Annotated in this window: 49 protein-coding genes (2 of these 49 only partly in view); 20 read left to right on the forward strand and 29 right to left on the reverse strand. The window is 71.7% G+C overall.

The window, feature by feature from the left end; translation table 11 throughout:
* Positions 1 to 434 carry the 5' portion of a transcriptional regulator NrdR gene (gene nrdR, locus AB0F04_RS18365; protein ID WP_362042701.1) on the reverse strand. 127 nt of this gene lie to the left of the window's left edge, so only the first 434 of its 561 coding nucleotides appear in the window; it begins with the start codon at positions 432 to 434; its stop codon lies beyond the left edge, outside the window.
* A gap of 621 nt (positions 435 to 1,055) precedes the next feature.
* Between nrdR and lexA the strand changes: the two genes are divergently transcribed.
* Complete coding sequence (gene lexA / locus AB0F04_RS18370; protein WP_053671024.1) at positions 1,056 to 1,835, forward strand: transcriptional repressor LexA; 780 nt, start codon at positions 1,056 to 1,058, stop codon at positions 1,833 to 1,835.
* 159 nt (positions 1,836 to 1,994) lie between these two features.
* Here lexA and AB0F04_RS18375 read toward each other — a convergent pair whose 3' ends face one another.
* The 4 genes from AB0F04_RS18375 to AB0F04_RS18390 form a co-directional block, all read right to left on the reverse strand.
* Positions 1,995 to 3,971: an ATP-dependent DNA helicase gene (locus tag AB0F04_RS18375; RefSeq protein ID WP_362042703.1), complete on the reverse strand. Its 1,977-nt coding sequence runs from the start codon at positions 3,969 to 3,971 to the stop codon at positions 1,995 to 1,997.
* 214 nt (positions 3,972 to 4,185) lie between these two features.
* Complete coding sequence (locus AB0F04_RS18380) at positions 4,186 to 5,223, reverse strand: GNAT family N-acetyltransferase (RefSeq protein WP_362042705.1); 1,038 nt, start codon at positions 5,221 to 5,223, stop codon at positions 4,186 to 4,188.
* An 82-nt stretch (positions 5,224 to 5,305) separates the two neighbouring features.
* On the reverse strand, positions 5,306 to 7,093 hold the full coding sequence (locus tag AB0F04_RS18385) for an IucA/IucC family protein (RefSeq protein ID WP_362042706.1): 1,788 nt from the start codon (positions 7,091 to 7,093) through the stop codon (positions 5,306 to 5,308).
* Positions 7,094 to 7,648: 555 nt separating this feature from the next.
* Positions 7,649 to 9,121: an aminotransferase class III-fold pyridoxal phosphate-dependent enzyme gene (locus AB0F04_RS18390; RefSeq protein ID WP_362042832.1), complete on the reverse strand. Its 1,473-nt coding sequence runs from the start codon at positions 9,119 to 9,121 to the stop codon at positions 7,649 to 7,651.
* Between the two features lie 341 nt (positions 9,122 to 9,462).
* On the opposite strand from AB0F04_RS18390, the gene AB0F04_RS18395 reads away from it, so the two are divergent.
* Together AB0F04_RS18395 and AB0F04_RS18400 are read left to right on the forward strand one after the other, a co-directional pair.
* Positions 9,463 to 10,686 (forward strand): hypothetical protein, encoded by a 1,224-nt coding sequence (locus tag AB0F04_RS18395; protein ID WP_362042708.1) that lies wholly within the window; start codon positions 9,463 to 9,465, stop codon positions 10,684 to 10,686.
* Positions 10,687 to 10,998: 312 nt separating this feature from the next.
* Positions 10,999 to 12,204, forward strand: a complete 1,206-nt coding sequence (locus AB0F04_RS18400) for a hypothetical protein (RefSeq protein WP_362042710.1) — start codon at positions 10,999 to 11,001, stop codon at positions 12,202 to 12,204.
* A 154-nt stretch (positions 12,205 to 12,358) separates the two neighbouring features.
* Here AB0F04_RS18400 and hflX read toward each other — a convergent pair whose 3' ends face one another.
* The 6 genes from hflX to miaA all read right to left on the reverse strand — a co-directional run bounded on the left by hflX (position 12,359) and on the right by miaA (position 20,917).
* On the reverse strand, positions 12,359 to 13,852 hold the full coding sequence (hflX, locus tag AB0F04_RS18405) for a GTPase HflX (RefSeq protein ID WP_362042712.1): 1,494 nt from the start codon (positions 13,850 to 13,852) through the stop codon (positions 12,359 to 12,361).
* A gap of 207 nt (positions 13,853 to 14,059) precedes the next feature.
* Complete coding sequence (locus AB0F04_RS18410) at positions 14,060 to 15,571, reverse strand: M1 family metallopeptidase (RefSeq protein WP_362042714.1); 1,512 nt, start codon at positions 15,569 to 15,571, stop codon at positions 14,060 to 14,062.
* Between the two features lie 306 nt (positions 15,572 to 15,877).
* Complete coding sequence (locus tag AB0F04_RS18415) at positions 15,878 to 18,085, reverse strand: HD domain-containing protein (RefSeq protein WP_362042716.1); 2,208 nt, start codon at positions 18,083 to 18,085, stop codon at positions 15,878 to 15,880.
* Positions 18,086 to 18,382: 297 nt separating this feature from the next.
* Entirely contained in the window at positions 18,383 to 19,255 is an 873-nt protein-coding gene (gene dapF, locus AB0F04_RS18420) for a diaminopimelate epimerase (RefSeq protein ID WP_362042718.1), read from the reverse strand.
* A gap of 72 nt (positions 19,256 to 19,327) precedes the next feature.
* Positions 19,328 to 19,870, reverse strand: a complete 543-nt coding sequence (locus AB0F04_RS18425) for a hypothetical protein (RefSeq protein ID WP_362042720.1) — start codon at positions 19,868 to 19,870, stop codon at positions 19,328 to 19,330.
* Between the two features lie 108 nt (positions 19,871 to 19,978).
* Positions 19,979 to 20,917, reverse strand: coding sequence for a tRNA (adenosine(37)-N6)-dimethylallyltransferase MiaA (gene miaA / locus AB0F04_RS18430; protein ID WP_362042722.1), 939 nt, complete (start codon positions 20,915 to 20,917; stop codon positions 19,979 to 19,981).
* 182 nt (positions 20,918 to 21,099) lie between these two features.
* Here miaA and AB0F04_RS18435 point away from each other — a divergent pair, with 182 nt between their 5' ends.
* Positions 21,100 to 21,393 carry a hypothetical protein gene (locus tag AB0F04_RS18435; protein ID WP_362042723.1) on the forward strand — a complete coding sequence of 98 codons (294 nt, stop codon included), beginning with the start codon at positions 21,100 to 21,102 and terminating at the stop codon, positions 21,391 to 21,393.
* A 25-nt stretch (positions 21,394 to 21,418) separates the two neighbouring features.
* Entirely contained in the window at positions 21,419 to 21,799 is a 381-nt protein-coding gene (locus tag AB0F04_RS18440; RefSeq protein ID WP_362042725.1) for an antitoxin, read from the forward strand.
* A 302-nt stretch (positions 21,800 to 22,101) separates the two neighbouring features.
* Here the strand turns inward: AB0F04_RS18440 and AB0F04_RS18445 are convergent, their stop codons facing one another.
* The 5 genes from AB0F04_RS18445 to shiA form a co-directional block, all read right to left on the reverse strand.
* Positions 22,102 to 22,815 carry a class III extradiol dioxygenase subunit B-like domain-containing protein gene (locus AB0F04_RS18445; RefSeq protein WP_362042726.1) on the reverse strand — a complete coding sequence of 238 codons (714 nt, stop codon included), beginning with the start codon at positions 22,813 to 22,815 and terminating at the stop codon, positions 22,102 to 22,104.
* Between the two features lie 139 nt (positions 22,816 to 22,954).
* A complete protein-coding gene (gene miaB / locus AB0F04_RS18450) occupies positions 22,955 to 24,478 on the reverse strand; it encodes a tRNA (N6-isopentenyl adenosine(37)-C2)-methylthiotransferase MiaB (protein WP_362042728.1) in 1,524 nt (507 codons plus the stop codon).
* Between the two features lie 52 nt (positions 24,479 to 24,530).
* Complete coding sequence (locus AB0F04_RS18455; RefSeq protein WP_362042730.1) at positions 24,531 to 26,396, reverse strand: TIM barrel protein; 1,866 nt, start codon at positions 26,394 to 26,396, stop codon at positions 24,531 to 24,533.
* Complete coding sequence (locus AB0F04_RS18460) at positions 26,389 to 27,366, reverse strand: alcohol dehydrogenase catalytic domain-containing protein (RefSeq protein ID WP_362042732.1); 978 nt, start codon at positions 27,364 to 27,366, stop codon at positions 26,389 to 26,391. The genes AB0F04_RS18455 and AB0F04_RS18460 overlap by 8 nt, the downstream gene beginning before the upstream one ends.
* A gap of 168 nt (positions 27,367 to 27,534) precedes the next feature.
* Entirely contained in the window at positions 27,535 to 28,905 is a 1,371-nt protein-coding gene (shiA, locus tag AB0F04_RS18465) for a shikimate transporter (protein WP_362042734.1), read from the reverse strand.
* Between the two features lie 355 nt (positions 28,906 to 29,260).
* Here shiA and AB0F04_RS18470 point away from each other — a divergent pair, with 355 nt between their 5' ends.
* On the forward strand, positions 29,261 to 30,094 hold the full coding sequence (locus AB0F04_RS18470) for an IclR family transcriptional regulator (protein ID WP_362042736.1): 834 nt from the start codon (positions 29,261 to 29,263) through the stop codon (positions 30,092 to 30,094).
* A gap of 83 nt (positions 30,095 to 30,177) precedes the next feature.
* On the opposite strand, the gene AB0F04_RS18475 is transcribed toward AB0F04_RS18470, so the two are convergent.
* Positions 30,178 to 30,831 carry a response regulator transcription factor gene (locus AB0F04_RS18475; RefSeq protein ID WP_362042737.1) on the reverse strand — a complete coding sequence of 218 codons (654 nt, stop codon included), beginning with the start codon at positions 30,829 to 30,831 and terminating at the stop codon, positions 30,178 to 30,180.
* Complete coding sequence (locus tag AB0F04_RS18480) at positions 30,831 to 31,892, reverse strand: sensor histidine kinase (protein WP_362042739.1); 1,062 nt, start codon at positions 31,890 to 31,892, stop codon at positions 30,831 to 30,833. Before AB0F04_RS18480 ends, AB0F04_RS18475 begins: the two co-directional genes overlap by 1 nt.
* A gap of 137 nt (positions 31,893 to 32,029) precedes the next feature.
* Between AB0F04_RS18480 and AB0F04_RS18485 the strand changes: the two genes are divergently transcribed.
* Both AB0F04_RS18485 and AB0F04_RS18490 read left to right on the forward strand, forming a co-directional pair.
* Entirely contained in the window at positions 32,030 to 32,515 is a 486-nt protein-coding gene (locus AB0F04_RS18485; RefSeq protein ID WP_053671045.1) for a TrkA C-terminal domain-containing protein, read from the forward strand.
* A 4-nt stretch (positions 32,516 to 32,519) separates the two neighbouring features.
* A complete protein-coding gene (locus AB0F04_RS18490) occupies positions 32,520 to 33,740 on the forward strand; it encodes a cation:proton antiporter (RefSeq protein ID WP_362042741.1) in 1,221 nt (406 codons plus the stop codon).
* 317 nt (positions 33,741 to 34,057) lie between these two features.
* Here AB0F04_RS18490 and AB0F04_RS18495 read toward each other — a convergent pair whose 3' ends face one another.
* Positions 34,058 to 34,498 (reverse strand): MazG nucleotide pyrophosphohydrolase domain-containing protein, encoded by a 441-nt coding sequence (locus AB0F04_RS18495; protein ID WP_362042743.1) that lies wholly within the window; start codon positions 34,496 to 34,498, stop codon positions 34,058 to 34,060.
* A 96-nt stretch (positions 34,499 to 34,594) separates the two neighbouring features.
* On the opposite strand from AB0F04_RS18495, the gene AB0F04_RS18500 reads away from it, so the two are divergent.
* Positions 34,595 to 35,596: a TAXI family TRAP transporter solute-binding subunit gene (locus tag AB0F04_RS18500; protein ID WP_362042745.1), complete on the forward strand. Its 1,002-nt coding sequence runs from the start codon at positions 34,595 to 34,597 to the stop codon at positions 35,594 to 35,596.
* Positions 35,597 to 35,636: 40 nt separating this feature from the next.
* On the opposite strand, the gene AB0F04_RS18505 is transcribed toward AB0F04_RS18500, so the two are convergent.
* A complete protein-coding gene (locus tag AB0F04_RS18505; protein WP_362042747.1) occupies positions 35,637 to 37,043 on the reverse strand; it encodes a HAMP domain-containing sensor histidine kinase in 1,407 nt (468 codons plus the stop codon).
* Positions 37,044 to 37,052: 9 nt separating this feature from the next.
* Positions 37,053 to 37,739 carry a response regulator transcription factor gene (locus AB0F04_RS18510; protein ID WP_053671050.1) on the reverse strand — a complete coding sequence of 229 codons (687 nt, stop codon included), beginning with the start codon at positions 37,737 to 37,739 and terminating at the stop codon, positions 37,053 to 37,055.
* A 289-nt stretch (positions 37,740 to 38,028) separates the two neighbouring features.
* Between AB0F04_RS18510 and AB0F04_RS18515 the strand changes: the two genes are divergently transcribed.
* The 8 genes from AB0F04_RS18515 to AB0F04_RS18550 all read left to right on the forward strand — a co-directional run bounded on the left by AB0F04_RS18515 (position 38,029) and on the right by AB0F04_RS18550 (position 44,490).
* Positions 38,029 to 38,805: an amino acid ABC transporter ATP-binding protein gene (locus tag AB0F04_RS18515; protein WP_362042749.1), complete on the forward strand. Its 777-nt coding sequence runs from the start codon at positions 38,029 to 38,031 to the stop codon at positions 38,803 to 38,805.
* An 84-nt stretch (positions 38,806 to 38,889) separates the two neighbouring features.
* Positions 38,890 to 39,729 (forward strand): glutamate ABC transporter substrate-binding protein, encoded by an 840-nt coding sequence (locus AB0F04_RS18520; RefSeq protein WP_362042751.1) that lies wholly within the window; start codon positions 38,890 to 38,892, stop codon positions 39,727 to 39,729.
* A gap of 75 nt (positions 39,730 to 39,804) precedes the next feature.
* Complete coding sequence (locus AB0F04_RS18525) at positions 39,805 to 40,470, forward strand: amino acid ABC transporter permease (protein WP_053671052.1); 666 nt, start codon at positions 39,805 to 39,807, stop codon at positions 40,468 to 40,470.
* Positions 40,467 to 41,363, forward strand: coding sequence for an amino acid ABC transporter permease (locus AB0F04_RS18530; RefSeq protein ID WP_362042752.1), 897 nt, complete (start codon positions 40,467 to 40,469; stop codon positions 41,361 to 41,363). The genes AB0F04_RS18525 and AB0F04_RS18530 overlap by 4 nt, the downstream gene beginning before the upstream one ends.
* Before the next feature lie 176 nt (positions 41,364 to 41,539).
* A complete protein-coding gene (locus tag AB0F04_RS18535; RefSeq protein WP_362042754.1) occupies positions 41,540 to 43,147 on the forward strand; it encodes an FAD-dependent monooxygenase in 1,608 nt (535 codons plus the stop codon).
* Positions 43,148 to 43,368: 221 nt separating this feature from the next.
* Entirely contained in the window at positions 43,369 to 43,440 is a 72-nt protein-coding gene (locus tag AB0F04_RS18540; protein ID WP_309544753.1) for a putative leader peptide, read from the forward strand.
* Between the two features lie 97 nt (positions 43,441 to 43,537).
* Complete coding sequence (locus tag AB0F04_RS18545) at positions 43,538 to 44,074, forward strand: cysteine dioxygenase (RefSeq protein WP_362042756.1); 537 nt, start codon at positions 43,538 to 43,540, stop codon at positions 44,072 to 44,074.
* A complete protein-coding gene (locus tag AB0F04_RS18550; protein WP_362042758.1) occupies positions 44,071 to 44,490 on the forward strand; it encodes a rhodanese-like domain-containing protein in 420 nt (139 codons plus the stop codon). The genes AB0F04_RS18545 and AB0F04_RS18550 overlap by 4 nt, the downstream gene beginning before the upstream one ends.
* Before the next feature lie 15 nt (positions 44,491 to 44,505).
* Here AB0F04_RS18550 and AB0F04_RS18555 read toward each other — a convergent pair whose 3' ends face one another.
* From AB0F04_RS18555 to AB0F04_RS18575, 5 genes are all read right to left on the reverse strand, one after another.
* Positions 44,506 to 44,946, reverse strand: a complete 441-nt coding sequence (locus tag AB0F04_RS18555) for a GNAT family N-acetyltransferase (RefSeq protein WP_362042760.1) — start codon at positions 44,944 to 44,946, stop codon at positions 44,506 to 44,508.
* A gap of 101 nt (positions 44,947 to 45,047) precedes the next feature.
* Complete coding sequence (gene recX / locus AB0F04_RS18560) at positions 45,048 to 45,863, reverse strand: recombination regulator RecX (RefSeq protein WP_362042762.1); 816 nt, start codon at positions 45,861 to 45,863, stop codon at positions 45,048 to 45,050.
* A 3-nt stretch (positions 45,864 to 45,866) separates the two neighbouring features.
* A complete protein-coding gene (gene recA / locus AB0F04_RS18565; RefSeq protein WP_362042764.1) occupies positions 45,867 to 46,991 on the reverse strand; it encodes a recombinase RecA in 1,125 nt (374 codons plus the stop codon).
* 340 nt (positions 46,992 to 47,331) lie between these two features.
* Complete coding sequence (locus AB0F04_RS18570; RefSeq protein WP_362042766.1) at positions 47,332 to 48,597, reverse strand: AI-2E family transporter; 1,266 nt, start codon at positions 48,595 to 48,597, stop codon at positions 47,332 to 47,334.
* A 249-nt stretch (positions 48,598 to 48,846) separates the two neighbouring features.
* Entirely contained in the window at positions 48,847 to 49,041 is a 195-nt protein-coding gene (locus AB0F04_RS18575) for a DUF3046 domain-containing protein (protein WP_053671060.1), read from the reverse strand.
* A gap of 80 nt (positions 49,042 to 49,121) precedes the next feature.
* On the opposite strand from AB0F04_RS18575, the gene AB0F04_RS18580 reads away from it, so the two are divergent.
* Positions 49,122 to 50,066, forward strand: a complete 945-nt coding sequence (locus tag AB0F04_RS18580) for a hypothetical protein (RefSeq protein ID WP_362042767.1) — start codon at positions 49,122 to 49,124, stop codon at positions 50,064 to 50,066.
* Here the strand turns inward: AB0F04_RS18580 and AB0F04_RS18585 are convergent, their stop codons facing one another.
* The 3 genes from AB0F04_RS18585 to AB0F04_RS18595 are packed head-to-tail and all read right to left on the reverse strand — an operon-like array spanning position 50,067 to position 51,951.
* Entirely contained in the window at positions 50,067 to 50,378 is a 312-nt protein-coding gene (locus AB0F04_RS18585) for an AzlD domain-containing protein (protein ID WP_362042769.1), read from the reverse strand.
* Positions 50,375 to 51,097 (reverse strand): AzlC family ABC transporter permease, encoded by a 723-nt coding sequence (locus AB0F04_RS18590; protein WP_362042771.1) that lies wholly within the window; start codon positions 51,095 to 51,097, stop codon positions 50,375 to 50,377. The genes AB0F04_RS18585 and AB0F04_RS18590 overlap by 4 nt, the downstream gene beginning before the upstream one ends.
* 23 nt (positions 51,098 to 51,120) lie before the next feature.
* The gene (locus AB0F04_RS18595) at positions 51,121 to 51,951 is read right to left on the reverse strand and encodes an AraC family transcriptional regulator (protein WP_362042773.1); all 831 of its coding nucleotides are present in this window, start codon (positions 51,949 to 51,951) and stop codon (positions 51,121 to 51,123) included.
* 254 nt (positions 51,952 to 52,205) lie between these two features.
* Between AB0F04_RS18595 and AB0F04_RS18600 the strand changes: the two genes are divergently transcribed.
* Both AB0F04_RS18600 and AB0F04_RS18605 read left to right on the forward strand, forming a co-directional pair.
* Positions 52,206 to 57,122, forward strand: a complete 4,917-nt coding sequence (locus tag AB0F04_RS18600; RefSeq protein ID WP_362042775.1) for an ATP-dependent helicase — start codon at positions 52,206 to 52,208, stop codon at positions 57,120 to 57,122.
* A gap of 56 nt (positions 57,123 to 57,178) precedes the next feature.
* A protein-coding gene (locus AB0F04_RS18605) for a DNA-formamidopyrimidine glycosylase family protein (RefSeq protein WP_362042776.1) crosses the window boundary here: on the forward strand, positions 57,179 to 57,671 show its 5' portion. The gene runs 329 nt beyond the window's last position; 493 of the gene's 822 nt are visible here — the first part of the coding sequence; its start codon is at positions 57,179 to 57,181; its stop codon lies beyond the right edge, outside the window.

Here is a 57,671-nt window from a genome sequence, read left to right on the forward strand (position 1 = left end):
CTGAGTTCCTCGATGGCCGCCTCGAAGTCGTCGAGCGAGTCGAACGCCCGATAGACGGAGGCGAACCTCAGGTAGGCGACGAGATCGAGTTCCTGCAACGGGCCGAGTATGGCCAGCCCCACGTCATGGGTGGTCAGCTCGGCGCTGCCGGTGGCCCGCACCGCCTCCTCGACCCGCTGGCCGAGCTGGGCGAGCGCGTCCTCGGTGACAGGCCGCCCCTGGCACGCCTTGCGCACACCATTGATGATCTTCGTACGGCTGAAGGGCTCGGTGACTCCGGACCGCTTCACCACCATGAGCGAGCACGTCTCCACGGTCGTGAAACGACGGGAGCAGTCAGGACACTGGCGGCGCCTGCGGATCGATGTGCCGTCGTCGGTCGTACGACTGTCCACGACACGGCTGTCGGGGTGCCTGCAGAAGGGGCAGTGCATGAACTCCCAACCCTCCTCACAGCAGACTCAATAGCCTCGCCGGGCATCTTGCGCCCCACGAAGCAGCCCCCAGCATAGGCGATGACCATGAGCCCCGAGACCCGGGGGACCACAACTTCTGGGCTGCTGATGCAATCCAACCACTAGATGTGGGGATTGGCTCATACATGCAGCTCCATCTCGCGTGTCGCACGCGAAGGCGCAGGTGACGTACGACGAGCCCTGCCACACACGCCCGTTCCGCCTCGCAGGTGCCGCCTCCGACACCCTCGTTCCGGGCGGTGCGGGCATCCGTACCTGCACGGCCGTATCGCCGCGGCGCATGCGGAGATACCGTGGGCGCCGCGAGGAGGGGGCGTGGGACTACCGCGCAGATGAGGGCTGGTCCCCGGGCGAGGGAATGCCGGATGGCAGACTGGGGCACAGTCCACGAGGCGATCACCCCGGCGGTGAAGAGTACAGCAATGGGCCCATTTGCCTGCCAGGTGGCGCGGCTGCCAATACACCCGGACACATGATCGCGTCCGGCGATTCGCGTTTTTTCACTCGAACGTGTGTTTGGCGCAACCTTTCGAAAGCAACTACCGTTGTCCAGCAGGGAGACCATCGAGAGGGGCCGACGTGACCACCACCGCAGACAGTGCCGCCATCGCTGCCCAGGACCGCTCCCAGGGCCGACTGGAGCCGGTGCATGCGATGAACGAAGCCACGAACCCTGAGGGGCACAAGCGCTCCCTGCCGGGCCGACCTCCCGGCATCCGGGCGGACAGCTCGGGGCTCACCGATCGTCAGCGCCGGGTGATCGAAGTCATCAGGGACTCCGTCCAGCGTCGGGGATACCCGCCGTCGATGCGGGAGATCGGCCAGGCCGTCGGCCTGTCCAGCACCTCCTCTGTCGCACATCAGCTGATGGCACTGGAGCGCAAGGGCTTCCTGCGCCGCGACCCGCACCGTCCGCGCGCCTACGAAGTGCGCGGCTCCGACCAGGCCGCCTCGGTGCAGCCCACGGACACCGCGGGCAAGCCCGCCGCGTCCTACGTGCCGCTGGTCGGCCGGATCGCCGCCGGTGGCCCGATCCTCGCCGAGGAGTCCGTCGAGGACGTCTTCCCTCTCCCCCGCCAGCTCGTCGGCGACGGTGAGCTGTTCGTCCTCAAGGTCGTCGGTGACTCGATGATCGAGGCCGCGATCTGCGACGGCGACTGGGTCACGGTGCGCCGTCAGCCGGTCGCCGAGAACGGCGACATCGTGGCGGCGATGCTCGACGGCGAAGCCACCGTCAAGCGCTTCAAGCGCGAGGACGGCCATGTCTGGCTCCTGCCGCACAACGCGTCCTACGAGCCGATCCCCGGCGACGATGCGACCATCCTCGGCAAGGTGGTGGCCGTGCTGCGCCGCGTCTGACAGCGCGCACCGCGTCGGGCGGGCCCCACGGGCCCACCCCTTGACCGGGCCCCGGGACCCCTGCGCCGGTTCCGGGGCCCTGCGCTGTCCGGAGCGGATGCCGCACCTCAGGGCCCAGCGGCTCGGGCCGTGGGGGTGGGCCGTCGGCCCACCCCCGGCTCATGCTTCTGCCGCCTTGAGGGCCGCGGCGTCGATCGCCGCGAGCGATTTCCGCACCTGGTTCCGGTCCGTCGTGAACCAGAAGTCGGGCAGCGAGGCCTTCAGATAAGAGCCGTACCGGGCCGTCGCCAGACGCTGGTCGAGGACGGCGACCACGCCCCGGTCCCCCGACGCCCGCACGAGCCGGCCGGCGCCCTGTGCCATGAGGAGCGCGGCGTGGGTGGCGGCCACCGCCATGAAGCCGTTGCCTCCGGCCTCCTCCACGGCCTTCTGGCGGGCGCTCATCAGAGGATCGTCCGGGCGCGGGAACGGAATCTTGTCCATGACGACCAGCTGGCAGCTGGGTCCCGGGACGTCGACGCCCTGCCAGAGAGACAGCGTGCCGAAGAGGCAGGTCTTCGGGTCGGCCCCGAAGTTCTTGATGAGCTCGCCGAGCGTCTCCTCGCCCTGGAGCAGGATCGGGAACTCGGGGATCCGGGAGCGCAGTTCCTCGGCGGCCAGCTGGGCACCTCTCATGGAGGAGAACAGGCCGAGGGTGCGGCCGCCTGCCGCTTGGATCAACTCCGTGAGTTCGTCGAGCATGTCCGCGCGGTCGCCGTCCCGCGCCGGACGCGCCAGGTGTTTGGCTACGTACAGGATGCCTTGCTTGCGGTAGTCGAAGGGCGAGCCGACGTCGATGCCCTTCCACTTCGGGACGTCATCACCCCCCGTGCCCTCGGGGGCGAGGCCCAGCGAGGCGCCGACACCGTTGAAGTCGCCGCCCAGCTTCAGCGTCGCGGACGTCAGGACCACCGAGCGGTCCGCGAAGAGCTTCTCGCGCAGCAGCCCGGAGACGGACATGGGGGCGACGCGCAGGGAGGCACCGAAACGGTCGTGGCGCTCGTACCAGACCACGTCCCACTCGGAGCCGTTCGTGATGCGCTCCGCCACGTCGTGCACGTTCTCCACGGACGCCAGGGCCTGCTTGCGGACGGCGTCCTCGTCCTGGACCGACTTGTCGCGGGTCGTGCCGATCGCGGAGATGACCGTGCGGCACGCGTCGCGCAGCGCCATGAGGGCGTACCCGAGGTCCTCGGGAATCTCCTCCAGGCGGCCCGGCAGCGCCAGCTCCATCAGCCGCTCGAACCCCTCGGCGGCGGTCTGGAGCTGGTCGGCGGCCTTCTCGTTGACGAGTTTCGCCGCCCGGCGCACCGCGCGGTTGACCTGGCCGGGGGTGAGCTCGCCGGTGGCCACTCCGGTGACCCGGGAGACCAGTTCGTGTGCCTCGTCGACGATCAGCACCTCGTGCTGCGGGAGGACCGGGGCACCCTCGATGGCGTCGATCGCGAGCAGCGCGTGGTTGGTGACGACGACCTCGGCGAGCTTCGCCCGCTCACGGGCCATCTCGGCGAAGCACTCGGCGCCGTACGCGCACTTCGTGGCGCCCAGGCACTCCCTCGACGACACCGACACCTGGGCCCAGGCCCGGTCCGAGATGCCGGGCGTGAGGTCGTCACGGTCACCGGTCTCGGTCTCGTCGGCCCAGTCGCGCACCCTCAGCAGGTCCTGGCCCAGCTTGCTGGTGGGCGCGGCGGCCTCGAACTGGTCGAAGAGGCCCTCCTCCTCGTCCTGCGGGACACCCTCGTGCAGTCGGTGCAGGCACAGGTAGTTCGACCGGCCCTTGAGCATCGCGAACTCCGGGCGCCGGCGCAGCAGGGGGTGCAATGACTCGACCGTTCTCGGCAGGTCGCGTTCCACCAGCTGGCGCTGCAGGGCGAGGGTGGCGGTCGCGACGACCACACGCTCCCCGTGCGCCAGCGCGGGCACCAGGTAGCCCAGCGACTTGCCGGTACCGGTACCCGCCTGGACCAGCAGGTGGGAGCCGTCGTCGATCGCTTCCTCGACGGCTTGGGCCATGGCCACCTGACCGGGGCGCTCCGTACCACCGACGGCAGTGACGGCGGCATGCAGGAGTTCGGGGAGTGAGGGCTTCGTCATAGCGCGACCACCCTACGACCCTGCACTGACAAACGGGCGATCAAGGCGGGTGCGGGGGACGCGATCAAGACCGTGGGCTCCTCGGTGGGGGCGGTGACAAGGGACGACCGGCTCGGACGGTGAGTCGTGGCACGGCTGCTCAGAATCGACGCGGTGGGCGGGAACTGTCCCGGCACGGGCCGCGTTCAATGAGTGACGGCGCGATGACACAGCGCTACAACAGATGCCGGAGGGACCGGTCTCGGACCATGAGAGCGGCTCGCTTGGCGGTCAGGTCGACTTCCGCGGAGAACCGGAAGCCGGCGGTCAGGAAAGCGGCGACGGAGGGGGTGTTGCGAATGTCGGGTTCCGCGATGACACGTGCGCAGGAGGGCCTCCGCGCGAGAACGAGCTCGGCCACGGCCCGGAGCAGCAGTCCGCCCAGGCCGCGTCCCCGGTCGGCGACTCTGCCGAGCAGGAGGTGGAGCCCCGTGTCATGAGGCCGCGCGGGGTAATGCCGGGCCAGTGGGTCCAGATCCGCCCGGTAGATCTCCCAGTAGCTCATCGGTGCCCCGTCCAGCAGGCCGAGACAGGGCACGCTGCGCCCGTCTCCGGCCAGCTGGGCGCGCAGGTGGTCCCGCGTCACCTCCTGTGGTCCGGCCAGTTCCCAGAACGCAGCGGCCGCCGGGTCGTTCATCCAGCGGCTGATGAGCGCCAGGTCGCGTTCGATGCGCGCGGGGACGAGGTGGAAACGGCCTGCGGGTGTGTCTGCCGGGCCCCATGCTGCGATGCGGTCGAGGAGGTCGTCGTGGCGCGGAAGGGCATCGGGACGGGTGGGCGCGACGGTCGCGCCGATGGGGACGGAGGGCTGCGCCGTGTCCAGGCCTCGCCTTCGGGGCGTGTGATCGTCGACTGCGCCTACCGCGGCGAGGTCACTGGCCGGGGTGTCCGGCTCACCAGGAGTGACAGCACCGGTGAGCGTGTCCGAGCGGCACCCCGAGCCGACGGCGGGCTCGGGAGCGGGGCCCGTACCCGACCCGGCCACGGGCGCGGCATCGGGGTCGGCGCCCGGCCCCGCCCCGGGGCCGCCGCCCGGCCCGGCATTGGAGTCGGCCCTCTGCCCGGCATCGGCGTTGCCTCGGGACCCGGCGCCTGAGGCCAGAGCGGCCGTGACGGGGACTGCGGCACTGACGGGGGCCGCGGTCATGACGGGGACGGCGGCCATGACCGGGGCTGCGATACCGGCCTCGGCGATCGGGTCGGCGGGAGGCACCGGATGCTCCTCTCAGGCAGGGGTGGCCTGCCCTCGGGGATGAAGGAGGCAGGTCAGTTGTGGTCAGGGTCGGTCAGAGGGGTCAGGAGTGCAGGGGGTTGGCGATGGTGACGTAGACGGACTGGGTGTCGACCGGGCCGACGAGTTCGTCGAGGCCGTGCAGCCGGGTCAGCAGGTTGGCCTTGCAGCGCAGGACGGGTGAGTCGAGCAGCAGGGCGGGCAGCGGGGTGCGCAGCCGGGCCGGACCGGAGGCGAGGTGTCCGAGGAATCGCCGGAAGGCGGCAAGCAGCAGTCGCTCGTCGGCGATCCCTTGGGAGCCGAACGCGCCGATCAGACCGAGCACGTTGTTGACCACCAGGTAGTACACGAGCCGCTCATCGGTCACCTGGTCGCAGACGAACGTGTCGCTCCGCTCCCCGATACCGGGCAACCGGTCGTCGAGGTCCTGGCGCCGGGATGCGCGGAAGTAGTAGCCCTGGTTGTCGCGGTAGCGGCCACCTGTGGGCCAGCCGTCGGCGTCCAGCAGGAGCAGGGTGTTCTGCTGGTGGGCTTCCAGTGCGACGCCGGCCTCGCCGTCCAGCCAGAGAACGGGACGGACCACGTGGGCCAGGTAGCGGAGGAACCACTCGGCGGCGACCGCTCCGCGGGGTCGTCCGGTGCGGCGGGCGAGACGCGTGACAACCTCGGCCAGGCGGGACCGGAGGGCCGGGCCGTGTCGGTCGGGCCACCCCGAATCCCCCTCCGGCGGGGTCGGGGTGCACGGTCGCGGCGAGACGAGGCCGGCGACGCAGGAGACGTCGTCGCAGGGGCTGAACGGATTGTGGCGGATCACCACGTCCAGTCCGGGCACCGGGTCGCCGTCGGGGGTGTCCACGGCGAGCCAGGCCGGGTCCCGGACGATGTCGAAGCCCGGGTGCACGGCGCGCCACTGCTGCCCGAGGCCGCTGCGGAGAAGGCGGTGGACCTCGACGCCGCGGTGCAGTTCCTTGCGGAGGTTCTCGCGGCGGGAGTTGGTGATGCGCAGGCCCAGCGAGAGCTTCAGCATCGCGGCGGCACGGGTTCGGTAGACGGTTCGTACGGAGGAGGTGGGGTGCCAGTCAGGGCCGTGGGTGCCGAGGTCACGGAGCAGTCCGGTGTCCAGCAGGGCGGCAATCGGTGGACGGCGCCGGACCTCTTGTGCCTGCCAGGGGTGCAGGGGCAGGAGGGCGTACCCCTCCGGCAACCGCGCCCCGATTCCGGCGAGCCGGGCGGTGAGCAGGGGTGCGGCGACCGGACGGCCGCGCTCGGTCCAAGAGGAGTCGGTGGCGAGGACGGAGGGAGCGACAGCCATCCAGTGCAACGGAAAGGAACCGCGCAACTCGGGTGAGTACAGCGGCGCTTCTGCCTCCGTGAGTCCCTCGCGGCTCTTCGGTGCGGGGTGCAGTGGGTGTCCGAGGACGAGTGCCTGTTCCGCGGACAGAAAGAGGTCGGGGCCGTCGGCCGGGCGTTCCCGGCGGGCTGTGATGAAGCGGGCGGCGCATCGGAGGGAGTCGGCGACACCTGCGACGAACCCGACACCGTCGGCGCAGGGGGACGCTGCGGAGCTGGTGGCGCGCGTAGGCAGGGAGGCGTGGGCAGGGCTGCTGCCGGAGGAGTGGTGGGACGTCTCCCTGGCGAGCAGGGCGGCGATCGTGGCGGCGTCGGCGGGTGGGGCGGTCTCGGCGGTATCCGCGAGACGAGGAGGGCCGAAGCGGTGCCAGCCCGTCATGGACCAGTAGCGCACCGGTGCGAGGAGGCTCGTGCCGGTGGCGGGAAGGGGGATGCGCAGGACGCCGTCGGCCGGGGCGGGCGCGTTGGTCTCGCGTGCCCAGCAGCGGAGCAGGTTCTCCACGGCTGCGGCATGGGCGACGGCGTACGGGTCGGGATGCTCCAGTGGGTCGCTGTCCTGGCGTGTGCTCGACCCCTGGGTCGGTTTCGCGGTCGGCCGCTGGTGAGGGACCCCAAGTCTCGGCGGTGTCGCCGGTGGCCAGGCCCCGGCTGAGCCTGGTTCCGAGGTGGGGGCGCGGTCGTCGGGGTGGGGGGTGGAGTTCACGGCAGGTACCTCATGGGGTGGTTCCGGGATTCAGACTGGTGGGGTGCTTCCGGGATCAGGCTTGGTGGGGCTGCGGGACGAGGAGCTTCACTCGGCGCTGCATGCGGGGCGCGAGGTCGGGCGGCGGGCGAAGAGACGCGCGGGACCACCGCGCGCGGCGCGCGGGACCGTGGCTCGCGGGGATCAGGGCGCGCCGCGTGCGGGTCTCGTGGTCCAGGAGAGCTCACGGCGTGCGGCGTGCAGGACGGATGGCCGCGGGGATCATGGACCATGGCGCGTGGGGCGCCCGGCGACCGGTGGCGCACCTCTGGTGTGCAGGCATGCTGCGCCGGCTCCCACGCCCGCCGTGTGGCTTCACCGCGTTAACGGTGCGGCAGCCGTGCCGCCACCACGGCACCGAGCCGCGGCCCGGACCGCGTCGGCCAAGCGGTCCATCACGGCGGCCGCTTGTTCATCGGTGATGGTCAGGGGTGGCAGCAGTTGGACGACGCCGGCGCGCAGGCCGCCGAGTCCGACGATGAGGCCGCGTCGCAGGCACTCCCGCTGGACCGCAGCAGCGAGTTCAGGAGCGGCGGGGAGGAGCCGGGACCCGCTGCCCGGCCGCACCGAAGCCTCCCTGCCGCACTCCGCGGCCCGTGTGACACCGGAACGGCCGGGTTTCCCTTCCCCGTCCGGGTCCACCAGCTCCACGCCGATCATGAGCCCTCTCCCCCGCACATCTCCGACCCAGGGGAACTCGGAGGCGAGCGGCCGGAGTTGGTTCAGCATGCGTGCCCCGAGAGCTGCCGCGCGCTCGGCGAGGGCGTTCTCGCGGACGTGGGCGAGGGTCGCCGCGCCGGCGGCCATGGCGAGCTGGTTGCAGGGGAAGGAGTCGGCGGGGGTGCCGGGTCGTCCGGGATCGAGGCCGTCGCGGTAGACCACGACGGCCAGCGGCAGGCTGCCGCCGATGGCGTCGGACAGGACCATCACGTCGGGGGTCACGCCACTGTGCTCGATCGCCCAGAAGGCACCGGTGCGGCCCACACCGGTCCGGATCTCGTCGGCGATCAGGGGGACGGACCGGACGGCGGTGAGCTCTCGCAGGCGCCGCAGCCAGGTGTCGGGGACGGGGATCACCCCTCCCTCACTCTGGACGGGCTCGACGATCACCCCGGCGGGCAGCGCAACCCCGGAGGCGGGGGCGTCGGGGAGGAACTCGGTCCAGAGGGCGGCGAGGTCGGCACTGCGTCGCTCACCGCCGACACCGGAGGGGCAGCGGTAGTGCTGCGGGTGGGACAGTCGGGTCAGCCGCGCGTCAGGGGTTTCCGCGGACGTGGCGTCGAGGGCCCCGGCGGCACTCGTGTCACCAGCGCCGGGGAACGGCAGAAGACCGCTCCGGCCGGTCGCCGCGCGGACGAGCGCGTAGGCGGTCTCGACGGCTTCGCTTCCGGCCGGGCCGCAGAACCGCACGTGCGCCCGGTCCGCGAGGCCCGGTGGCAGGGTGCGGAACAGTTCGGTGAGGAAGGCGTCCTTGACAGGTGTCGCCAGATCGAGGGCGTTCAGAGGTGCGCCGGAGTCGAGCACCCTGCGGAGGGATTCCAGGACGACCGGGTGGTTGTGGCCGAGGGCCAGGGTGCCTGCGCCGGAGAGGCAGTCCAGGTAGCGGCGGCCGTCCGCGCCCTCGATGGTGAGTCCTCGGGCCCGCACCGGAACGATCGGCAGGGCCCGGGCGTAGGTCCGGGCGGCGGAGTCGCGTGCGGCCTGGCGGCGCAGGAATCCCTCGTGCGCGAAGCGCGGGGCCGGGCCCGTGTCCAGGAGCGCTCCGTCGGGGAGAGATGCTGCGTGCAGGTCTCCCACAGCGGCCTCCTTTGATGCACAACCCCCAGGGGTGGATTCCGCCACGACTTCCCCGACCTCCCACTGCGTACGGGCACGGAGGACCGCGCACAGACAGCAGGCCCCCCACCGCTACCAACCCCGGACACCGCATCGGGTTACGGGTTGTCTCAAGATCCTTTCCGTGACGGAACTGTTGCGGACCCGTCGGATCGCCCCCACAGCCACCGCATAGTGTGTGATGCCGTTCCCGGACACCGCGCGGTCGCCCTGAACTCCCCGCGAGGCAGCGGCCATCGGGGCCGCAGCGCCGGCTCGTCCATGTTCGTTCCGCACCAGGGGGAGTCAGAATCATGCGATCCACACGGCCGTCGTCCCATACCGTCCGAGGGGCCGGGCCGCGCGTCAGGAAGTCCCCCGCCCTGGCAGCCGTGGCTCTCGCCTCGGCACTCGTCCTGACCGCCACCGCCTGCGAGTCGGGCGATGCGACGGCCGACGGTCGGGCCTCCGCGTCCGCCACCGCCTCCGGCGACGGCAAGCTCAAGATCCCGGCCGACATCAGGGACCGGCTCCGGGAGCACGGGATAGACATCGACAAGTGGAAGAACGGCGCCTGGAAGAACTGGGACCGGGACGACTGGCTGCGCGAGGCGAACGAGTACGTCAACCCGATCATCGAGGGGCTCTGGAACCCGGACCGTATGCGGGAGGCCGAGGAGCCCGACCAAGGCGTCGACGAGGGTGAGATCGCCGAGGACCAGGGAGTGACCGACGCGACGCCCGGTCCCGTGGAGGCGCAGGCCGTGCCGCCGTCGTACCACGCCAACGCCCCCACGGCCGGGAAGGTTTTCTTCGACTCCCCCGAGGGATCGGCCGTCTGCTCGGCGACGGTGGTGAAGGACCCGGCGCACCCGGGCAAGTCCAACCTGGTGTGGACTGCGGGCCACTGCGTGCACGCGGGCAAGAAGGGCGGCTGGTACCGCAACATCGCATTCGTGCCGTCGTACAACGACGACGGCAAGCCGGTGGCGGAGCTGGAGAACGCCACGCGCGAGGACGTCGCTCCCTACGGTGTCTGGTGGGGCGACTGGGCGCGGACCTCGGACCAGTGGATCGAGCAGGGCGGTTCGACGGGCGGTGACGGCGCACCGTACGACTTCGCTGTCATCCATGTCACGCCGGAGAAGGGCAGCGGCGGCAAGTCGCTGGAGGAGACGGTCGGTTCGGCGCTGCCGGTCGAGTTCAAGGCGCCCGCGGTGCCGCGGGTGAAGCGCGTCACGGCGATCGGCTACCCGGCCGCGAAGCCCTACGACGGACAGAAGCTGTACCGGTGCGAAAGCCGGCCCGGGAGGCTGTCGATCAACGCATCGGATCCGACGATGTACCGCATCGGCTGCACCATGACCGGCGGTTCGTCCGGCGGCGGCTGGGTCGCGACCGGTCGCGACGGCAAGCCGGCCCTGGTGTCCAACACCTCGATCGGCCCGGTGACCTCGGGCTGGCTGGCCGGGCCGCGCCTGGGTGACGTGGCCGAGGGCGTGTACGACTCGGTCAGCAAGAAGTTCGCCGGCCGGTGACCGCCCGCTGAGGATGGCCGCCGGTCCGTGACGGCGGGCAGATTCTCGCTCTCCATGGCCATGGCGCAGTCTGCACCCGACCACCGGGCCCCCACGGCGTGCCCGGCGCAGCGGGGCCCCGGGGCGCATGACATCACCCCCCGGGGGGTTCTCGGAAACCTTCACCGGCTCACCCCGGTACACCCTCAACTCCCCCGGCATAGTGGGGAGTCGCGCGGTGCCACCGGTCCCGCGCCCATGCCGTGCACACGCGGCACCTGCACGGAGCAGGGCCAGTACCACTCAGTACGTACCGACGGGGGTCATCGCACCATGCGTTCCACACCTGTGCCCGCACCGCGGCGGGGACGGCGCACCGTCCTCGCCGCGGCCGGGCTCGTCACCGCCCTGGCGCTCACCTCGACCGCCTGTGGAGGTTCCGGGGACTCGGCGAGTGACAGGCCCGACGCGACCGGCTCTCAGGCCGCCGCGAACGGTGGCGGCGGCAAGGCCGGGATTCCGGCCGATCTCGCGGGCAGGCTCAAGGAGCACGGGATCGACGTCGACCGCTGGAAGAACGGCGGCTGGAAGGACTGGGACAAGGACAAGTGGCTCGGTGACGCCAAGGACTTCGTCAACCCGGTGATCAAGGGTCTCTGGAAGCCGGAGCGGATGCGGTCCGCCGACGAGGCCGACAAGAGGGTCACGACCAAGGACGCGTCGGCCGGCCAGGGCGTCAGCGATCCGGATCCCGCACCGGTCCGGGCGCAGGCCGAGAAGACGCCGTACCACCGCAACGCGGCACCGGTCGGCAAGGTCTTCTTCGACTCCCCCGACGGGCCGGCCGTCTGCTCCGGCACGGTCGTCAAGGACGTCAACCACCCGGGCAAGTCCAACCTCGTGTGGACGGCGGGCCACTGCGTGCACGCCGGCGGCAACGGCGGCTGGTACCGCAACATCGTGTTCGTCCCGGCCTACAACGACCTCGGCAAGTCCGAGGCCGAGCTCACCCACGCCAACCCGACGGAGATCGCCCCGTACGGCAACTGGTGGGCGGACTGGGCCTCGACCTCCGGCCAATGGATCAAGGGCGGTTCGCAGAGCGGCGGTGACGGAGCCCCGTACGACTACGCCGTGCTGCACGTGAAGCCGGAGCAGGGGGCCAAGTCCCTGGAAGAGACGGTCGGCGCCGCGCTGGACGTGGACTTCTCCGCCCCGTCCGCGGCCGAGGCCGCCAAGATGGGCGCATGGGGTTACCCGGCCGCGCCGCCCTACCACGGCGAGAAGATGTTCAGGTGCATCGACGTCCCCGGCCGGTTCTCGCTCAGCCCGTCCCTGCCGACGATGTACCGCATCGGCTGCGACATGACCGGCGGTTCCTCCGGCGGCGGCTGGTTCCGGGTCCTGAACGGCAAGTCGGTGCTGGTCTCCAACACCTCGATCGGCCCGGCCGACAACTCGTGGCTGGCGGGTCCGCAGCTGGGCCGCGACGCCGAAGCGCTCTACCAGAACATGAGCAGGACCTACGGCGGTCAGTGATCCGTTCATGCTGAAGGCCCGCCCCCCTGCGACAGGGGGGCGGGCCTTGACGCGTGGGCCTTGACGCGTGGGCCTTGACGCGTGGGCCTTCTCACGCGGCCCTTCTCGCGCGGGGCTTTCTCGAGTTCCGGCGAGAAGCGCCCTCAGGTCTGACTCAGAGCGCCGGTGCCGGAGCGTACGGCATGAGCTCCGCCGCCAGTTCCTCGTGCACCCGCACCTTGAGCAGGGTGCCCTCCGCGGTGTGCTCCTCGGAGATCACCTCGCCCTCGTCGTGCGCACGGGCGACCAGCTTGCCGTGCGTGTACGGCACGAGCGCCTCGACCTCGACCGACGGGCGCGGCAGCTCGTTGTCGATGAGCGCGAGCAGTTCCTCGATGCCCTGGCCGGTGCGGGCCGAGACCGCGATGGACCGCTTCTCGACGCGCAGCAGCCGCTGGAGCGTCAGCGGGTCGGCCGCGTCCGCCTTGTTGATCACGACGATCTCGGGCACATCGGTGGCGCCGACGTCCCGGACCACCTCGCGCACGGCGGCCAGCTGCTCCTCCGGAAACGGGTGCGAACCGTCGACCACGTGCAGGATCAGGTCGGACTCGCCGACCTCCTCCATCGTGGAGCGGAACGCCTCGACCAGGTGGTGGGGCAGGTGGCGCACGAACCCGACCGTGTCGGCCAGCGTGTACAGCCGTCCGCTGGGCGTCTCGGCCCGGCGCACGGTCGGGTCGAGGGTCGCGAACAGGGCGTTCTCGACCAGCACGCCCGCGCCCGTGAGGCGGTTGAGCAGCGAGGACTTGCCGGCGTTGGTGTAGCCCGCGATGGCCACGGACGGCACCTTGTGACGCTTGCGCTCCTGGCGCTTGATCTCGCGGCCGGTCTTCATCTCCGCGATCTCCCGGCGCATCTTCGCCATCTTCTCGCGGATCCGGCGCCGGTCCGTCTCGATCTTGGTCTCACCGGGACCACGGGTGGCGAGGCCGCCGCCCTTGCCGCCGCCCATCTGCCGGGACAACGACTGACCCCAGCCGCGCAGTCGCGGCAGCATGTACTGCATCTGCGCGAGGGCGACCTGTGCCTTGCCCTCTCGGGACTTGGCGTGCTGGGCGAAGATGTCCAGGATCAGGGCCGTCCGGTCGATGACCTTGACCTTGACGACGTCCTCGAGCTGGATCAGCTGACCCGGGCTGAGCTCACCGTCGCAGATGACGGTGTCCGCGCCCGTGTCGACGACGATGTCGCGCAGCTCCTCCGCCTTGCCGGAGCCGATGTACGTGGCCGCGTCGGGCTTGTCGCGGCGCTGGGTGACTCCGTCGAGCACCAGCGCGCCGGCCGTCTCGGCGAGGGCGGCGAGCTCCGCGAGGGAGTTCTCCGCGTCCTGCACGGTTCCCGAGGTCCAGACGCCGACGAGGACGACCCGCTCCAGACGGAGCTGGCGGTACTCGACCTCGGTGACGTCCTCGAGCTCGGTGGAAAGGCCCACCACGCGGCGCAGAGCCGCGCGGTCGGAGCGGTCGAACTGGTCGCCGTCCCGCTCTCCGTCGATCTCGTGGCTCCAGGCGACGTCCTCTTCCATCAGGGCATCGGCCCGAAGACCCTCGGGGTGGCTGTGCGCGAAGCGCTTGGAGTCCTGGGAAAAGGAAGAAGAGGAGGTCATTGGATCCTTACGTTGGTGGGAAACCGTTCACAGTCTGCAACGCACGGGCGGTCCGGGAGATTCCCGGCGCCTCGCGCCGCGCCGACCTGAAGATGGTCGCACGGCACGGGGCGTCTCGTCACCGTGTTATCGGACGGGGGTCTTCGCCGGTCCGGCCCGCTGCCCAGGAGGCGATCCAGCGGGCCTGCGGCCTCGCTGGGGCCTGCTTCAGGCGGTCCGCGGCTCCGCGGGGGTCTGCGATGCCGCGGGCGCCTCCGGCTTCCAGTCCGGGTGGCCCGGCATCGGCGGGGTCTTCTCGCCGTACAGCCAGCCCCGGAAGAAGCCGTTCAGGTCGCGCCCGGAGATCTCGGCGGCGAGCCGGACGAAGTCGTCCGTCGTGGCCGTGCTGTCCTGGTGGCGCTCGACCCAGGCGCGTTCCAGGCGTTCGAAGGCCGGGCGGCCGATCTCCTGGCGCAGGGCGTACAGGACCAGCGCCGCCCCGTCGTAGACGTTGGGGCGGAAGATGTCGATCTTTCGGCCGGCGTCGGGCGCCTTGGGCACGGCGGGTGGTCCGCCGGTGGCGCGCCAGCGGTCGGAGGCACCGTAGGCGGCCTTCATCCGGTCCCGCATCGGCTTGCCGGCCTGTTCCTCGGCGTACAGCGCCTCGTACCAGGTGGCGTGCCCTTCGTTGAGCCACAGATCCGACCAGGTGCGGGGGCTGACGCTGTTGCCGAACCACTGGTGGGCCAGCTCATGGACCATGATCGATTCGACGTACCACGAAGGGCGGGTGCGGTCGGTGAACAGTTCCCGCTCGAAGAGCGAGAGCGTCTGGGTCTCCAGTTCGAAGCCGATGGAGGCGTCGGCCATGAGCAGGCCGTACGTCTCGAAGGGGTAGCGGCCGACCTTGTTCTCCATCCAGGTGATCTGGCCGGGGGTCTTCTCCAGCCAGGGCTCGAGCGCCTTGCGGTGCTCGGTCGGGACGACGTCCCGTACGGGAAGCCCGTGGGGGCCGGTGCGGTGCAGCACGGTGGAGCGGCCGATGGAGACCTGGGCGAGCTCGGTGGCCATGGGGTGCTGGGTGCGGTAGGTCCACGTCGTCGTCCCGCGGGACTTCTGCGTTCCGGCGGACAGGCCGTTGGCGACGGCCGTGTGCCCGTCGGGTGCCGTCACCCGGATGGTGAACATCGCCTTGTCGGAGGGGTGGTCGTTGCAGGGGAACACCAGGTGTGCGGCGTCGGCCTGGTTGGCCATGGCGAGGCCGTCCGCGGTGCGCACCCAGCCTCCCTCGCGGCCCTTGGCGGGCACGGGATCACTGGTGTGCCGCACGGTGATCCGCATCCATCTGCCGTCCGCCACCGGCTTCTCGGGCGTGATCACCAGGTCTTCGCCGGCGGTCTGGAACTCCGCCGGGTCGCCGTCGACCTCGACCGACTGGACCGTGCCGTGGGCGAAGTCCAGGTTGACGCGGTCCAGGTCGGCGGTCGTCCAGGCGTCGATCGTCGTGACGGCCCCGAGCGGCCGGCTGTTGCTGCCCGGGTAGGTGAAGGAGAGGTCGTACGACGCCACGTCGTAGCCCGGGTTGCCGAGGTACGGGAAGAGCCGGTCGCCGACGCCGAGCGGGACGGCGGGGGCGGTCGCGGCGACGAGGCAGACGGAGACGGCCGACGTGAGCAGGGCGGCTGCGGTCCGCCGCCGCCGGGCGGGGGCAGCGGCGACGCTGTGGGGGGTCAGGAGCATGGCCCATGGCTATCAGCGCGCGGGTGAACGCCGCGGACGGCGCGCTTCCGCCCCACCCGAACCGGGGACCGGGGCATGCGCCGGGTGCTCTGCCCGCACCGTCCCGGCCGGTTCGATGCGCAGGCGCGCGCCTGCGCAAGGTGCCGGGTCGGTGCGGCCGTGCGCGGCTGCGCCCGGTGCCGCCTCAGGGGTTCGTCGGTTCGTCGCGGCTGTAGGCCCCGGCTCGGGCCGGGCCTGGCCGGGGACGCCGAAGGCGCCGGCCGGCGGTCTCCCCTTCCAGGAGGCCGTTCAACGGCAGCGGCCGTGTCAGTGGCCCTGCGGTAGTGGCTGCGCCCTGCAGACGTCGTACACCCCGGCCACGTCGCGCATCGCGCGCATCAGGCCGGGCAGGTGGCCGGCGTCGGGGAGCTGCACGGTGTAGGTGTGCCGCACCTGCTGGTGAGTGGGGGGCTCTACGGTCGCCGAGACGATCTCGGCCCCCTCGGAGGCCATGGCCTCGGTGAGGTCGGCCAGCAGATGCGGACGGACGAACGATTCGGCGACCAGCGTGACCCTGCACTCGGCGGCCTCTCCCCAGCGCACACCGACCTCCGCACGCCCCCCGTCCTTCATGCGCGCTACGGCGGCGCAGCCCACGCGGTGCACGGTGACCGCTCCCCCGCGTACGGCGAAGCCGGTGATCTCGTCGGGCGGTACGGGCGTACAGCAGCGGGCGAGCCGTACGGTCGCGCCGGGCAGGTCGGCGAGGACGTTGCCGGTGGCGGAACGGTCGGCGAGGGCGTGGCCGGTGGCGGAACGGTCGGCGGGCTGGCCGGGCGCCGCGTCCGGCTCGGGTACGTCGGACGGCCGGACGCCGGTCCGGTACTCCGCGATGCGTGCCTCACTCTGGTGCTGGGACTCCGCCTGCGCCGGATGGGCGGCCAGCCACCGCTGGATGGCGATCCGGGCCGCGGGGGTGTGCGCGTGATCCAGCCACTCCCGGGAGGGCTCCGACGCCGGGTCCTGGCCCATGAGGAGCTGAACGGTGTCGCCGTCCTTGAGTACGGTGCTCAGTGTCGCCAGGCGGCCGTTCACCCGGGCACCGATGCAGGCGTGCGCGTCCTCCCCGTACTGCGCGTACGCCGCGTCCACGCAGGTCGCGCCCTCGGGCAGGCCGAGGGTGCCGCCGTCGGGGCGGAAGACGGTGATCTCGCGGTCCTGGGCGAGGTCCTCGCGCAGGGTCGACCAGAAGTGGTCGGGGTCGGGTGCCGCCTCCTGCCAGTCGAGGAGCCGGGAGAGCCAGCCGGGACGGGTCGGGTCGACGCGCTCACCGTCGGCCGGGTCGTCGGGGGCCGGTGCGTACGGGTTGCCGAGGGCGACGACGCCGGCCTCGGCGACCTTGTGCATCTGGTGCGTGCGGATGAGGACCTCGACGACCTGTCCGTCCTCGCGCGCCACTGCCGTGTGCAGCGACTGGTAGAGGTTGAACTTCGGTACGGCGATGAAGTCCTTGAACTCCGATACCACCGGTTTCATACAGGTGTGCAGTTCGCCCAGGACGGCGTAGCAGTCGGCGTCCTCGTTCACCAGGACCAGGACGCGGCCGAAGTCGGAGCCGCGGAGCCGGCCGCGTTTGCGGGAGACGCGGTGCACCGAGACGAAGTGGCGCGGGCGGATGAGGACTTCGGCGGGGATGTCCGCCTCGCGCAGCACCCCCCGCACCTCGTCGGCGACCTCGGCGAGCGGGTCGTCCGCGCGGGCCGCGTTGCGGACGATCAACTCCCGGGTGTGCGCGCACTCCTCGGGGTGCAGGATCGCGAAGACCAGGTCTTCCAGTTCGGTCTTGAGCGCCTGGACGCCGAGCCGTTCGGCGAGCGGGATGAGCACGTCACGTGTCACCTTGGCGATGCGCTCCTGTTTCTCGGGGCGCATGACGCCGAGGGTGCGCATGTTGTGCAGCCGGTCGGCGAGTTTGATCGACATGACGCGGACGTCGTTGCCGGTGGCCACGAGCATCTTGCGGAAGGTCTCGGGCTCGGCGGCGGCGCCGTAGTCGACCTTTTCCAGTTTGGTGACGCCGTCGACGAGGTAGCGGACCTCCTCACCGAACTGGTCGCGGACCTGCTCGAGCGTCACGTCGGTGTCCTCGACCGTGTCGTGCAGCAGCGACGCGGTCAACGTCGTGGTCTCGGCGCCGAGTTCGGCGAGGATCAGGGTCACGGCGAGGGGGTGGGTGATGTACGGCTCGCCGCTCTTGCGCATCTGGCCGCGGTGCGAGGACTCGGCCAGGACGTAGGCGTGGCGCAGGGGCTCGAGGTCCGCTTCGGGGTGGTGGGCTCGGTGGGCCTCGACGACATGGCTGATGGCGTCGGGCAGCCGGCCCCTGGCGGCGGGACCGAGCAGGGCCGCGCGCCCCAGGCGGCGCAGGTCGATCCGGGGGCGGGCCTTTCTGCGGGTGGCTGTCGGCGTCACCGCTCCCGACACCGCGCCCGGCATCTGGCCTGGGGTCACGGAATTCGTGGCCTCCGCACTCATGGGCACCTCCGGCTGCGTCAACCGGCGGACGGGCGCCCCCGAGCGGACATGGCTCAGGGGGCGGCTTCGGTCCCCCGTCCGGGCCGGTGCTTGATGCTACCGAGCCCACCACGCCCGACTGACCGCCTCTCGCCGAGCGTGAAACTGATCACCCATTCGAGGGACGAATGTGAGGTTTGTACCCCTGTACCGAGCGGGCTCCGTGATGCGAATCTCGCCAAGTGGCCGAATATCAACGGCGATTTCGGATCGCCCGGCCGAAGACGCCCGGGTGGTTTCTGGACATCCGGCCCGGGCTCACGCGGACGTCGCCGTCTCCAGCCAGTCCGCGTCGATCTCGCCCTCGGCCACGATCACGGCCGGGCCGGTCATCTCGATCTCGCCGTCGGGTCCCTCGGTGATCACCAGCGTGCCGCCGGGGACGTCGACGGTGTAGGTCGCGGGGGCGCCGGTGGCCTTCGGGTCGGCGCCGTCGCGGCGGGCGGCGGCCACGGCGACGGCGCACGCGCCCGTGCCGCACGAGCGGGTCTCACCGGAGCCGCGCTCGTGCACCCTCAGCGCCACGTGCCCGGGGCCGCGGTCGACCACGAACTCGACGTTCACGCCGTCCGGGTAGGCGGTCGCCGGGCTGAAGGGCGGCGGGGAGAGCAGGTCACCGGCGTGCGCCAGGTCGTCCACGAAGGCGACCGCGTGCGGGTTGCCCATGTTGACGTTGCGCGCGGGCCAGCTGCGCTCGCCGACGCTCACCGTGACGTCGCCCTCGGGGAGCACCGCGCGGCCCATGCCGACGGTCACGTCACCGTCCTTGGCGATGTGCACGGTCTTCACGCCCCCGCGCGTGGCGACCGCGAGGTCTCCCTCGGTCACGTGACCGGCGCGCTGGAGGTAGCGCGCGAACACCCGCACGCCGTTGCCGCACATCTCCGCGACCGAACCGTCGCCGTTGCGGTAGTCCATGAACCACTCCGCCTCGGCCGCCATGCCCGTCGCCTCCGGGTGCGCGGCGGACCGCACCACGTGCAGCAGCCCGTCACCGCCGATGCCCGCGCGCCGGTCGCACAGCGCTGCGACGGCGGCCGGGGGCAGGTCGATGGTGTTCTCGGGGTCCGGGACGATCACGAAGTCGTTCTCGGTGCCGTGTCCCTTGAGGAAGGCGATCCGCGTGCTCATGCCTCGATCGTAAGGGGTGCCTGCGACAACGCCTCGGTGTGCCGGTGACAGCGTTCCCGACGTCCTGCGGGGTCAGCGCAGCCGCGCCACACGCCACACGGCGAGGACCACCACGACGGCCACGACCAGGGCGTACGCGAGGACGACCCGCCAGTCGGGTCTGCGGCCGGAGCCGCGGGCCGGCAGGCCCGGCCAGGTGTGGCCGACGCGGCGGGCGGCCATCATGCCCCACCCGGCCGCGCACGAGCAGATCAGCAGGCCCAGCATGGCGATGACGGCACCGCTGTCGCCGAAGTCGAAGGCGAGGGGAAAGGCGAACATCAAGGAGCCGAGCGTCGCGAGGCTCACGATGGGAGCCAGCTGCCAGATCCGGAGCCGACGCTGCGGGCGCAGCTCGACCTCGACCTCGTCGGCGAACATCTCGCCGGGCTCGGGACCGTCGTCCGTCACACCCTGTGTCTCGTCGGGCCCGTCGGAGCTGAGGTGCTCCGCCTCATGATCCGGCGCGTCCCGCTCCGGCCCGTTCTGCTCCGACGCGTCCCCGCGCCCCGTCCCATCCCGCTCGGCGGTGATGTGATCGGTGCTTCGTGCGGTGTCGCGAGGGCCGGCCTCCATCGCCACGCGCCCTCCCAACTAGGACTCAGCTCGGTCGATCGAAGCTCGATGATGGCACGCCGCCGAAGCGCCGGATGACGGCCTGGGCGTCCCGATGCCATGACGTGATCAGGCTGTGACCGGTCGTTCGACCAAGGACAGCGCGAGCTGCGGAAGTTCCGTGAGATCGGCCGCCGCCCCACTCAGCCAGTGCACCCGCGGGTCGCGCCTGAACCATGAATCCTGGCGGCGCGCGAAGCGCTTGGTGGCACGCACGGTCTCGGCCCGCGCTTCCTCGAGCGTGCACTCCCCGGCGAGCGCCGCGAGCACCTGCTGGTAGCCGAGCGCACGCGAGGCCGTACGCCCTTCACGCAACCCCTGCGCCTCGAGCGCGCGCACCTCGTCCACGAGGCCCGCGTCCCACATCCGGTCGACCCGGCGCGCGATGCGCTCGTCGAGTTCGGGGCGGGCCACGTCGACGCCGATCTGAAGGGTGTCGTACACCGAGTCGTGGCCGGGGAGATTGGCCGTGAAGGGCCTGCCGGTGATCTCGATCACCTCGAGAGCGCGAACGACCCGGCGGCCGTTGCTCGGCAGGATCGCGCGGGCCGCCTCGGGATCGGCGGCGGCCAGGCGGGCGTGCAGCGCACCGGAGCCGCGCAGTACGAGCTCCTCCTCCAGGCGGGCGCGGACCTCGGGATCGGTCCCGGGGAACTCCAGGTTGTCGACGGCACCGCGCACATACAGTCCGGAACCGCCGACCAGGATCGGCCAGCGCCCCTCGGCGAGCAACGCCTCGATCCGCTCGCGGGCCAGGCGCTGGTACTCGGCGACGGACGCCGTGACGGTCACACCCCAGATGTCCAGCAGGTGGTGGGGGACGCCGTCGCGCTCCTCGGGCGTCAGCTTGGCGGTGCCGATGTCCATCCCTCGGTAGAGCTGCATGGAGTCGGCGTTGACGACCTCGCCGCCGAGACGCTGGGCCAGGAATACGCCCAGATCGGACTTTCCGGCCGCAGTCGGTCCGACGACGGCGATGACGCGGGGGGCGGGGGGTGCGCTGCTCACCGCCCCAGTCTCGCAAACCTCGAACCCTGGTCTCGAACGAGTTACGTGACGCGACGGACGCGAGGTCGTTCCCCGTTGCGAGGTTCCTGCCGCCGGATCGCAGAGGCGGTAGCCCGGGACGCGCAAAGTGACGCACCGGGCAACGCGGGATTTCGCCCGCACGAGTAACGTATGGAGTGGATATGGGCGTTTTTGCACGACTTCTCCGGCGGTCGAAGGCCACGGCGGAGACGCCTGCACCCGAGGCTCAGCCCGAGACGGCGAAGGCCGGAACCGAGGCGGAGGCAACCGAGGCGCAGACGGCCGAGGCCGCACCGACCTCCGAGGCGAAGGGCGACGAGGAAGCCCCGCAAACGGCGGAGCCGGCTGCCGAGGCCACTGCCTCGGTCGTCGAGTCCGAGGGCGTGGACATCCCCCAGCAGCAGTCCAGCGAGAAGGCGGCCGACAACGAGGCCGGTGAGGGCGCCCGTACGTGACCGCCCCGCGCGAGGAAGGTGAGCCATGGGTCTCATGGACAACGTGAAAGCCAAGCTGGGCCCGGCCAAGGGCAAGGTCACCGACCTCGCGCAACGACACGAGGGCAAGATCCATCATGGCCTCGACAGGGCCGCGCAGGCGGTCGACAAGAGGACCAAGGGCAAGTACAGCGACAGGATCCAGTCGGGCACGGGCCGGGCCAAAGGCGCCATGGGCCGTCTCACGCACCATGACGACGGCACACCGGAGACGGGCGCCACGACCACGCCCGGCGCGGCCGGCATGACGAAGCCGCCCGGCACGGGCCGGACGGCACCACCACGGGACGCGGCTCCCCCGGACGCGGCTCCGCCGACGGACCCGGGCGGCACTCCGCCTCCGGAGGCACCACCGCCCACGTCCTGAGCCCGCTTCGGCGCCCAGGGCGCGAGCGCGCATCTGCACACCGAAGTACACATCGGCGGACGGCCGCGGAGCGCGAGGGCTCCCGGCCGTCCGCCGTTCCCGCGAGGTGCGGCCCGGGCCACGACCGTTCCTGCGCCCCGCGCCGCGTTCGCCGTCGCGGCCAGGGCCGCGACCGTGTGCCGCGGCCCGCGTCGCGTTCGCCGTTCCCGCGAGGTGCGGCCCTCGAGGTGCGGCCCGCGCCCCCCTACCGCGACCGCGTGTGACGCCCCCGTACCGCGCCCCCAACCCGTCTGCGGCCCGTGCTACGACCAGGCGGCGACGACGTATCCCACTCCGTACGGCGCGTCCTCGTACAGCAGTGAGCCGCCGAGGTCCGCGCCCTCGGCCGCGCCCGCCAGGACCTGCCACGGAGCCCGTCCGGACACCTTCAGCTCGTGGGCCAGCCCGGTGTCCAGCGCGGTGAGGGCCGCCAGGTCCGCAGCGCCGAGCGCTCGTGCGACCTGCGCGTCGAAGGGCGCCGCCCGTTCGTCCAGGTAGCCCGGGGCCTTGAGCGTCCGGCACGCACTGGCGTCCCCCATCACCAGCAGGGCCACCCGCTCGTCCCGGGCGGCGAGTCCCCTCCCGGACCGCAGGCACTGCTCGGCCGGCGAGGACTCCCCCACCCCGAATCCCTCGACGGGGGCGTCGGACCATCCGGTCCGCTCCAGCAGCCAGGCGGCGACAGCGAGCGAGTACGGCAGGCGCGCCTCCGTGTCTGCGCCCTCGGCCTCTCCCAGCCGCACGTCGAGGCCGACGCCGAAGCCCCGAAAGGACCCCGCCGTTCCCGCCGGGTGATGCTCGGCCCCGTCTCCGCCGACCGGTCCGACGACCACGAGCCGTCCCGGCCGGGCGGCGGCGAGCACGCCCAGCGCGTCTGTGCAGGCGGCCCGCGCGACATCCAGTTCCGGGGCGGCGCCCGCGGCGATCTCCGGAACCAGGAGGGGCGGGCAGGGGCAGGCGGCGGCGGCGACAAGCATGATCGGCAGGGTAACTCTCAGGAGCCGCTGTCACCGCACAGGGCGGCAGCGGCCCGGCTCGGAGGCAGCCCCACCCAAGCTCAGCGGTAGCCGCGCCCGCCGCGCCACGGCAGGCAGGGTGGTGCGGCAGCAGCCCTGCTCAGTCGCAGCCGCACCCGCTCGCCACGGCCGGCAGGGGCTCGGGCGCACCGATCTTCGGCAGGCCCAGCATCACGCCGACGGGCTTGGCCTTCTCGGCCGCGTTCCGCTTCTCCCAGGCGTCGCCCGCGCGCGTACGACGCACGTCCAGCACGGGGCCCTCGGCGAGGAGGTGGTGCGGGGCGGCGTAGGTGATCTCCACGGTGACCACGTCGCCGGGGCGGACCTCCTGGTCCGGCTTGGTGAAGTGGACGAGGCGGCTGTCGGGGGCGCGGCCGGACAGGCGGTGGGTGGTGTCGTCCTTGCGGCCCTCGCCCTCGGCGACCATCAACTCCAGCGTGCGGCCGACCTGCTTCTTGTTCTCCTCCCAGGAGATCTCCTCCTGAAGGGCGACGAGCCGCTCGTAGCGCTCCTGGACGACCTTCTTCGGGATCTGGCCGTCCATCTCGGCGGCCGGGGTGCCGGGGCGCTTGGAGTACTGGAACGTGAAGGCCTGGGCGAAGCGGGCCTCGCGCACCACGTGCAGCGTCTGCTCGAAGTCCTCCTCGGTCTCGCCGGGGAAGCCCACGATGATGTCCGTGCTGATCGCGGCGTGCGGGATGGCGGCGCGGACCTTCTCGATGATCCCCAGGAAGCGCTCCTGGCGGTAGGAGCGGCGCATCGCCTTCAGGACCGGGTCCGAGCCGGACTGGAGCGGCATGTGCAGCTGCGGCATCACGTTGGGCGTCTCGGCCATGGCGGCGATGACGTCGTCGGTGAAGTCACGCGGGTGCGGGGAGGTGAAGCGGACGCGCTCCAGCCCCTCGATCTTCCCGCAGGCGCGCAGCAGCTTGCTGAAGGCCTCGCGGTCGCCGATGTCGGAGCCGTAGGCGTTGACGTTCTGCCCGAGCAGCGTGATCTCGGAGACGCCCTCGGCGACCAGGGCCTCGATTTCGGCGAGGATGTCGCCGGGTCGGCGGTCCTTCTCCTTGCCGCGCAGGGCCGGGACGATGCAGAAGGTGCAGGTGTTGTTGCAGCCGACGGAGATGGAGACCCAGGCCGCGTACGCGCTCTCGCGGCGGGTGGGCAGCGTCGAGGGGAACGCCTCCAGCGACTCGGCGATCTCGACCTGCGCCTCCTCCTGGACGCGTGCGCGTTCCAGCAGGACGGGCAGCTTGCCGATGTTGTGCGTGCCGAAGACGACGTCCACCCAGGGCGCCCGCTTCACGATCGTGTCGCGGTCCTTCTGCGCGAGGCAGCCTCCGACCGCGATCTGCATGCCGGGGCGGGCCGCCTTCTTCGGGGCGAGGTGGCCGAGGTTGCCGTACAGCTTGTTGTCGGCGTTCTCCCGCACGGCGCAGGTGTTGAAGACGACGACGTCCGCCCCGTCGGCGCCCTGGGGCGCGCGGACGTAGCCCGCGTCCTCCAGCAGTCCGGACAATCGCTCGGAGTCGTGGACGTTCATCTGGCATCCGTAGGTCCGGATTTCATACGTTTTAGATGCTCGAACGTCCACTGCCGGGCTCCGGTCGCTGCTGCTGGTCATGGTTCAAGGGTAGGCGCTTCCCGGAGGTCGCCGCCCCGGAGGTGCCGAGCCCTCAGCGTCGCTGGGCGGCCAGGCGGACGTGGGCGTTGGCGGCGCCGTAGCCGCGGTAGCCGCCGGTGCGCTGGACGATCTCGAAGAAGACCCGGCCCACCGTGGCCGTGTAGCAGTGGTGGAACTCGCCTCCGTGTTCGTCGCGGTCGTAGAGGATGCCGAGTTCCCGGTAGGCGTCCAGGGTTCCGGGAGCGAACGTGTAGCGGGCGTCGAGGTCCTCGTAGTAGTTGGCGGGGATTTTCAGCAGCTTTGCGCCGGCGGCACGGACGCGGCGGGCGGCTGCGGTGATGTCGTCGGTGGTGAAGGCGATGTGCTGGGCACGGGCACGGGTGTCCGGGTCCGGGCCGGGGGCCAGGTTGAGGACCAGGCGCGGGGTGCCGCGGGCGCCGGTCATGGCCCTGCTGCGGAAGAGGCCGTACGGGTCCGCCAGGTCGACGCTCTCGTGCGGGCGCAGACCCAGCACCGCGCGGTGGAAGAGGACGGCTTCGTCGAAGTGGTGCCAGGGCTGGGTGAGGGCCACGTGGTCGACGCCGGTGAGGGCCCCGACCTGCGGAGGGTCCTGCCCCTCGTCGGCGGCAGCCGTGATGCCGGTGGAGGCCGTGATGCCGGTGGAGGCCGTGATGCCGGTGGAGGCCGTGACGTCGGCGGCAGCCGTGAAGTCGGCCGTCCAGTCGGGGTGTCCGGGGCGTCGGGTGGCGCAGAAGAACAGTTCGGTGCCGTCGGGAGCGGCGACCGCGTCCAGCGGGACGTCGTGGTCGCCGCGGCGTCGGGGCAGGACGGGGGCGAGCAAGGACTCGGCACGCCGGGCGGCGGAGCGGGGGTCGGGGGTCTCCAGGCCGATGGCGGTGAGGGACGGGCCGTCGTCGCGGGTGCCGGTGCCGTGGTTGACCAGGATGCGGGCATCACCCTGCGCCCAGAGGTCCACCGGCTTGCCGCTGTGCCGTCCGGTGCGCCGGAAGCCGAGCGCGCTCAGCAGGGTGGTCACGGGGAGCGGGTCGGCCGTGGCGATCTCGGTGAAGGCGACGCCGGTCGGGGCGACCGGGGCCGGGAGCGGGGAGATGCCGGCGCTCTCCTCCAGGGCGATCAGTGAGCGCAGTGCGTCGACGGCGGTGCTGCCCGCGTCCGCCTGGCGGAACACGTCGTTGAAGACCTCCAGGGAGAGCGGGCCCCGGTAGCCGGCGTCCACGGCGTGACGGACGAGGGAGGTCACGTCGAGGCCGCCCTGGCCGGGGAAGCAGCGGTAGTGCCGGCTCCACTGCAGGACGTCCATGGCCATCAGCGGGGCGTCGGCGAGCTGCAGGAAGAAGATCTTCTCGCCGGGGATGTCCGCTATGCCCTGGGGGTCCGAGCCGCGGGAGAGGATGTGGAAACTGTCCAGGCAGACCCCGAGCGCGGGATGGCCGGCTCGTTCGACGATGCGCCAGGCGTGGTCCCAGGTGCTGACGTGCCGGCCCCAGGCGAGCGCCTCGTAGGCGATCCGCATGCCGGACTCCCGGGCCAGGCCGGCCAGCCGGCTCAGCTGCCCGGCGGCGAGGGCGTCGTCGTCGACGGCGTGCGGGGAGACGTTGGAGCACACCAGCAGCGTGTCGGTGCCGAGCCTGCGCATGACGTCGAACTTGCGCTCCGCCCGGCGCAGAACACGTACGAACTCCTCCTCCGGCACGGCCTCGACGTCCCGCATCGGCTGGTAGAGGTCGATGCTGAGCCCGAGGTCGGCGGTGCGGGCGCGGATCTCCTCCGGGGACAGGGGGCAGGCGAGGAGGTCGTTCTCGAAGATCTCCACACCGTCGAAGCCCGCGCGGGCGGCGGCGGTCAGCTTCTCGGTGAGGGAGCCGCTGAGACTCACCGTGGCGATCGACTTACGCATCCTGGTCTCCTATGCCGATCCAGGTCTTCCCCGCGCGGTCGGCGGCGCCGGAGAACGCCAGCTGGGCCTCCTCGAGAGGGAATCGGGCCTCGACGACGGCCGAGGGCCGGGCGCCGGGCAGCTCGGCGATCGCGGTGGTGAAGTCACCCGGGTGGTCGTAGATCATCGACCCGCGGAGCACCAGTTGACGGCGGACCACGTCGTCGGTGGTCAGCGGCAGCGCGTGGGCGTTGAGTCCGATCAGGACGACGGTGGCGCCGGGGGCGGCGCGCGCCACGGCCGGGCGCAGGGCGGGTGCGTGGCCCGAGGTCTCGAAGACGTACGTGTACCCGGTGCCACCGTCGTCGGGGGTGGCGCCCAGCCGTTCGGCGCGGGCGAGCCGCTGCGGGTGCGGTTCGGTGACCACCGGCCGGATGCCGAGACGGGCCAGGATCAGGCAGACCAGCAGCCCCTGGGCTCCGGCCCCGACGACCAGACAACGGTCGGCGGGTGTGACTCCGCTGCGCCGTACGGCGGCCCGGGCCACGGCGTACGGTTCGGTGGCCGCGAGATCGGCACCGGTCGGGCCGTCCGGGACCGGGTGGGCGAAACGGGCGGGCAGGGCGGCGCGTTCGGCGAGGACGCCGGGGGCGTTGAGCCCGACGATGGCCCGGTGCGGGCAGGCCGAGGTCAGGCCGCTGCGGCAGTCCGGGCAAGCGAGGCAGGCGTAGTTGGGTTCGATGACGACCCGCTGTCCCACCTGGCGGTCCCGCACGGCGCTGCCGACGGCGGCGATCCGGCCGAAACCCTCATGGCCCATGACCCACGGCGTCACCGGCGGCAGGCGTTCGCCGTGAAAGACGGCGAGGTCGGTCCCGCACAGGCCCACGCCCTCCATTCGCACGATGACGTCGTGCGGACCGCAGGCAGGCTCCGGCCAGCCGTCGACGGTCTCGATCCTGTTCGGCCCCGTGAGGACAGCTGCTTTCACCAGAACTCCTAGCGGTCCGCTAGACGGATCAATGAATCCACTCTGCGGTCAGAGTAGTGGGCGGAAGAGTCCCCAACAAGGCTGAGGGCTCAGCAAAAAAGGGACGGGATACAGCAAGGGCCCCGGCGGCAAGGCCGGGGCCCCGACAGCCCTGTCGAGGAGGATCCGTCAGGCGGTCGCGTCCGCCGCCGCGGTCCGCTTCCGCACCTCTTCGGGGGCCCCGGCCGCCGCGTCGTCACCCCGCAGGCGCAACGCGACGAGGAAGGAGATGGCGCACCCGAGGGCGATGTAGGCCGCCACCAGCGTCCAGGAGCCGCCCGCCCAGATCACCAGGGAGCCGGCGATGAGCGGAGTGAAGCCGCCGCCGATGGCGCTGGCGAGCTGATAGCCGACGCCGGCGCCGCTGTAGCGGTACTCGGGGCCGAACATGTCGGTGAACAGGGACTGCTGGACGGAGACCGCCATGTCGTGCGCGACGTTCACCAGCAGCACGGCGCAGGCGATGATCAGCACCATGGAGCCGGACTCCATCGCCCAGAAGTACGGCACCGCGCTCACGAGGCCCACCAGCGCGCCCCAGCAGTACAGCCTGCGGCGCCCGAAGCGGTCGGCCAGGTAGGCGAAACCGGGGATGGTCAGCACGGCCAGGCCCCCGACCGCCAGGTTGACGTCGAGCAGGCTGTCGCGGTCCAGGCCGAGTTCGCCGGCACCGTAGGCGAGGCCGAAGGTGGTCACGCCGTAGAAGGTGAACAGCTCCACGAAACGCAGGCCGATGATGGCGAAGAAGCCCTTGGGGTTGGACTTCACGGCGGCGATCAGCGGCACCTTCGGCCGGGCCTCCTCGCTCATCGCGGCGACCTTCTCGGTGAAGACCTCGGACTCCTCGACCCGGGCCCGCACGATCAAACCGACGATCACGAGGGCGGCGCTGATCAGGAAGGGAACGCGCCAGCCCCAGACCCGGAAGGCCGTGTCCGAGGTGGCTCCCGACATGATCTTGGTGATGAGCGTGGCGAGCAGCAGACCGACCGAGGCACCGACCTGCACGCCGCTGCTGTAGAGGGAGCGCCACTTGGCGGGGGCGTTCTCCACCGCCATCAGCGCGGCGCCGCCCCATTCACCACCCACCGCGAAGCCCTGCGCCGCGCGGAGCACGACCAGCAGCACGGGGGCCCAGATCCCGGCCTGGGCGTACGTCGGCAGGACGCCGATCAGGGTGCTGGCCACGCCCATGATCAGCATGGTGAGAACGAGCATCCGCTTGCGGCCGAGCCGGTCGCCGAAGTGGCCGAAGACGATGCCGCCGAGCGGGCGGAAGAGGAAGCCCACACCGAAGGTGGCCCAGGCGGCCAGGGTGCCGACGGCCGGGGAGGCGTCCGGGAAGAACAGCTCGCCGAAGAGGAGTCCGGCGACGATGCCGTAGAGGAAGAAGTCGTACCAGTCGACGACCGCCCCCATGAAACTGGCGATCGCCGCCCTCCTCGCGACGCCGGGGGCTCCGGCGCCGCCGGCCGCTGCCGGCTGCTGCGCACTGCTCATCTCACATACTCCCTTGGATGCTGCGACTCCTGCGACCCGGTGGTGCCGCGCGCGGCGCGGGGCACATGGGGGCGGGGTCACGGATGGCTACGGCGAGGACAGATGCCCGGGTGACGGCGGCGCTCGGCGGGTGTGGAGCGGCCGTCATCGGCGAAACCGGGCCGGCGCCACAGCGTGCGGACGGCGACCCTCAAGAACAAGGTCCACTGAGCGGACCGATCAAACCGAGTAGCGGAAACATACGGGTGGAGTTTTCCGTCATCAAGAGGTGCGACAAGATTTCTTCGCCTTCATGGCTCCCGTGGTCCGCCTGATGGACTACGGTCACGAGTGAGCGCGGTGGCGGTCACGGCAGATGCCGCGCGGCGACCACCTGGGGAGCGGATTCGTGGACGACAGGCAGGCAGAGGCCGAGGCGGCCCGGGAGCCCAACGGGACGACGACGGGGGTCCGCAGCGTGCGGCGCGCCCTGGACATTCTCGGCCTGCTGAGCGAGGACCGCCCGGTCATCTCATTGCGCGAGATCATCGACGCCACCGGACTGGCCAAGACCACCGTCCTGCGCCTGGTCCAGACCCTGGAGGAGAGCGGCCTGCTGTGGTCGCATCCGGCCGGCTACACCGCCGGACCGGGGCTGTGGCGCTGGGCCTACCTGGCCCGCAGCCAGTGGGAGGTGCCGCAGGAGACCCGCAAGGTCATGCGCGACCTCGCCGACCAGTTGGGTGAGACGGTCAACATCTTCGTTGCGCGCGATGTGAGCCGCGTCTGTGTCGCGCACGAGGAGAGCCCGCACCCCCTGCGTCACGTCGTCGACGTCGGCGACGAACAGCCCCTGTGGGCCGGCGCCTCCTCCAAGATCCTGCTGCGCGACGTCTCGGACAGCCTGCTGCGCCGGGTCGCCGCCGCCTCCCCCCACGGAGAGGCGCACGCCGACCGGTTGCGCGCCTGGGCGCAGGAGGCCGCGCAGCGCGGCTACGCGGTCAGCAGCAGCGAGTGGGACGAGGGCCTGACCGCCGTCGCCGTGCCGGTCATCGGCCGTTCGGGCTCGGTCGTCGCCTCGCTCTCCCTCAGCGGCCCCAGCCACCGCTTCCCCTACGAGTCCGTGGAGCGGTTCGCCACCGACCTCGCGGAGTCGGCCGCCCTCATCTCGGCCCAGGGCTTCAGCCACCCGCTCAGCCAGGGCCGCTGACCCTCAGGGGCCATCGCGGAACGACCAGGGGATACGGTCGCATGACGGGACCAGGCCGCCTGTCCAGGCCCCCCGCGCCACGCTCAGGGCTCGATGAGTCCGGCCCTGATCGCGTACCGGGTCAGTTCCAGGCGGTCGCGCATGCCGAGCTTCTGCAGGAGGTTGGCGCGGTGGCGCTCCACGGTCTTGGCGCTGATGAACAGCAGTTCCCCGATCTCCTTGGAGGTGTGGCCCTCGGCGACCAGCTTGAGGATCTCCTCCTCGCGTTCGGTGATGGCCCGCTCCGGCAGGCCGTCACCCCGGTGCAGCCGCTCCAGGTAGGAGCGGACGAGGGCGCGTTCGGCACCCGGGTAGATGAACGGCTCGTCGCGCACGGCGGCCCGGCAGGCCTCGACCAGGTCGCGGTCGGCGACGGACTTGAGCACATAGCCGCTTGCTCCGGCCCTGAGCGCCTCGAAGAAGTACTCCTCGTTGTCGTACATCGTCAGGATCAGGATGCGCAGGCCGGGCATCCGGCGGGAGAGTTCACGGGCCGCCTGGAGGCCGGTCGTGCGGGGCATGGCGATGTCCAGGACGGCGAGGTCCACCGGCGTTTCCCGGGCCTTGGCTACGGCCTCGGCGCCGTCCCCGGCCTCTGCCACGACGGTCAGGTCGGGCTCGCCGTCCAGGATGAGGCGCACCCCCCGGCGTACGAGGGTGTGGTCGTCGGCGAGCAGCACACGGATCGGTGTGGTCATCAGAGGGGTCCTTCGGTCGCGGGAACGCGCCCTGTCACCGGGACGCGCAGCCGAACGTCGGTGCCTCCGCCCGGCGCCGGTCGCAGGGTCAGGGCGGCGCCGATCAGCAGGGCGCGCTCGCGCATGCCCGTGAGACCGGCGCCCTCGGGGGCGTCGCCGAGGCCTGTGCCGTTGTCGCGTACGAGGAGTTCGACGCCGCCGGGGACCGGCTTGAGGCGGAGTTCGGCGCGGTCGGCGGCCGCGTGCCGGGCGGTGTTGGTCAGACCCTCCTGGGCGACCCGGTAGACGACGAGTTCCGCCTCCGGGGTCAGGGCGGGCAACTCACCGGTGACATGGTGGCGCACGGTCAGCCCGTGGGTCGTGAACTCGCCGGCCAGCGAACGCAGGGCACTGGCCAGCCCGAGTTCCTCCAGCACGCCGGGGCGCAGGCGGCGGGCGATCCGGCGGATCTCGTCCAGGCCGGCCCGGGTCGCCTCCTGTGCCTGGCTCACCTCCTCGCGCAGGTCCTCGGGCGCCCGGTCGGCGACGCGCTTGAGCTGGAGGAGGACGGCGGTCAGGGTCTGCCCAACCTCGTCGTGGAGCTCGCGGGCGATCCGGTGCCGTTCGCTCTCCTGTGCGGACAGCGCCCGGGCGGCCCCCGCGGCCCGCTCGGCCTCCAGCCGGTCGAGCATCGTGTTGTACGTCGTGATCAGTCCGGCCGTCTCCGCCGGTCCCGCGACCACGGGCCGGGAGCCCGGACGCAGCAGGTCCGCGGTGGCCATGGCGCGGTCGAGACGCTGCAGGGGCACCAGCCCGTACCGCAGCACGAGCGCGTTGCCCGTGAGCAGCAGCACCAGCCCGCCCAGCAGGACGAGGGCCTCGCCCGGGAGGACGGGGGTGGACACGGTGACCGGGCCGAGCAGCAGCGCCGTGGCGACGACGAGGCCGACGGCGTTGAGCGAGAAGATCCGCCAGAACAACGACACGCCTCTGGGCCCACTCCTTCCCGACGTCGCGCAGTGCACCGCCCCCTCCACCTTCTCCGGCGACCGGCCGCTGCGTATATCCGTCACGACACCCATGTCGTCACCGTACGGCCGGATGGGAACATGCGGAGTCGACTCGTCCGATGATCGGCGCCGTTCAGCAGCCCGGCCACGTACGACAACCAAGACAACCGAGACGAACAAGACGAACAAGACGAACAAGGGGAAGCAACGTGTCAGCTCCGCGCCTGAGGGCGACGCCGCTGCCGGGTATCGGGGTCCAGTACGACCTGGAGACCCGGGAACACCGCCATCTGTCGGTGGTGGCGCACCGCGACGGCACGCGCACGGTGAACGTGTACCGGTCCGACGATCCCGATTCGTGCGCCCAGTCGCTGAAGCTGACCAGCTCGGAGGCGGGCTCGCTGATCGACGCGCTGAAGCCGTCCCACCACAGCCCGAGCCTGCTGTACACCACGGACCTCGGGCTGGTCGCCGAGCGGATCGAGGTGGCCGCGACCTCGCGCTGGAACGGGCGGGTGCTGGGCGACATGCGGATGCGGACGGAGACGGGCGCGTCGGTGGTGGCCGTACTGCGCCGGGCCGAAGCCATCCCGTCGCCCGCGCCGGACTTCCGGCTGTCGGGCGGTGACACGCTGATCGTCGTCGGCACCCGTGAGGGTGTCGACGCGGCGGCGACCATACTCGGGCGGGAGTGAACTTTTGCACTCCGCTGTTCTGCTCATCGAGTTCGGTTCGATCATTCTCGGGCTCGGCCTGCTCGGCCGTTTCGCCGCCCGGTTCCAGCTTTCGCCCATCCCCCTGTACCTCCTGGCCGGTCTGGCCTTCGGTGAGGGCGGTCTGCTGCCGCTCGGGGCGAGTGAGGAGTTCATCGCCACGGGCGCGGAGATCGGCGTCATCCTGCTGCTGCTGATGCTGGGCCTGGAGTACACGGCGAGCGATCTGGTCTCCAACCTCAAGACCCACTACCCGTCCGGTCTGGTCGACTGCGCCCTCAACGCGCTGCCCGGGGCGGCCGTGGCGCTGCTGCTCGGCTGGGGCCCGGTGGCCGCGGTCGTGCTGGCCGGTGTCACGTGGATCTCGTCGTCCGGCGTCATCGCGAAGGTGCTGGGCGATCTGGGCCGGGTCGGCAACCGGGAGACGCCGGTGATCCTCAGCGTGCTGGTGCTGGAGGACCTGGCGATGGCGGTGTACCTGCCCATCGTCACGGCATTGGTGGCCGGCGTCGGGCTGATGGCCGGCAGCGTGACCCTGGCGGTCGCACTGGGCGCGGCCGGACTCGTCCTGTTCCTGGCCGTGCGCTACGGCAGGCTCATCTCACGGTTCGTCTCCAGCGACGACCCGGAGAAGCTGCTGCTGGTCGTGCTGGGTCTGACGATCCTGGTCGCGGGTGTCGCGCAGCAGCTCCAGGTGTCGGCGGCGGTCGGGGCCTTCCTGGTGGGTATCGCGCTGTCGGGGGAGGTCGCGGAGGGCGCGCACACCCTGCTGAGCCCTCTGCGTGACCTGTTCGCCGCGGTCTTCTTCGTCTTCTTCGGTCTGCACACCGACCCGTCGAGCATCCCGCCCGTCCTGCTGCCGGCGCTCGGGCTGGCCGTCGTCACCGCACTGACGAAGATCGCCACGGGGTACTGGGCCGCCCGGCGAGCCGGGATCTCCGTCAAGGGCCGCTGGCGTGCGGGGGGTGCGCTGGTGGCTCGCGGAGAGTTCTCGATCGTCATCGCGGGTCTCGCGGTCGCGGCCGGGATCGAACCGTCCCTCGGCCCGCTGGCCACGGCCTATGTGCTGATCCTGGTCGTCCTCGGCCCGCTCACCGCGCGCTACACGGAGCCGGTGGCGGCCTGGTGGTCCCGCCGCCGCGAGCCCCGTCACCCGCAGCCGACGCCCCGGGCGACGGCCGAGGCGGAGGCACCGGTAGCCGACTGAGGGGGGTTGGCCCGGGCGGCGGGGCCGGCCCGGGCCCCCGCGAGTCAGCGGCTGAGGCTTTCAGGGGCACGCCCCCGGGTCAGGTGCTGAGCCGCTCCGGGGCATCCCCCCGGCCAGATGCCGAGCCGCCCCAGGGCATCCCCCGGCCAAATGCCGAGCCGCCCCAGGGCATCCCCCCGGCCAAATGCCGAGCCGCCCCAGGGCATCCCCCGGCCAAATGCCGAGCCGCCCCAGGGCATCCCCCCGGCCAGATGCCGAGCCGCTCCAGGGCATCCCCCCGGAGCAGCGGCCGGCGTGTCCAGTGACGAGACCCGCGGTCAGCCGCCGACGCCCCTCTGCGGCATGCCCCCGTCAGGCGCTCCGCCCGGCACCCACCCCTGCCTGCGCAGCACCCCCGGCACATCCGGTGCCTCGTAGTGCTCGCCCTTGAGGACCTTGCCGTCCTCGCGGCGGGAGACCGAACCGTCGGGTCCGATCTTCGTCATGTTGGAGCGGTGGATCTCGGTGAGCACCGCGTCGAGGTCGATGCCGTGCACCAGGGCGGTGCCGTACGCGACGTAGACCACGTCCGCGAGCTCGTGGGCGAGCCGGTCGAGCGGCCCCCGCACCGACACCTCGGCGACCTCCGCCGCCTCCTCCGCGAGGAGTTCGCCCCGGTGGGCCGCCAGTTCCGGGGAGACCTCCGTCGGCGTGCTGCGGACGTCCAGGCCGAAGGCGCGGTGGAATTCACGGACCAGGTCAGCGGGCGAAGAGCTCATGGGGGCGACTGTAGTGGCGGCCACCGACATGCCCCCGCCCCCGGCTTGTGACCCCTGCCCTGGTCAGGGGGCCACGCGGCTGGCAGGATCGCCCGCATGTCCAGAACGCTCCCCCGTGTCGGCAGGCGTCGGTCCCTGCAGGGCGGCGCGGCCTCCCTCGTGGTCCTCGGCCTGCTGCTGTGGTGGCTGCGCCCCTGGGCCGAGGAGCCGCCGAGCGGGACCATCACGTTCAGCACGGGCACCCGGGCGGGCGTCTACCACGAGTACGGCAAGCTCCTGAGCGACGCGATCGACAAGGACATGCCCGACCTGAAGGTGCGGCTGCAGCCCAGCGCCGGTTCGCAGGAGAACGTCGCGGACGTGGCGACCGGCCACGCGGACTTCGCGATCGCCGCGGCCGACGCGGTCGCCACGTACAAGCTCGCCAAGGGATCGGGCGCCGACCGGCTGCGCGGTGTCGCCCGCCTGTACGACGACTACGTCCAGCTCGTCGTGCCGCCGGACTCGGACATCCGCTCCGTCGCGGACCTGCGGGGCAAGCGCGTGGCCATAGGGCTGCCCGACTCCGGTGTGCGACTGATAGCCAATGGCGTGCTCGAGGCGGCCGGCATCGACCCGGAGAAGGACATCAAGCCCTCGTCGGACGGCATCGACACCGGACCCAAGCGACTCGGCCACGGCCTGGACGCGTTCTTCTGGTCGGGCGGCCTGCCCACCGACGGGCTCAGCCGGCCGGCCAAGAAGTCGGCGTCGGCGTTCCGGTTCGTGCCGATCGACGCCGCGCTGGTGGCCAAGCTGCACGATCAGGGCGGCGCCACCCGCTACTACCGGGCCACCAAGATGCCGGAATCCGCCTACCCCACCATCCAGCGCGGCAAGGCGGTACCGACGCTCGCGGTCTCCAACCTGCTGATCACGCGCAGCGACATGGACCCGCGGCTCACCGAGTGGCTGACCCGTACGGTGCTCGACAGCCGGGATCTCATCGGCAAGGAGGTCCACTCCGCCCAGCTGGTCGATGTCCGCACGGCGATCTACACCGACCCTCTGAAGCTGCACGTGGGCGCCCAGCGCTACTACCAGTCGGTCAAGCCGTAGCACCCGGGCGGACCGCGGCCGCGCCGCAGTCGCCCTCCCGTCAGGCGGTGGGCGCCGACCTCGGTACCGTCACCGTCACCTTCAGTCCGTTCGGCTCATGACGGTCGTACGCGATCGATCCGCCGCCCGCCGCGAGCAGCGCCCGCGAGATGGACAGCCCGAGGCCCGAGCCCTTGATGTTCTGGTGCCGGCCGCTGCGCCAGAAGCGGTCGCCGACGCGGGCGAGCTCCTCCTCGGTGAGGCCAGGGCCCTGATCGGTCACGACGACGGTGGAGGTGTCGCCGTTGGAGGCGACGGTCACCTCCACGGTCCGCTCCTCGGGCGTGAACTTCACCGCGTTGTCGATGACGGCGTCCAGCGCGCTGGACAGGGCGACCGGGTCGGCCCACGCGGTCGTCGGCGGGCAGTCGCCCACCAGGCGCACACCCTTGGCCTCGGCGGTCGGGGCCCAGGCCGCGAGGCGCTCGGCGGCGAGTTCACCGATGTCGGTGATCCTCAGATCCGCCTCGGTGTGCTCGGCCAGCGCGAGGTCGAGCAAGTCGTCCAGGACTTGCGCGAGGCGCTTGCCCTCGGCCTGGACCGAGGCGATCTCCTGGTTGCCCTCGGGCAGTTCGAACGAGAGCAGCTCGATGCGCAGCAGCAGCGCGGCGAGGGGGTTGCGCAGCTGATGGGAGGCGTCGGCTACGAAGGCGCGCTGCTGCTCCAGCACGTCCTCGACGTTGTCCGCCATCTCGTTGAACGACCGGGCCAGCCGCTGGAGTTCCGGCGGACCGCCGGCGGCGGCGACCCGGGACTTGAGCCGGCCGGTGGCGATGTCGTGAGTGGTGGCGTCCAGGACGCGCACGGGCTTGAGCACCCAGCCGGTCAGCCGCAGGGCGGCACCGACGGCCAGCAGCATCGCGGCGAACTCGCCCGCGCCGATGACCAGCCAGCCGTGCAGCGTGCGGGAGCGCAGCTGTCCCGTGGGCGAGTCGGTGACGACGACCGCGACGACGTCGCCGTCCCGGATGACCGGCGAGGCGACCACGAGGTTGCGGCGCTGCCAGGGCCACACCTGCTGCGGGTCGTGGCTGCGGCGGCTGAGCTTCGCCTCGTCGAAGGCGTCCCGCACCTCGCCCTCCTCGGGCAGCGACCACTCGGCGGGAGCGTGGGCCATGGCACGACCGGTGCGGTAGAAGACACCGGCCCGGATGCCGTAGACCTCGTAGTAGCTGCGCAGCTCGCTGCTGAGGGTGGCCAGGCGCTCGTTCTCGAAGGCGTCGGTGGTTCCGTCGGGCGAGTCGGTGACGAACTGGGCGAGGGCAGCGAAGCGCGCCGTGTCGTCGATCCGGTCGACGACGACCTTCTGCTGCTGGGCGCCGGCGAGACTGACGGCGAGCGGAACGCCGAGCGCGAGCAGAACGGCCGCCATCAGGACGATGAGCAGCGGGAGCAGACGAGTGCGCACCCGGCCCCGCTACCCGGCAGGCGCGACGAGCCGGTATCCGACTCCGCGGACGGTCTCGATGAGCGCCGGCATCCGCAGCTTGGCGCGCAGGGACGCGACGTGCACCTCCAGGGTGCGCCCGGTGCCCTCCCAGCTGGTCTGCCACACCTCGCTGATGATCTGCTCCCGGCGGAAGACCACTCCGGGCCGCTGCGCGAGCAGGGCCAGCAGGTCGAACTCCTTGCGGGTCAGGCTGATCACCGACCCGTCCACACTGACCCTGCGGGTGGGCAGCTCGATGTGCACCGGGCCGAGCCGCAGCTCGGTCTCGATGCCGCTGGAGGTGTCCTCGTGGGAGGTGCGCCGGCTGACCGCGTGGATACGGGCGAGCAGTTCCCCGGTGTCGTAGGGCTTCACCACGTAGTCGTCCGCGCCGAGATTGAGGCCGTGGATGCGGGAGCGCACGTCGGAGCGGGCCGTGACCATGATCACCGGGGTGCTGGTGCGCTTGCGGATCTTGCCGCAGACCTCGTATCCGTCCTGGTCGGGCAGGCCGAGGTCGAGGAGGACGACGCCGAAGCAGTCGCCCTCGGGGACGAGCGCCTGGAGAGCCTCCTCACCGCTGCGCGCGTGCGTGACGTCGAACCCGTGCCGTGCCAGAACCGCCGACAGGGCGGCGGCGACGTGGTTGTCGTCCTCGACGAGCAGCAGTCTCACCCGGTCCCCCTTCAGTTCATCGGCCGTACGATCTGAATGTGTACACAACGCGTGCACACGCGCGCGTGCACCTTGTGCAGTCACGCTGATGGAGGAGGACGGCGTCAAGAGGGTTCCGGTTGCGGATCCCTTCCGTTACCCGGCCGATATCAGCGCTGCTCACAAGTGCTACGACACGTGTCCGATTGCTATCGGATCGTGATGCTCAGATTCCCCTCAGATGTAATGACGCAGGTCGTAGAGGGTAACTACTGTCCTCCGAAACCGAGGAGGACGGAGCCTGAGAGCGATGACCGAAGTATCGGTGGCCAAGGAAGATGTGGCCGCGACCGGCGAACTGGTCGTCCTGAAGAGCGTCAACAAGCACTTCGGCGCGTTGCACGTACTCCAGGACATCGACCTGACGATCGCCCGCGGTGAAGTCGTCGTGGTCATCGGACCCTCCGGGTCCGGCAAGTCCACCCTGTGCCGCACCATCAACCGCCTGGAGTCGACCGACTCCGGCTCGATCACGATCGACGGCAAGCCGCTCCCCGCCGAGGGCAAGGCGCTCGCGAAGCTGCGCGCCGACGTCGGGATGGTCTTCCAGTCCTTCAACCTCTTCGCGCACAAGACCGTGCTCGAGAACGTGATGCTCGGCCAGATCAAGGTCCGCAAGAAGGACAAGAAGACGGCCGAGGAGCGGGCCCGGGCCCTGCTCGACCGGGTCGGCGTGGGCGCGCAGGCCGAGAAGTACCCGGCTCAGCTCTCCGGCGGCCAGCAGCAGCGCGTCGCCATCGCGCGGGCGCTGGCCATGGAGCCGAAGGTGATGCTCTTCGACGAGCCGACCTCCGCGCTCGACCCCGAGATGATCAACGAGGTGCTGGAGGTCATGCAGCAGCTCGCCCGCGACGGCATGACCATGATCGTCGTCACCCACGAGATGGGTTTCGCACGATCGGCTGCAAACCGCGTGGTGTTCATGGCAGACGGCCGAATCGTCGAGGAGGCTGCGCCCGACCAGTTCTTCAGCGCTCCGCGCAGCGACCGTGCCAAGGACTTCCTTTCGAAGATCCTGCACCACTGACGGCACGGGTCGCGTCCGACGCACACCCCCTGCCGCCCGCCCCTTGAGGGCCCGCATCTCTTCACCAGCCAAAGGATGTTCATCATGAAGCTCCGCAAGGTCACCGCCGCCTCGGCCACCGTCTTCGCCCTCGCCCTCACCGCCACCGCGTGCGGCGGCGACAACAGCACCGGCGGCGACTCCGGCTCCGACGGCGGCAAGACGATCACCGTCGGCATCAAGTTCGACCAGCCCGGCCTCGGCCAGAAGACGCCGCAGGGCTACGCCGGCTTCGACGTTGACGTCGCGACGTACGTCGCGAAGAAGCTCGGTTACAACGCCGACCAGATCGAGTGGAAGGAAGCGAAGAGCGCCGACCGCGAGACCATGCTCCAGCGTGGCGACGTCGACTTCATCGCGGCGACCTACTCGATCACCCCCGAGCGCCAGGAGAAGGTCGACTTCGCCGGTCCTTACCTGCTGGCGCACCAGGATGTTCTGGTTCGTGCGGACGACAACAAGATCAAGTCGCCCAAGGACCTCAACAACGCCAAGCTGTGCTCGGTCACCGGCTCCACCTCGGCGCAGAATGTCAAGGACAAGCTGGCGCCCAAGGCGCAGCTGCAGCCGTACCCGACGTACTCCGCCTGCCTGCCCGGTCTGCAGAACGGTGCCGTCGACGCGCTGACCACCGACGACTCGATCCTCGCCGGTTACGCCGCCCAGTCGCAGTTCAAGGGCAAGTTCAAGCTCGGCGGCTTCAAGCTGACGAACGAGAACTACGGCATCGGCGTCAAGAAGGGCAGCGACCTCAAGGACAAGATCAACAAGGCTCTTGAGGACATGGTCGCCGACAAGGCGTGGCAGGAGGCCGTTGACAAGAACCTCGGCCCGGCCAACTACAAGAACGAGCCCGCGCCGAAGATCGGCGACATCAAGAGCTGAGGCAACGCCTGAAAGGTGCGCCGCTCTGCGGAGCGGCGCACCCGGGCATCCCTATACGCGGAAGCGCGGGAGATCGTGTTCGACTTTCTTGAGGGTTATGACCTGCTGGGAGCCTTCTGGACGACAGTGCAGCTCGCTGTGCTGTCCGCCGTCGGCTCGCTCATCTGGGGCACGCTGCTGGCCGCCATGCGCGTCGGCCCCGTGCCACTGATGCGCGGCTTCGGGACCGCGTACGTCAACATCGTGCGGAACATCCCGTTGACCGTCATCATCCTGTTCACGTCGCTGGGCCTGAACCAGACGCTGGGGATCTCCCTCGGCGCGGACGACGTCGAGACGATCAACTTCCGGCTCGCCGTCCTGGGGCTGATCTTCTACACCTCGTCCTTCGTGTGCGAGGCCCTGCGCTCCGGCATCAACACGGTGCCGGTCGGGCAGGCGGAGGCGGCCCGGGCGATCGGCCTCAGCTTCAACCAGGTGCTGGGTCTGGTCGTGCTGCCGCAGGCGTTCCGTTCGTCCGTCGTCCCGCTGGCGAACGTGCTGATCGCCCTGATCAAGAACACCACGGTGGCCGCGGCCATCGGTGTCGCCGAGGCGGCGGTGCTGATGAAGGAGATGATCGAGAACGAGGCTCAGCTGCTGTTGATCTCCGCGATCATCGCGTTCGGATTCGTGGTCCTGACGCTGCCGACCGGTCTGATCCTCGGCTGGGTGGGCAAGAAGGTGGCGGTGAAGCGATGAGCTCCGTTCTGTTCGACGCGCAGGGGCCTCGCGCCAAGCGTCGCAACGTCGTCCTCACGGTGGTCTTCCTGGTCGCCGTCGCCGCTCTGCTGTGGTGGGTGTACAAGGCCCTCAAGGACAAGGGTCAGCTGGAGTGGGTCCTGTGGGAGCCGTTCTTCTCCGGCAGCGAGGCCTGGACCACCTACATCTGGCCCGGACTGCAGAACACGCTGAAGGCCGCGGCCCTGGCGATGATCATCGCGCTGCCGCTCGGCGCGGTCCTCGGCATCGCCCGACTGTCGGACCACGCCTGGGTCAGGGTGCCGGCCGCGATCGTGGTCGAGTTCTTCAGGTCCATCCCCGTGCTGGTCCTGATGATCTTCGGTCTCGCGCTGTTCGCCGAGTACACCGCCGTGAGCTCCGACGACCGTCCGCTGTACGCCGTCGTCACCGGTCTGGTGCTGTACAACGCCTCCGTCCTCGCCGAGATCGTCCGGGCGGGCATTCTGGCCCTGCCCAAGGGCCAGTCCGAGGCGGCGATGGCGATCGGCCTGCGGAAGGGGCAGCTGATGCGCCTCATCCTGCTGCCGCAGGCGGTCACGGCGATGCTTCCGGCGATCGTGAGTCAGCTCGTCGTCATCGTGAAGGACACAGCGCTCGGCGGCGCGGTCCTGACCTACGCGGAGTTGCTCGCCGCTGCCGGCACGATGAGCGGCTACTACGGCGGGAACATCATCCAAAGCCTCATCGTCGTGTCCGTGATCTTCATCGCGCTCAACTTCGCCCTGACCTCGTTCGCCAGCTGGCTGGAGCGCCGGCTGCGGCGCGCCAAGAAGTCGACCGGCGCGGTCGTCGGCCCGAACGAGGCGGAGATCGCCGGCACGGCGGGGACCGGCGCCGGAGGCACCATGTGACACCCGCTCACCTCGCGTGACAGACTCAGGGGCAGTGGCATGATCGCCACTGCCCCTGGTCACTTGACGCAAGCACCGGCAATGGGTTGCATACGTTCTGTGATCGTGCACCCTGCTCCAACTTCCTGTTCACCTACGTCTCTCAAGACACCACCGCGGGCAGGGGGCGCCACGCCGTGGACCCGGTGATCATCGTCGGAGCGGGGCCCGTCGGGCTCACGCTCGCCTTGGCGCTGGCGCGTCAGGAGGTGCCGTGCGTCGTCCTCGACGAGGGCCCGGGCAAGGACGAACCCCGCGCGGCACGCACCGTCGTCCTGCGTGAGGACACCGCCGCTCTGATGGAACGGCTGACCGGTATGCCCCTCGGCCGGGCCGGTGCGCACTGGGCCGGATGGCGGTCGGTGCGGCGCAAGCAGGTGATGCGCGAGGTGGTTTTCGACGACGCCGAGCCCGCCCCCCTGCACATCGCCCAGCACGTGCTGACCGGAGCGCTGCGCGCCGCCCTCGCGGACGAACAGCTCGTCAAGGTCGCGGTGGACAGCCGCCTCGACGGCCTCGAACAGGAGCCTTCGGGCGTCACCGCCCACACCCGCGGCCCCAAGGGCACCTGGTGGCGCGGCAGTTACCTGGTCGGCTGCGACGGCCCGCGCTCGACCGTGCGCAAGATCCAGGACATCCGCTTCCCGGGCCGCACGGCGGTGGAACGTCACGCAGTCGCCGCGCTCCGTACGGAACTGCCCTGGCACGACGAGGCGTTGCTGCACCGTCTGCCGCCCTGGCGCATGTCCGGGCCCTCGGCCGGCGAGGTCACGGCGCGTCCGCTGCCGGACGGCGTCTGGCGCCTGGACTGGCTCCTGCCGCCCGGCAAGGACCTGGTCACCCCCGAGCTGCTGCTCACCCGGATCCGGGAGACCCTGGCCGGCTGGGCGGGCGGCACGACCCCGCCGTACGACCTGCTGGACACCGGTGTCCACACCGTCCATCACCGGCTGGCCCGCCGCTGGCGCGCCGACCGTGTGTTCCTCGCGGGGGATGCGGCCCACCTGCTCGGCGCGCTGGGCACACACGGGCTGGACGAGGGCCTGCGGGACGCCGACAACCTCGCCTGGAAGCTTGCCCTCGCCTGGCACCACGGGCCGCACGAGGCACTCCTCGACAGCTACCAGACGGAACGCCGGGCGGTCGTCGCCGCCCGGCTCCGCGCCGCCGACCAGGCACTGCCGCTGCTGCGCGGCGGTGGAGGACTGCGGGCCGTCGTCCCGGGTTCGTCCCGGGGCCACGACGCCCTGCTCACCGAGGGTCACCTGGGGCACGGCCAGCTCGGCGCGCCGGGGGCGTACGCCGACTCGCCGCTCGCGCCCCGCGCCCTCGAAGGGGAGGTCCCGGTCGACACGCCACTCGGTGCACCGGTCACCGACGTACGGGTCACCGCGGAGGACGGCACCTTCGTGCGGCTGCGGGACCGGCTCGGCCGCGGTGCGCTGCTCGTGGTGCTGATCGCACCGGGCACGGGCGTCTGGGAGCGCAAGCACTGGGTCGGCGCGGGCATCATGCCGCAGCTCGCGGCGGCGGTCACCGCACTGCCGCACCGCGCCGAGCTGCTCGTCGCCGAGAGCTATCCGGGTGCGGCTGCGCACACGGTGCTCCTGGTGCGCCCCGACGGGCACCTCGTCACCGCGCTGGGCGGAGTGCGCCCGGCCGATCTGTACGCCGCGGCGGAGGCCACGGTGGGCGGACCGTTGAAGGCGCAGGCAGAGGCCGGTGCTTCGGCCGGTTCACGCTGACTCCGGGCCCCGGGAATCGGGGTTCGGGATTCGCGGGTTCGGAATTCGCGGGTTCGGGGGCCCGGCGTTCGGTCCGGGAGCCCGGTCCCCTGGTCCGCCCGGGACCAGGACTCGGGGTCGGTCCCGGTGATGTGCTCACTGTCACAGAGCGTCCGCATGGTGACAGTGAGTTGACCCGCCCGGGCGGCCGTGGTGTACTCCGGTTCGTGACCGACACCTGTGTGCGCCTGTGGCGGAGGGTCCATATGGACCTCGTCCGCTATGCGGGCTGCGTGTGTCGCCCGTCCTGCTGACTTCGCGTTCCTCTTCTCCTGTGCGCGCGCCGCGCTCTCTGCGCCGGCTGCCGCGCCTCGCCCGCGAACCCTCATCAGGACCTCCAGGACGGCACCCGTGTCTGTATCCCCTTCTGCCACCCCCTCTGTCTCCACCGGTCCGGCTCCCACCCAGGCCGACCTCTATGACTTCGTTCGGCGCACGGCCGCCGACACCGAGCTGATCGACTCCCTGCCGCTCGATCCGGAAGGCCGCACGTGGGTGCGGCTGGAAGGGCCCGGCGGCAGCGAAGCGTGGCTGATCGGCTGGCCGCCCGGCACGGGCACCGGCTGGCACGACCACGCCGACTCGGTCGGCGCCTTTCTGACCGCCTCGGGTGAGCTCAGGGAGAACTCGCTCGCCGCTCGGCTGCCCACCGACGGCTGGAAGACCCTGGAGCTCACCGACGACATGGACCGGCAGCGCCGACTGCGGGCCGGCCAGGGTCGCGCCTTCGGCCGGCACCACGTCCACGAGGTGCTCAACGAGTCCCCCGACCGCCACGCGATCTCCGTCCACGCCTACTACCCGCCTCTGCCGCAGATCCGCCGCTACAGCCGCAGCGGCCCCATCCTGCGACTCGAGCAGGTCGAGCGTCCGGAGGACTGGCAGTGAGCGCCGCACCCGGGCCGACCGGCGGCGCCACCCAACCGCCGGTCGGCATCGACGAGTTGCTGGACCGTGTCCGGGCGGGCTACGAGCGGATCGGACCGCAGGACGCGTACGAGGCCGCCCAGGCCGGCGACGCCCTCCTGGTCGACATCCGCTACGCCGCCCTGCGCGATCGGGACGGCCTCATCCCCGGCGCCCGGGTCGTCGAGCGCAACGAACTGGAATGGCGCCTCGACCCCCAGGGCAGCCACCGCCTCCCCGAGGCCACGAGCCACGACCTGCGCGTCGTCGTGATCTGCAACGAGGGCTATGCGTCCAGCCTGGCGGCCCAGTCCTTGCACCAGCTGGGCCTGCACCGGGCCACGGACCTGGTCGGAGGGTTCCAGGCATGGCGGGAGGCGGGGTTGCCGGTGGAGTGAGAGCGGCGGCTGGGGCTAGGGGATGTAGCGGCGGAAACCTTGGGCCAGGGCTTCGAAACCGCACGCCTTGTAGAAGGTGTGGACGTACGCGTCGTCCGCGGCCAGGAGCTGAACCTTGTAGCAGCCCGCCGACTCCCCCAGCCGAACAGCGGCCTCCATCAGCCGACGGCCGACACCGCTCCGCTGGAAGGAGCCGGCCACCACGACGTTCTCCACGAACAGGATGGCCCTGCCTCCGCGCGTGAGGTTCGGCACGACGATGCAGTCCGCCGTTCCGACCACGGTGCCCCCGGTGTCAGCCACCAGGATCGTCCGTCCCAGCTGCTTGGACATGTCCGCCCAGACGGCGTCCGCGGACGCCTGCGGTAACGGCGCATCGTCCGGGTTCAACTCGCCGTAGAGAGCGAGCAACGCCGGCAGGTCCGCCTCGGTCGCTGAACGCACATCGGTCTTCATGCGCTGAGCGTAGGACGCACACGGCCGGTCAGCGGCGGCAGTTGCTCGTCCGGCCCGGGCAACTGCTCCGGGTCCGGGACCTCGTCCCGTCACCGACACTCTCAGAACCCCTCTTCGCCGAGAAACTCCGTGTCCTCTCCCTCTTCCTCCAGAGCCTGCCGGACCACCCGCAGAGCCATGCCCTCGGGGTAGCCCTTGCGGGCGAGCATGCCCGCGAGGCGGCGGAGGCGTTTGTCCCGGTCAAGGCCACGGGTGGAGCGGAGCTTTCGTGCGACGAGCTCGCGTGCGGTCTCCTCCTCCTGCTCGGAGTCGAGCTGGGAGACGGCCTCGTCGATCAGCGTGGAGTCGACACCCTTGGTCCGCAGCTCCCGCGCGAGCGCCCGCCGGGCGAGCCCTCTGCCGTGGTGGCGGGACTCCACCCAGGCGTCCGCGAAGGCGCTGTCGTTGATGAGGCCGACCTCTTCGAACCGTGAGAGCACCTCCTCCGCGGCGTCGTCCGGGATCTGCCGCTTGCGCAGGGCGTCGGCGAGTTGCTTACGGGTTCGTGGGGTCCCGGTGAGCAGGCGCAGGCAGATCGCCCGGGCCCGCTCGACCGGGTCCCCCGGAGGTGCCTCCTGCTCGGCCCTCGATGAGGAGAGGGCACCTCTGTCTTCGGTTCGGGCCGCCTCACCGAAGCCACGCCGACGACGACCGCGCCCGCCGCGCGGCCCGCCGTCACGCGAGCCGCCTCTGGGTGAACCGCCCCCGTGCGGCCCGCTGTCGTCCCCGTCTCCGTACAGCCGGTCGCCTTCGAGGGGGGTGTCCCCGGAGCCGTCCGCCTCGTCCACGGCCGAGCCGGTATCACCTCCGGTGCCCCTCCCCCGTGGGGCACCGGAGGCGGCGTACTCGTACTCCGCCCAGTCGGTTCGCCGTGTCACAGGTCAGCTCTTGGCTGCGGCGGCCTTGGACTTGGCGGTCTTGGCCGGCGCCGGGGCCGGGACAGCCGGTGCCGCGTCGGCCGGTGCGGAGGCCGCGGCGTCCGTACCCGGCTCGGCGGCCGGCTCCTCGGGGCGCACGCCCACGCCCAGCTTCTCCTTGATCTTCTTCTCGATCTCGTTGGCCAGGTCGGGGTTGTCCTTGAGGAAGTTGCGCGCGTTCTCCTTGCCCTGGCCGAGCTGGTCGCCCTCGTACGTGTACCAGGCGCCGGCCTTGCGGACGAAGCCGTGCTCCACGCCCATGTCGATCAGACCGCCCTCGCGGCTGATGCCCTGGCCGTAGAGGATGTCGAACTCGGCCTGCTTGAAGGGCGGCGCCACCTTGTTCTTGACGACCTTGCAGCGGGTGCGGTTGCCGACCGCCTCCGTGCCGTCCTTCAGGGTCTCGATGCGGCGGATGTCGATGCGCACCGAGGCGTAGAACTTCAGCGCCCGGCCACCGGTCGTGGTCTCGGGGGAACCGAACATCACGCCGATCTTCTCGCGGAGCTGGTTGATGAAGATGGCGGTGGTCTTGGACTGGTTGAGCGCGCTGGTGATCTTCCGCAGGGCCTGGCTCATCAGGCGGGCCTGCAGACCGACGTGGCTGTCACCCATCTCGCCCTCGATCTCCGCGCGCGGGACGAGCGCGGCGACGGAGTCGATGACGATGAGGTCGAGGGCGCCGGAGCGGACCAGCATGTCCACGATCTCCAGGGCCTGCTCGCCGTTGTCCGGCTGGGAGAGGATGAGGTTGTCGATGTCGACGCCGAGCTTCTTCGCGTACTCGGGGTCGAGTGCGTGCTCCGCGTCGACGAAGGCGACCTGGCCTCCGGCCTTCTGCGCGTTCGCCACCGCGTGCAGGGTCAGGGTGGTCTTACCGGAGGATTCCGGTCCGTAGATCTCGACGACACGGCCGCGGGGCAGGCCGCCCACGCCGAGAGCCACGTCCAGGGCGGTGGATCCGGTCGAGATGACCTCGATGGGCTCCTTGGTCCGGTCGCCCATGCGCATGACCGCGCCCTTGCCGAATTGCCGTTCAATCTGTGCGAGCGCGGCATCCAGGGCCTTCTCGCGGTCGGTTCCTGCCATGGGTTCCACCCGATTTGCTTGAGTCGATCGCTTCACGTCAAAGACGCTAACGCCTGCCACTGACAACGCGCCCCGACGCACATCCGGCCTGTGGATAACTCGGGCATTTCTCTACCCAAAGTACGTCGAAATGCCCTTCGTTGAGCCTCGCCGGTGCCTCCATGAGAATGGATGTTCGAATTTGGTGTCAAGCGCACCACGCGGCACACCCGGGGCCGGGGCGGGTGCCGTCCGTTGCGTGTCCGTGCACCTGCTGTGGCCTTCCCCCGAAGGCCGGTCCCACGCCTCGGGCGCGCTGCCGCCCGGCGCCGGCGTGCTGATCAGATCGCCGGCGGCACGGTCAGGAGGAGTTCTGCCCCGGCCCCCGGCCCTCGGGCCGCTCCGCCTCGCGGCGCCGACCCCACAGCCCCCTCGCACGCGTGAGCAGGCCCGGCCCCTCCCCCCGTCGCCGGTGGCCGTGCACGCGGGGGTCGTCCGTGACGTCGTAGCGCTTCACGTAGGCCCCGAGGAAGGCCTGGAGCGTGGCGATGGCGGGGATGGCGATCAGCGCGCCGACCGCGCCGAGGAGGGCGGTGCCGGCGATGACCGAACCGAAGGCGACGGCGGGGTGGATGTCGACGGTTTTGGAGGTCAGCTTGGGCTGCAGGACGTAATTCTCGAACTGCTGGTAGATCACGACGAAGACCAGCACCCACAGCGCGTACCAGGGGTCCACCGTGAACGCGATCAGCATGGGCAGGGCGCCCGCGAGGTACGTGCCGATGGTGGGGATGAACTGCGACACCAGACCCACCCACACGGCGAGCACGGGCGCGTAGGGCACGTCGAGGGCCTGGAGCAGGACGAAGTGCGCCACGCCGGAGATCAGCGCCATCAGGCCGCGGGAGTAGATGTAGCCGCCGGTCTTGTTCACGGCGATCTCCCACGCGCGCAGCACCTCCGCCTGGCGGGCGGGCGGCAGGACCGAGCAGATCGCGCGGCGCAGTCGCGGGCCGTCCGCGGCGAAGTAGAACGAGAACAGGGCGATCGTGAGCAGCTGGAAGAGGCCTCCGATGACCTGGGCCGACACGTCCAGGACGCCCGTGGCGCTGTTCTGGACGTAGTTGCGCAGCCAGTCGGAGCGGAGCAGGCCCTCCTGGATGTCGACGCGCTTCAGGTCGGTCTTGAAGTGCGTGTTGATCCAGTGGATGACGGAGTCGAGGTACGCGGGGAAGCCTTCGATCAGTTTGATGATCTGGTCCGCGAGGACGGAACCGAGCAGGGTGACGAAACCTGCCGAGACGATCATCACGCCGATGAAGACGATGAACGCGGCGAGCCCTCTGCGCAAGCCGCGTGAGGCCATCCAGCTCACCGCGGGTTCTATGGCGAGGGCCAGGAAGAACGCGATGAGGATGTTGACGAGCAGACCGGTGAGCTGGTGGAAGGCCCAGCTGCCCAGCTGGAACACCGCGACGAGGGCGAGCGCGAGCACCATGGCGCGGGGCAGCCAGCGCGGCATACGGCCGTTCGTCCCGGCCCCGCCGGCCGGGGGACGCGCAGGCGGTGTCGTACCGGAAGCTGAGGACTGCTGGGCTGCCTGGCCGGTCTCGTCAGTGGGTGCCACGGTCCAAGTCTCGCCCACGCCACCGACAGCCGTCTGCCCGGCTGCGATCTTCGTGACCGGTCAGCGCCGTCCCGGCCGGGCCGGGCGGTTCGGCCGACGCTCCCCTGGGCCGGACGCCCGGCCCGGCCGGTGGTTCCCGAGGCCGGCCTGCCTCCTCGGCCGACGCTCTCCGGGGCTCACCGGCGCTCACCGGCGCTCACCGGCGCTCACCGGCGCTCACCGGCGCTCACCGGCGCTCACCGGCAACGGTCAGCGCCTCTCCCGGGGTACGTCCATCACCGAGCAGACCACCTGCCAGACCTCTTTGGCGTCCCAGCCGGCCGCCAGTGCCTCGTGCACCGTGCGCCCGCCGAGCTCGGACATCACATGGTCACGCGCGAACGTTTCGGCGTAGCCAGGACCGAAGTGCTCCGCCATTCGCTGCCAGAAGACCGTCAACCGCATGACTCCAGTATCCCGCCCCTGGGGGTGGGCCTGAGCCGGGACCGCCTGCCGGCGCCACTTCGCGCCCTACGGTCTGACCCATGGCCGAAACAGGAGCTACCGAACTTCCCCCGACACCCGCGCCGCACAGCCCCGTCACGCGCGCGGAGCGTTTCGTCTGGCTCACCGCGCGCGTGCTCGAGCAGCGCCGCTTCGCCCACCACTTCCGGGGCGCCGCCGCGGATCCGGTGGAGACCGCCCTGGACGCCTACCGCAACGAGGACGGCGGCTACGGCCACGCGCTGGAGCCCGATCTGCGCGGCCCGGTCAGCCAGCCGCTGCACACCGCGCACGCGCTGCGGGTGCTGGACGCGGTCGGACGGTGCGCCGGCCAGCGGGTGGAACGCATGTGCCGCTACCTGACGTCCGTCTCGACCGCGGACGGCGCCCTCCCGGCGGTCCACCCCAGCCAGCGCGGTTATCCCACGGCCCCCTTCGTGACGGTGGTGGACGATCCGCCCAGCGACCTGCTGGCCACCGGGCCGGTGGTGGGCCTGCTGCACCGCAACGAGGTGTGGCACGCCTGGCTCTTCCGGGCCACGGACTTCTGCTGGCGGGCGGTCGAGTCCCTGGAGACGTCGCACCCGTACGAGATCGAGGCGGCCGTGGTCTTCCTGGACTCCGCCCCGGACCGTCCGCGCGCGCAGGCGGCCGCCGACCGTCTCGGCCGTCTGGTCCGCAAGCAGCGCCTCGCGGCCCTGGACCCCGAGCACCTGGACGACTGGCCGGTCTCTCCCGGCTACGCCCCGGGAGAGCACCATTTCCCGTACGACTACGCGCGGACACCGCGTTCACTCGCGCGCGCGTGGTTCACGGACGACGAGATGGCCCGGTCCCTGGACCACCTCGCGGCGCAGCAGCAGGAGGACGGCGGCTGGCCCGTCCGGTGGCGCCACTGGGCCCCGGCCCCCGCCCTGGAGGCACGCCCGCTCGTGACGATCGAGGCCCTGCGCGTGCTCGGCGCGTACGGCCGCGTCATCGACTGATCATCCCGCCCCCATGGCCCGCACCCCCGCGGTCACCAGCACGGCCGCGGCGACGACGAGGAGGAACGGGGCACGCAGCACCAGCGCCACGGCCGCGGCGGCGAGCCCGGCGGCCCTGGCGTCCAGCACCAGCGTCTGCCCGTCGGCGAAGGTCTGCTGGGCGGTGAGGGCCGCCAGCAACGCGACGGGCAGCAGGGCGGCGAGACGCTTGACCAGGGGCCGCTCCAGGGTCCCTGCGGGCACGAGGAGGCCCACCAGCTTGACCGCGTAGCACCCGAGGGCGGTCGCACCGATCGCGATCCAGACGTTCACCGCGCGTCCCCCTGTCCCTTGCGCCGACCGTCCGCCCACAGCACCACCGGCGCCGCCAGCGCGGCCAGCAGCACCGGCACTCCGGCGGGCAGCACGGGCAGCAGTCCGAGCCCCAGCAGCACGGCGAGCCCGGCGACGGCACGCTCGGTGCCGGTCTTGAGCATCGGCGCGAGCAGTGCGAGGAACACCGCGGGCCCGGCGGCGTCCAGGCCCCATGCCTCGGTGTCGCCGATCGCCTCGGCGCCCAGGGCCCCGAGCAGCGTGGTGAGGTTCCACAGGATGTACAGGCTCAGCCCGGTCACGACGAACCCGAGCCGCGCGGCACGCCGGGTGGGCTGGGCGAGCGCCACGGCGGCCGTCTCGTCGATCACCCACTGGGCGGCGAACGGCCGTACCGCGCGCGGGAGGGCCAGCAACTGCGACAGCCGCAGGCCGTAGAAGGCGTTCCGCACCCCCAGGAAGAAGGCGCCGGCGGCCGCGGTGAAGGGGCTGCCCCCGGCCGCGAGAGCCCCCACGAGGGCGAACTGGGACGCCCCGGTGAACACCAGAAGACTGAGCGCGCACGTCTGCAGCGGCGTGAGTCCGCCGCCGGCCGATGTCACGCCGAAGGCGAAGCCGGAGAGCCCCACGGCCACCCCGACGCCGAGGGCGTCGCGCACGACCGCCCGATCCGTCTTCCCACCGATGTCTGCGTCTTCGAGAACTGTCCGATCTGCCACGCCCCGCACGCTACGGGCGGCGGCTACCTGAGGTCTTGTACGTTCTTGCGCTCCCGCTGGTAGGCCCCGGGAGGCACGCCGACCATCCGGCTGAAGTGCCGGTTGAGATGCGGTTGGTCGGTGAACCCCACGGCCACGGCCGCCTCGGACGGAGTCGTCCCCATGTCCAGCAGCCGCCGCGCCCGCCGTACGCGCGCATCCGTGAGCCACGCGTGCGGTGGCATCCCGTAGGTGTTCCGGAAGGCCCGCAGCAGGGCGAACGGGCTGGTCCCGAGGTCGGCCGCCAGCCGCTCCAGGGTCGGCGGACGTGCCATCCGCTCCTCCAGCACGCCACGCGCGCGTGCCGCGATCCGGGCTCCCGCCGTCCGCACCTCCCGCCGCGGCACGAGCCCGCCGTTCAACCGCAGCAGCCTGGTCACGGCGACCCGCAGGAGCGTGTCCGCGGCCAGCGCGTTGCCCTCGTCGGCGGCCCGCAGCACCTGGTGCACCAGTCCCGCGGCACAGGGGTCGTCCACCACCGGGCTGACGAATCCCGGTGTCCCGCGCAGTCCGGTCGTCTCGGCCGCGATCTCGGCGACCACGTGGGGCGGCGGGTACACCGCCCCGTACCGCCAGCCTTCGGGCACCCCCGCCCGTCCGGTGTGCGGCGTATCGGGATTCACCAGTGCGAGAGCCCCGGCTCCCGCGTACTGGTCGCCCCCGCCGTGGTGGAACACCTCCACGCCGTCGGCGATGGCGGCGATCACGAAGTTCTCGTGCGTGTGCCGCACGAACGTCTTGTGCACGTACCGGGCCCGCAGCAGATCGACTCCGGGCAGCTCGTCGTACTGCCAGTGCCGTGCGCGCTCGTCCATACGACCATTGTCCGCGGCCTCGGACGCCCCGGCGCCCCCTCGGCCCGGCGCACCCCCTCGGCCCGGCGCCCCCTCGGCCCGGCGCGCCCCCTCGGCCCGGCGCCCCCTCGGCCCGGCGCACCCCCTCGGCCGGGCGGTAGCCCCTCTCGGCCGGGCGGTATCCCCCCTCGGCCCGGCGGTGGTCCCTCGCGGCGAAACGGCAGGCCGCGAGGCGTCGAGGTCCCGTTGTCAGTGCCGAGGTGCACGATGGACGCATGCCCAGCAATGCGCAGCGAGCCCTGGACGGCTTCTCCCCCGCGACCCGAGCCTGGTTCACGGGTGCCTTCTCCGCGCCCACCTCGGCCCAGGCCGGCGCGTGGCAGGCCATCCACGAGGGCTCGGACGTGCTGGTCGTGGCCCCCACCGGCTCCGGCAAGACCCTGGCGGCATTCCTGGCGGCCCTCGACCAGCTGGCCTCGGCGCCTCCCCCGGCCGACCCCAAGAAGCGCTGCCGTGTCCTGTACGTCTCCCCGCTGAAGGCCCTGGCGGTGGACGTCGAGCGCAACCTGCGCAGCCCGCTGACGGGCATCCGGCAGGAGTCGGTGCGCCTCGGCCTGCCCGAACCCGAGGTCAAGGTCGGCATCCGGTCGGGCGACACCCCCGCCGCCGAGCGCCGCGCCCTGTCGACCCGCCCGCCGGACATCCTGATCACGACCCCGGAATCGCTGTTCCTGATGCTGACGTCGGCCACACGCGACGCGCTGGCGGGCGTGGAGACGGTGATCCTCGACGAGGTGCACGCGGTCGCCGGCACCAAGCGCGGCGCCCACCTCGCGCTCTCCCTGGAGCGGCTGGACGAGCTGCTGCCGAAGCCCGCCCGCCGCATCGGCCTCTCCGCGACGGTCCGACCGGTGGACGAGGTGGCCCGTTTCCTCTCGCCCCGCCGCAAGGTGGAGATCGTCCAGCCGGAGTCCGGCAAGGAGTTCGACCTGTCCGTGGTCGTCCCGGTGGAGGATCTGGGCGAGCTGGGCGGCTCCCCGGTCGCGGACGGCCAGGAAGGCGCCGAGCGCCCGTCCATCTGGCCGCATGTGGAGGAGCGGATCGCCGACCTCGTCCAGTCCCACCGCTCCACGATCGTCTTCGCCAACTCCCGCCGCCTCGCGGAGCGCCTCTGCAACCGGCTGAACGAGATCGCGTACGAGCGGGCCACCGGCGAGCCCCTCGACGAGCACCACGCCCCGGCCGAACTCATGGGCGGCTCGGGAGCGGCGCAGGGTGCCCCCCAGGTCATCGCCCGCGCCCACCACGGCTCGGTGTCCAAGGAGCAGCGCGCCCTGGTCGAGGAGGACCTCAAGGCGGGCCGCCTGCCCGCGGTCGTGGCGACGTCCAGCCTCGAACTGGGCATCGACATGGGTGCGGTGGACCTCGTGGTGCAGGTGGAATCGCCGCCCTCCGTCGCCTCCGGCCTGCAGCGCGTCGGCCGGGCGGGGCACCAGGTGGGCGCGGTCTCCACCGGTGTGGTCTTCCCGAAGTACCGGGGCGACCTGGTGCAGGCGGCGGTGGTCACCGAGCGGATGCGCACCGGCTCCATCGAGTCCCTCAAGGTCCCGGCCAACCCCCTGGACGTCCTGGCACAGCAGGTGGTCGCCATGACGGCCCTGGACACCTGGCAGTTCGACGACCTCCTCGCCGCCGTCCGCCGGGCCGCCCCCTTCGCCTCCCTTCCCGAGTCGGCCTTCACGGCGGTCCTCGACATGCTGGCGGGCCGCTACCCGTCCGACGCGTTCGCGGAGCTGCGCCCGCGCGTGGTGTGGGACCGGGTCACCGGCGAGATCACCGGCCGCCCCGGCGCACAGCGCCTCGCCGTCACCTCCGGGGGCACGATCCCCGACCGCGGTCTCTTCGGCGTCTTCCTCGCGGGCTCCGACCCCAAGAAGGGCGGCGGCCGGGTCGGCGAGCTCGACGAGGAGATGGTCTACGAGTCCCGTGTCGGCGACGTCTTCACCCTCGGCACCAGTTCCTGGCGCATCGAGGACATCACCCGCGACCGTGTCCTGGTCTCCCCCGCCCCGGGCGTGCCGGGCCGGCTGCCCTTCTGGAAGGGCGACCAGCTGGGCCGCCCCCTGGAACTGGGCCGCGCGCTGGGCGCGTTCCTGCGCGAGGTGGGATCCCTGCCCGAGGACGACGCCCGCCTCCGGCTCCTCGCCGCCGGGCTGGACGCGTGGGCGGCGGACAACGTGCTGTCGTACCTGAACGAGCAGCGCGAGGCCTGCGGTCACGTCCCGGACGACCGGACGATCGTCGTGGAGCGCTTCCGCGACGAGCTCGGCGACTGGCGCGTGGTCGTGCACTCGCCCTTCGGGGCCCAGGTGCACGCCCCCTGGGCGCTCGCGCTCGGCGCCAAGCTCTCCGAGCGGTACGGCATGGACGCGCAGGTCATGCACGCCGACGACGGCATCGTGCTGCGCCTGCCGGACGCCGACCTCATGGGCCTGGACCTGCTGGACCAGGAGCCGGTCACGATGGGCCGCGAGTACGACGCCGAGCAGGCCCCGGTGGGCGCGGCGGACGTCGTCTTCGACAAGGGCGAGGTCGACCAGGTCGTCACCGACCAGGTGGGCAGTTCGGCCCTGTTCGCCTCCCGCTTCCGCGAGTGCGCCGCCCGTGCGCTGCTGCTGCCGCGCCGCAACCCGGGCAAGCGCACGCCGCTGTGGCAGCAGCGGCAGCGCGCCTCGCAGCTGCTGCAGGTGGCGAGCGAGTTCGGCTCGTTCCCGATCGTCCTGGAGGCCGTCCGCGAGTGTCTCCAGGACGTCTTCGACGTGCCCGGCCTCGTCGAGCTGATGGGTGACCTGGAGTCCCGCAAGGTGCGCCTGGTCGAGGTCACCACCGCCGAACCGTCCCCCTTCGCGCGCTCGCTCCTTTTCGGCTACGTCGCCCAGTTCCTGTACGAGGGTGACTCCCCGCTGGCCGAGCGCCGCGCCGCCGCCCTGTCGCTGGACTCGCGGCTGCTGGCCGAGCTGCTGGGCCAGGCGGAACTGCGCGAGCTGCTCGACGCGGAGGTGCTGACCGAGCTGGAGCGGGAGCTGCAGTGGCTGACCGAGGACCGCCGCGTCAAGGACGCCGAGGGCGTCGCGGACCTGCTGCGCCTGCTCGGCCCGCTCACGGACGCGGAGCTCTCCGAGCGGGGCGCCGAGCCGCAGTGGGCGCAGGAGCTCGCCGGTGCCCGCCGCGCCATCCGGGTCAGGATCGCCGGCGCGGACCACTGGGCGGCGATCGAGGACGCGGGCCGCCTGCGCGACGCGCTGGGCACGGCCCTGCCGGTCGGCGTCCCGGAGGCCTTCACGGAGCCCGTGAAGGATCCGCTGGGCGATCTCCTCGCGCGCTACGCCCGTACCCACGGCCCGTTCACCTCGGCCACGGCCGCCGCGCGCTTCGGACTGGGCGTCGCCGTCACCGAGGGCGCCCTCCAGCGGCTCGCCGCGGCGGGCCGGGTCGTCCAGGGCGAGTTCCACCCGGCCGGGATCGGCCAGGAGTGGTGTGACGCGGCGGTGCTGCGCCGGCTGCGCCGCCGCTCCCTGGCAGCCCTGCGGCACGAGCTGGAGCCGGTGCCACCGGCCGCACTGGCCCAGTTCCTCCCTCAGTGGCAGCACATCGGCAAGGGGCACTCCCTGCGCGGCATCGACGGACTGGTCCGTGCCATCGAGCAGCTCCAGGGCGCGTCCGTGCCGGCCTCCGCCCTGGAGAAGCTGGTGCTGCCCTCCCGTGTCGTGAACTACACCCCGGGGATGCTGGACGAGCTGACCGCGGCCGGAGAGGTGGTCTGGGCCGGGGCGGGCTCCCTCCCGGGCAAGGACGGCTGGGTCTCCCTCTATCTGGCGGACGCGGCCCCCCTGCTCCTGCCGCCCCCGCACCCCCTGGAGCTGACCGCCCTGCACCAGTCCGTCCTGGACACCCTGTCCGGCGGCTACGGCCTGTTCTTCCGGCAGATCGCCGATCAGGTCCGCGCCACCACCCATCCCGAGGCCGGCGATCCCCAGCTGGCCGATGTCCTGTGGGACCTCGCCTGGTCCGGCCGCCTGACGAACGACACCCTCGCCCCGATGCGCTCCCTGCTCGGCTCGGGCCGCACCGCCGGGTCGACGGCCCACCGCGCCAAGCGCGCCGTCCCGCGCGGCCGCTACGGCTCCCTGACCGCCGCGGCCCGGACCTCGTCCCGCTCAGGCCCGCCGACGGTGGCCGGCCGCTGGTCGCTGCTCCCGGCCCACGAACCCGACCCCACCGTGCGGGCCCACGCCCTCGCCCGCACCCTCCTCGACCGGCACGGCGTGGTCACCAGAGGCGCTGTCTCGGCGGAGGGCGTCGAGGGCGGCTTCTCGGCGACGTACCGCGTCCTGTCCGTCTTCGAGGAGAGCGGCCAGGCCCGCCGCGGCTATGTGGTGGAGGGTCTCGGCGCCGCACAGTTCGCGATGGACGGAGCGGTGGACCGCCTGCGCGCGGTGTCGAACGCCCGCGACCGAGGCGCGGACCTGCCCGGCCCGCTTCCCGGCCCGGAACCCGACCCGTTCTCCGCCCATGACTTCGCCGCCCCGGACGACGCGGCCCCGTCCTTCGGGCACACCGACGACCGCGGTCCTGACGGCTTCTCCCAGATGGCCCCCTCGTACGACACCCAAGAGCCGTCCCCGGACGAGTGGGTCTCGCCACGCGACCGCTCCCCGCAGGCCGCCCCGTCCTGGCAGAACGGCGGCCGTGCCGGGTACGACCCGGGCTTCGCGGGCCGCCGCACCCGCCCCGGCGGCGCCTCCAGGGCCGTCGTTCTCGCCGCCGCCGACCCGGCGAGCGCGTACGGCGCCGCCCTGCCCTGGCCCGAACCCCCGGACGGCGCCGGGCACAAGCCGGGCCGTAAAGCGGGCTCCCTCGTGGTCCTGGTCGACGGTGAGCTGACGCTCTACATGGAGCGCGGCGGTAAGACCCTGCTGGCCTGGCCCGCCCACCCGGACGGTGATCCCGCCGACGACCCCCGCCTGCACAGCGCCGCCGAAGCCCTCGCCGAGGCAGCCCGCGCGGGTTCGCTCGGCACGGTCACGGTGGAGCGCGTCAACGGCGCCCAGGCCCTCACCTCCCCCCTCGGCACCCTCCTGGAGGGCGCAGGTTTCATCGCGACCCCCCGAGGACTGCGCCTGCGTGCATGAACAGCCGGCCACAGCCACTCCGGCCGAGGGCGCGGCCTTCGTGCCACCCTTGACCCATGCCCGAAGGTGACACGGTCTGGCAGGCCGCGAGGCGGTTGGACGAGGCCCTCGCGGGCAGGGTGCTGACCCGAAGCGACCTCAGGGTGCCCCGCTTCGCCACGGCCGATCTGACGGGCCGCGCGGTCCTTGACGTCATCGCCCGCGGCAAGCACCTCCTCACGCGCATCGAGGGCGGCCTGACCCTCCACTCCCACCTGCGGATGGACGGCTCGTGGAAGGTGTACGGGAACGGCCAGCGCTGGAGCGGCGGTCCCGGCCATCAGATCCGCGCGATCCTCGGCAACACCGACCGCACGGCCGTCGGCTACCGCCTGCCCGTCCTGGAACTCCTGCGCACGGCAGACGAGCATCGCGCGGTCGGCCATCTCGGCCCCGACCTCCTCGGCCCGGACTGGGACCCCGACCAGGCCCTCGCCAACATCCTCCAGGACCCCGCCCGCGAACTCGGCGAGGCCCTCCTCGACCAGCGCAACCTCGCGGGCATCGGCA

Source organism: Streptomyces sp. NPDC029041, assembly GCF_040637515.1.
Classification (GTDB): domain Bacteria; phylum Actinomycetota; class Actinomycetes; order Streptomycetales; family Streptomycetaceae; genus Streptomyces.

Coding starts and splice junctions, on each gene's coding strand:
- AB0F04_RS18375 (WP_362042703.1), bottom strand. CDS start 3,971: ATGACGAAGCCCTCACTCCCCGAACTCCTGCATGCCGCCGTCACTGCC.
- AB0F04_RS18395 (WP_362042708.1), top strand. CDS start 9,463: ATGCGATCCACACGGCCGTCGTCCCATACCGTCCGAGGGGCCGGGCCG.
- AB0F04_RS18400 (WP_362042710.1), top strand. CDS start 10,999: ATGCGTTCCACACCTGTGCCCGCACCGCGGCGGGGACGGCGCACCGTC.
- hflX (WP_362042712.1), bottom strand. CDS start 13,852: ATGACCTCCTCTTCTTCCTTTTCCCAGGACTCCAAGCGCTTCGCGCAC.
- AB0F04_RS18410 (WP_362042714.1), bottom strand. CDS start 15,571: ATGCTCCTGACCCCCCACAGCGTCGCCGCTGCCCCCGCCCGGCGGCGG.
- AB0F04_RS18415 (WP_362042716.1), bottom strand. CDS start 18,085: ATGAGTGCGGAGGCCACGAATTCCGTGACCCCAGGCCAGATGCCGGGC.
- dapF (WP_362042718.1), bottom strand. CDS start 19,255: ATGAGCACGCGGATCGCCTTCCTCAAGGGACACGGCACCGAGAACGAC.
- AB0F04_RS18425 (WP_362042720.1), bottom strand. CDS start 19,870: ATGGAGGCCGGCCCTCGCGACACCGCACGAAGCACCGATCACATCACC.
- AB0F04_RS18435 (WP_362042723.1), top strand. CDS start 21,100: ATGGGCGTTTTTGCACGACTTCTCCGGCGGTCGAAGGCCACGGCGGAG.
- AB0F04_RS18440 (WP_362042725.1), top strand. CDS start 21,419: ATGGGTCTCATGGACAACGTGAAAGCCAAGCTGGGCCCGGCCAAGGGC.
- AB0F04_RS18445 (WP_362042726.1), bottom strand. CDS start 22,815: ATGCTTGTCGCCGCCGCCGCCTGCCCCTGCCCGCCCCTCCTGGTTCCG.
- miaB (WP_362042728.1), bottom strand. CDS start 24,478: ATGACCAGCAGCAGCGACCGGAGCCCGGCAGTGGACGTTCGAGCATCT.
- AB0F04_RS18455 (WP_362042730.1), bottom strand. CDS start 26,396: ATGCGTAAGTCGATCGCCACGGTGAGTCTCAGCGGCTCCCTCACCGAG.
- shiA (WP_362042734.1), bottom strand. CDS start 28,905: ATGAGCAGTGCGCAGCAGCCGGCAGCGGCCGGCGGCGCCGGAGCCCCC.
- AB0F04_RS18470 (WP_362042736.1), top strand. CDS start 29,261: ATGCCGCGCGGCGACCACCTGGGGAGCGGATTCGTGGACGACAGGCAG.
- AB0F04_RS18475 (WP_362042737.1), bottom strand. CDS start 30,831: ATGACCACACCGATCCGTGTGCTGCTCGCCGACGACCACACCCTCGTA.
- AB0F04_RS18480 (WP_362042739.1), bottom strand. CDS start 31,892: ATGGGTGTCGTGACGGATATACGCAGCGGCCGGTCGCCGGAGAAGGTG.
- AB0F04_RS18495 (WP_362042743.1), bottom strand. CDS start 34,498: ATGAGCTCTTCGCCCGCTGACCTGGTCCGTGAATTCCACCGCGCCTTC.
- AB0F04_RS18500 (WP_362042745.1), top strand. CDS start 34,595: ATGTCCAGAACGCTCCCCCGTGTCGGCAGGCGTCGGTCCCTGCAGGGC.
- AB0F04_RS18515 (WP_362042749.1), top strand. CDS start 38,029: ATGACCGAAGTATCGGTGGCCAAGGAAGATGTGGCCGCGACCGGCGAA.
- AB0F04_RS18520 (WP_362042751.1), top strand. CDS start 38,890: ATGAAGCTCCGCAAGGTCACCGCCGCCTCGGCCACCGTCTTCGCCCTC.
- AB0F04_RS18530 (WP_362042752.1), top strand. CDS start 40,467: ATGAGCTCCGTTCTGTTCGACGCGCAGGGGCCTCGCGCCAAGCGTCGC.
- AB0F04_RS18555 (WP_362042760.1), bottom strand. CDS start 44,946: ATGAAGACCGATGTGCGTTCAGCGACCGAGGCGGACCTGCCGGCGTTG.
- recA (WP_362042764.1), bottom strand. CDS start 46,991: ATGGCAGGAACCGACCGCGAGAAGGCCCTGGATGCCGCGCTCGCACAG.
- AB0F04_RS18575 (WP_053671060.1), bottom strand. CDS start 49,041: ATGCGGTTGACGGTCTTCTGGCAGCGAATGGCGGAGCACTTCGGTCCT.
- AB0F04_RS18580 (WP_362042767.1), top strand. CDS start 49,122: ATGGCCGAAACAGGAGCTACCGAACTTCCCCCGACACCCGCGCCGCAC.
- AB0F04_RS18595 (WP_362042773.1), bottom strand. CDS start 51,951: ATGGACGAGCGCGCACGGCACTGGCAGTACGACGAGCTGCCCGGAGTC.
- AB0F04_RS18600 (WP_362042775.1), top strand. CDS start 52,206: ATGCCCAGCAATGCGCAGCGAGCCCTGGACGGCTTCTCCCCCGCGACC.